Below are 53,509 nucleotides of genomic sequence, written 5' to 3' on the forward strand. Positions count from 1 at the left end.
TCCATCGACCCGAAGTCGGTCAAGGTCCTCGGTGACGGGGCCCAGCAGACCGCCTTCGCCTCCGGCAACGTCGTCCGGTTCGTCCCGTGGCAGCGCGGACTCACCGCCGAGGCCACCGTCACGATCGAGTACGCCGCGTACCCCGAGGGGATGCCCGAGCGGGCTCAGACCGGTCGCATCTCCGTGCGGGTCACCCCGCTGCCGACGACGGCCCGACCGAACCAGGTGCCGGTGGCGCGCAGCTTCAGCTCGTCGGTGACGGCCGGTGACCCGCTCACGATCACGGTGCCGACGAGTGGCGTCGACCCCGACGGTGACACGGTCGGTGTGACCGGCATCGTCGGGGCCCAGGACGGCGCCCTCGACCTCAAGTTCGGTCGGGTCGTCTCTACGGGCCCCTCGACGATCCGCTACGAGTCCTTCCCGACCGCTTCGGGCACCGAGGTCATCCCGTACGAGGTGGTCGACAGGTTCGGCGGCGTGAGCCGGGCGTTCGTCCGGGTCGGGGTGGTGGCACCGGGTGACCCGCAGCCGCCGGTCGCGGTCGACGACACCGTCACCGCCGCCCCGGGCAAGACCGTCTCGGTGCCGGTCACGGCCAACGACCTCATCGCCCGCGGTGACTCGGTGGAGCTGCTGTGGAAGGAGTCCAACCCGGGCGAGGACCTCACTGCGTGGAAGGTCGACGAGGAGCAACAGACGGTCTCGACGAAGGTTCCCGACGAGGGTGCCCCCGTGCACGACTTCGTGTACGGCATCAGCAACGGGGTGTTCGACCCCTCACGCGCCAGCCTGCTCGTGCGCGGGCAGAAGGACTTCATCAACCCACCGACAGCCACTGATGACGTCGCCAAGCCGAAACCGGGGGAGACCTCGACGGTGGTGGACGTCCTCGCCAACGACACCGACATCGACTCCGACCCGAGCACCCTGAAGATCGTCGAGGTCCTCTCCCCGAACGCCACGGTCGAGAGCGGCAAGGTTCGCGTCACGATCACCGAGCAGCCGCAGACCGTCCCCTACGTCATCGAGGACGAGGACGGCGCCCGGGCCATGGCGGTGATCTATGTCCCGCGGGGCGACGGAGGGACACCGTTCGTCGTCGAGGGCGCGCTCATCGAGATGGACAAGGACGCCACGAAGACCGTCGCGCTCTCCGACTATGTGAAGTCCCCCCAGTCCCGGGTCCTCGGGGTCACCTCGCCCGAGACGATCTCGACCGCGCCCTCGGCCAACCTGTCGTTGACCGCGGAGGGGGGCCAGCTCACGCTCACGTCCTCGGGTGCCTATGTCGGACCGGCCTCGGTGATGTTCGAGGTCTCCGACCAGCAGAGCGAGGACCAGAAGGACGTCAACACGGCATACGTCTCGGTGCCGGTGCAGGTCGGGCCCAAGGTGGCGCTGCTGCGCTGCCCGAGCACCGCGGTGACGATCCTCGCGGGTGGCAACCCGCGCGAGCTCGACATCCCGTCACTGTGTCGGGCCTGGCTGCCCGTGGGCCTGTCCATGGACGACGTCGAGTTCACCTCGCAGTGGCAGAGCGAGCCCGCCGACCTGCGCACCGAGCGCAGCGGCACCGGACAGCGGCTCGTGACTCTCAGCGCAGGTTCCGGCGCCCGGTCCGGCAAGGGTGTGCTCCGGGTCGGGGTTCGCGGGTCCGACGTCACCGCAGCCATCAACGTCACGGTCGTCGGCGCCCCGACCGAGCAGCAGACGGCCACCGATCCGGCGACGAGCATGCCCCCGCCGCGACTGCGACCCATGACGATCAACGGGCTCAAGGAGGGCGACAGCCAGCAGCTGGACGTGCGCTCCTACCTCGACTCGCCCCTCGAGAACCCCGAGTGCACGATCGTCGCGGCAGCCGTCACCAGCGGGCAGGGCCTCCAGGTCTCACGCAGCGGCTGCGTCCTCACCGTCACCGCCGGGGCGAAGCCGGGTCCGAGCGGTCGCATCTCGGTCAACGTCAGCGACGGACCCAACCGACAAGCCGTCGGCGCGGTTGCGGTGACCATGCTGGGGCGCCCCGGTGCGCCGACCGCCGTTGCGGCACAGGCCGATCGGGACGCCGGCGGCCGAGCACGCGTCTCCTGGACCGCCCCGGCCTACGACGGCGGTGCACCGATCCGCACCTACACCGTGAAGTGGACCGGCGGCTCCACGGGCAGCCAGGACTGCTCCGCCTCCCCGTGCACCATCGCCGGTCTGACCAACGGCAAGGACTACTTCTTCACCGTCACGGCGACCAACCTCGTCGGCGAGGGCGACCCCGGTGGTCCCAGCAATGCCGCCCGACCCGACACCAAGCCGGGGCCGGTCGGTGGGGTGACCATGGCCGGCCGCGGCGACGGGTCGTTGACGATCAGGTGGTCGCCGCCGGAGAACAAGGGCTCGGCGGTGAGCAAGTACGTCGTCCGCCTCGTCCCCACCGGTGGCGGCAGCCCGCGCCTCGTCGAGGTGGCCGCTCCTGCGACGACGACGACGGTCAGCGGCCTCGACAACATGAGCCAGTACTCCGTCGCCGCGCAGGCCTACAACGAGGCCGGGCCCGGACCCTTCGGGACGGCCGCGACGATGCAGTCCGCCGGCAAGCCACCGGCGCCGACGGGCCTCAAGCTCACCCCGAGCGGGCCTGGCCCCAACGCCGACCTCGCCTCGCTCACCCTCACGTGGAACACCACGAGCCCCAACGGCCCGCCGCTCAAGCACTACACCGTCCGCAAGCGCGTCAACGGCGGGGCGTGGCAGGTCCTGCGGACCGTCGCCGCGGGAACGACCCGCACCACCGACCAGGTGAGCTACGACGGCAAGCGCTATGAGTACACCGTCTCGGCGACCAACGGCGCCGACCTCGAGGGTGCCCCCTCGACGCCGCAGTCGTTCACGTCCGTCGGACAGCCCTCGACGCCTCGGATCACGAGCGCCACGACACCCAAGTCCGACTACGAGGCCACGGTGACCGTGAGCCTCGGCCAGCCGCGCTCCGGGGCGTTCACCTCGCTGACATGGCGCTCCTCCTCCGGGCGCAGCGGGGTCATCCCCTGCTCGGCATCGACGTGCCCGGCCGGCGGCACCCGGACCTTCACGACGTCGGCGCTGCCGCTCGGACAGCAGACCATCACGGTCACGACGTACAACGGCACGATGTCGTCGCAGCCCTCCAACGGGGTGGGTGTCTCCCCGTACGGCCCGACGCCCCGCCCGGAGCCGAACGGCGGCTCGACGAGCGGCAAGACCGTCACGTTCCGCTGGACCCTGCCCACCAACGGCCGCCCCATCACCAAGGTCGTCATCTCGGGCGCCAGGTCCTACAACGGCTCACCCATCACCTCCACGTCGGTCACCGCCGCCAACTACAACCAGGACGTCACCATCCGCATCACCGCCTACTCGGCCGCGGGAGCCTCGCCGGTGCTCACGATGACCCGTCGCACCGGCCCACCGCCGGCGCCGCAGGTGACCAACGTCAGGTATGGGCCGTACTACGTCGACTACGACGGAGGCATCGGTGAGTGCGGGTACTCGCCGGGCTGCCCGCGGGTCTACTTCGACTACGCCAACTTCCCCACGGGCAACGGCACCTACCTGTGCCAGTCCGAGGGCGCCGGCAACGTCGGCCCCAAGGCGTTCACCAGCTCGGGCACGGGAACGGTCCAGGGCTGGTGCATCTTCGCCAAGGGCGGCGTCGGGCGCGTCCGGATCACCGCAACCGTGGGCGGCCAGAGCGCCACCTCGGACTGGACGAACTGGTAGCACGGTGGCAGTGAGGCGGGGAGCTCTCCCCATTCCCGCAGGTCAGCGCCCTGTGCGATCCTTGACCGCGGGGATGACCAGCCCGATGGGCGTGGTCATGTGAGCCAGGAGAACCAGAGAGACATGACACGAGCAGGACGAGCGACGCGTATGCCGCGTGGGCGACGTGGGGTCGCCTCCGTCGGCGTGCTCGCGGTCACCGCATCGATGCTGCTGTATGCCGCGGTCACCAGTGAGGGGACGACCGTCCACGAGGCCGACGTCGGCGACGGTGGCGTCTGGGTCTCCTCGAGCGCGCAGGCCAAATACGGCCGACTCAACACCCAAGCGCGCCAGCTCGACGCCGGTGTCTCCACGGCGCTCGCGACCGGGTCCAAGCTCGACGTCCTCCAGGACGGTGCGGCCGTCGTCGGGGTGGCCACCGGCAACACCCTCATGCCGATCGACGTGCGGACGTCGACGGCTCAGGACTCCGGCGCCGCGGCTCCCGCTCCGGTCTCCGTCGACGGCCAGTTCACCCCGGCGACGGTGGACATGCGTGGCGGCACCATCGCGGCGGTCGACCCCAAGACCGGCAAGGTCTGGGCGCAGCGCGTCGACGTCAAGAAGGGCATCGACTCGCTCACCGACGTGAGCACGACGGCCAAGCCGCTCGCGACGATCGGCGGCAACGCCGCGATCGCCGTCGACGAGCGCGGCACCGTCGTCGCCGCCTCCGGCGCGACCGGCCGCGTCGTCACCATCGCGGCCGCCGGCGACGACCTCGCCAAGCCGGTCACCGTCACGACGAAGGTCCGGGCCCCCAGCCTCGACGTCACCGCGGTCGGCGACACGTGGGTCCTTTACGACCCGACCAAGGACGAGCTCACCATCGAGGGCCGGGACGAGCCGATCAGCGCGGGGGCAGCGCTCGGTGACGGACCGGCATACGCGGCACTGCAGCAGCCGGGACCCAAGGCGAGCTCGGTCGTCATCGCCAACCGCGTCGCCGCGCGACCGGTTCAGCTCGACGGCAGCGGCGAGGGCCAGGGTGGTGTCGAGGTCCAGGAGCAGGCGAACCGCTCGGTCGAGCCGCCGCTCGTCGCGCGTCCCGTCGTGTTGCGGGGCTGCCTGCACGCCGCGTGGTCCGAGACGGGCAACGTCTTCTACGGCGCGAACTGCGGCCGCGCCAACCCGGTCGCGGCGGGCACCCTCGCCGGCGGTGGCAAGGGTGTCGTCCGCGACGGCGTCGCCTTCCGGGTCAACCGCGGCAACATCGTCCTCAACCAGCTCGACACCGGCGACGTCTGGGACCTCGACTCGACGAAGCAGAAGATCGACAACTGGGACGCGCTCATCCCGCCGACGAAGAAGGACGACGACAACGACAAGAAGGACGAGAACGTCGTCGACGACCAGCAGGTGAGCCAGCCGCCCAAGGCGATGCCCGACAACCTGCGGGTGCGGGCCGGCCGGACGAACAAGATCCATCCGCTCGACAACGACACCGATGCCAAGGGCTCCATCCTCGCCATCGACCCCAAGGACCTCACCCCACCGAGCGCGCAGGATGTCACGGCCACCGTCTCCAGCGACGGCCAGAGCGTCGACGTCGCGATCCCCCAGAACCCGAGAGCGAGCACGATCACGTTCTCCTACAAGGTGAGCAACGGCAAGGCGAAGCAGAAGGGCTCGGCCAAGATCGTCCTCACCGTCGTCGGCGACGAGGTCAACACCCCACCGAAGCTGCGTGAGGGCCAGGCCCAGCTCGCCCGCACGACCTACCCCGTCGTCGCCGGCGGGCGGGTGGCCGCCTCCGTCCTCGGTGACTGGCGCGACGGCGAGAGCGACCCGCTCAGCGTCGAGGCCGTCGACCCGAGCACCGTCATCGACGGACAGGGCCGTGTCGGGATCACCGCGGCCGCGAAGCCCGGTCCGGCCACCGTCGCCTACGGCGTCAACGACGGGCGCCTCACGACCAAGGGCGAGGTCGACCTCACCGTCCTCGACCTCACCGACCCCAAGGCCGTCCCGCCGAAGACCCAGCCGGACGTCGTCCGTGCCGTGCTCGGCAAGCCGGTCCAGCTCGAGCCGCTCGGCAACGACGTGCCCGGGGCCGACCCCGGTGACCCCGACGCCAAGCTGCGCCTCGCGGGCGAGGTCGTCCCGTCCGGCGCGCTCGACGTCGACACGAACCTCACCACCGGTGTCGTCACCGTGACGCCCACCGGGCTGGGTTCGACGGAGCTGTCGTATGCCGCGCAGTCCGGTGGGACCGTCGCTCCCGGTCGGATCCGCGTCGACGTCGTCGAGCCCGCCGACCCGGAGGCGCCGCCGGTCGCCGTGCCCGACGGTGCGACGCTGCGCGACCAGTCCCCGACGATGGTCGACGTCCTCGCCAACGACTACAGCCCGCGCGCCGACGTCGTCGTCACCCAGAGCGCCACCGCGGCCGGTGACAACCGCTGGCTGCGCCCGACCGTCTACCAGGGCCGCTGGGTCCGCATTGAGGCCCTCGAGCCGTCGCCGGTCAGCGGCACGGGCAGTCGGCAGGGCACGGTCGAGTACACGATCAGTGACGGCACGAAGCGCACGACCGGGCGCATCAACGTCGTGCAGCGGCCGCCGCTGCAGGGGACGGCGCCGACGGTCGAGGACGACAAGGTCACGGTGCGCGAGGCCGACAGCGTCTCCATCCCGGTCCTCGACAACGACACCATGGCCGACGGCATCCCGCTCGTCCTCGACCCCGGCAGCGTCAAGGTCATCGGCGGCGGCGAGCAGCGCGCCTTCGCCTCCGGCAACCTCGTCCGCTACGTCCCGGAGTTCACCGGGCTCACCGCACCCAAGGACGTCGTCATCGAGTACGCGGCGTATGCCGAGGGCGCACCCGAGCAGGCGAAGACCGGTCGCGTCACGGTCACCGTCACCCCGCTGCCCACGACGACGTCACCGAACCAGGCGCCGATCGCCCGCAGCTTCTCGGGCTCGGTCACCGCGGGCGAGTCCGTCACCCTGACCATCCCGTCGACCGGAGTGGACCCCGACGGCGACACAGTGACGATGCGCGGCATCGTCGGTGCGGAGGCCGACGCCCTCGAGCTCACCTACGGTCGCGTCGTCGCGATCGGTCCGGCGACGATCCGCTACGAGGCCTACCCGAACGCCGCGGGCACCGACCTCATCCGCTACGAGGTGCAGGACCGGTTCGGCGCGACGAGCCAGGCGTTCGTGCGTGTCGGCGTCGTCCAGCCCGGCGACCCGCAGCCCCCGGTGGCCGTGGAGGACGAGATCGTCGCCGCCCCCGGCAAGCGCGTCCGGGCGCACGTCCTGCGCAACGACCTCATCGCCCGGAACGACTCGGTTCGGCTGGAGTGGGAGGACCTCAACAGCGACGCCGTGAAGCGGCAGTGGCAGGTCGACGAGGACGACAACACGATCTCCACCGTCGTTCCCGAGCCGACGGCACCGACCCACGAGTTCGGCTACGGCATCGACAACGGCATCTTCGACCCGTCGCGCACGACGGTTCTCGTCCGCGGCGTCCCGGGCTACGTCAACCCGCCGATCGCGCAGGACGACGTCGCCAAGGTGACCCCGGGGGAGACCACGGCCCTCGTCGACGTCCTCGAGAACGACACCGACATCGACTCGGACCCGACGACCCTCAAGGTCGCCGAGGTGCTCTCCCCGCAGGGCAAGGTCGAGAACGGCAAGATCCGGGTCACCCTCACCGACTACCCGCAGACGGTCCCGTATGTCATCGAGGACGAGGACGACGCCCGGGCCCTCGCACTGATCTATGTCCCGGCCGGCGACAACGGGTCCCCGTTCGTCGTCGAGGGTGCGCTCGTCGAGATGGACAAGGACTCGACCAAGACCGTCGACATCGCCGACTACGTGAAGTCACCGCGGGGCAAGGTCGTCGGCATCACCGCGGCCGCGACGGTGTCGTCGTCACCGAGCGCGTCCCTTGAGGCCCAGGCCGACGGCGCGAACCGCGTCACGCTGACATCGAAGAACGGCTACATCGGCCCCGGCGCCCTCATGCTCGAGGTCAGCGACCAGGAGTCGAACGACGACAAGGACGTGCGGACGGCATACGTCTCGGTGCCGGTGCAGATCGGACCCAAGGTGCCGCTGCTGCGCTGCCCGAGCGCCCCCCTCGTCCTCAACGCCGGCGGGCGCGCGCGCGAGGTCGACATCCCGACGTACTGTCGCGCCTGGCTGCCCATCGGCATGAACCTCGACGACGTCCGGTTCGAGGCGACGTGGGAGCCGCAGCCGCAGGGCGCGGACCTCGAGCAGGCCGAGGCAGGGGGTCGTCTCGTCACCCTGAGCGCGGGGGAGCGGGCGCCGTCCGGCACCGGTTCGGTCACCGTCAGCTCGCCCGGTATGCCGTCCGTGAAGTTCCCGGTGCGCGTCCTCGGTCTCGGGGACGGGGGGATCGTCGGTGCCGGGCTCTCCGACGCCAACGCTTCTTTCGGTCCGCCACGGGTCCGCCCGATCTCGGTCGACGGGCTCAACGAGGGCGAGTCGACGACCGTCGACGTGAGCCGCTACCTCGACTCGCCGCTGGCGAAGCCGGCCTGCTCGATCCAGGCGGCGGCGCTCGAGAGCGGCAGCGGCATCGAGGTCTCGCGCAGCGGCTGCACCCTGACGTTGCGGGCGACGTCGCAGCCGTCCCCGATCGCGACGATCTCGCTCGTCGTCTCCGACGGTCCGGAGCGGAGCGCGCCCGGACGCGTCACCGTGACGCTGCGCGGCAAGCCCGCGGCTCCGCAGAACGTCAGCGCCATCGCGGACCGCATCGCCGGTGGCCAGGCCCGCGTCTCGTGGTCGGCGCCGACGTATGACGGCGGTCTGCCCATCTCGCGCTACACCGTGCGTTGGGCGGGTGACTCGCAGCAGTGCAGCTCGTCCCCGTGCACCATCACCGGCCTCACCAACGGCAAGGACTACACCTTCACCGTCGTCGCGACGAACCCCGTCGGCGACAGTCCGCCCGGCGGCCCGAGCAACGTCGTCCAGCCGGACACCAAGCCGGAGGCGACCTCGGGTGTCCGGATGGTCAGCCGCGGGGACGGCACCCTGAACATCGCGTGGTCCCCCGCCCCGAACAAGGGCTCGCCGATCACGAAGTACGTCGTGCGGCTCATCCCGACCGCGTCGGGCTCGTCGCCGCGCACGGTCCAGGTCGCGGGTGGGGCGACGTCGGCGACCGCGAGCGGTCTGAACAACAACACGCCCTACTCCGTGGCGGTCCAGGCCTGGAACAAGGCCGGTGCGGGTCCCTTCGGTCCGGCCGTGCAGATGCAGTCCGCGGGCACGCCGCCTCCGGTCACGGGCATCAGCGGTGCCACGCGCGGTGCGGGTGCGGCCTACGACTCCGAGTCGATCAAGCTCACGTGGAACCAGCAGACCAACCCCAACGGCCCGCCGCTGAAGGCGTACACGATCTACCGCAACGTCGGTGGTGGCGCGTGGACGCAGATCGGCCGGGTCGGTGCGCAGACCCGGACCTTCGCGACGACGATCCCGTATGACGGGCGGCGCTACGGCTTCACGGTCACCGCGACGAACGGCGCCGACAAGGAGTCGGCGAAGGGGACGCCGTGGACCTACACGTCGGTGGGTGTTCCGACGACTCCGTCCGTCCGGGCGTCGACGCCGCGGGCCGACAAGTCCGTCGTCGTCAACGTGCAGATGGGCAAACCCCGCGCCGGCGGGTTCGACAAGATCCTCTGGCGCGGCGGCGGCAAGAACGGTGTCGTCGACTGCGGGTGCGCCCCCGGCACGACGAAGACGTTCACGTTGCCGAACATGGGGATCAACCCGCTGACCATCAAGGTGCGGACCGTCAACAGCGGCGGCACCCAGTCGGCCGAGGCCACCAGCAACCAGGTCCAGCCCTACGGTCCGACGATCGCCCCGTCGAACCTGCGCGCGTCGGTCTCGGGCCGGACGATCACGTGGCGTTGGAACATCACGAACAACGGCCGACCGGTCAATGTCGATGTCTCCGTCGACGGTGGTCCGTGGAAGAACCCCGACGGGCGCGAGGTCCACAGCCAGACGTTCAACTACTCGACCACCCACGGGCTCCGGGTCCGGGCCACAACCGTGACGGGCTCGGAGATCACCGGTCCCGTCCGCGCGACCACGGTCGACGCTCCGCGCGAGCTCACCCGGGTCTGGGAGAAGGCGGGATGCTCGGGTCCGAGCGGCCAGCCCTGCGTGGCGTTCTCGGTGGCCGGGTTCAAGCCCGGTACCTACAACGTGATCTTCAACCACACCTCGGAAGCGGGGCGCTTCGACACCGGCACGAACCTGCGGGTGGGGAGTGATGGCCGGGGCACGTGGAACGGCGAGTACTACGTCAGGAAGTACGGCACCACGCTGAACATCAGGTTCATCGGGCCGAGTGGTGACTTCGTTCTCGGCACACGCTGGTGAGGTCGCTTCGGTGCGGCGCGACGACCTCGCTCAGTCGATGACGGCGAGGATGTCGCCTTCCTGGACGACGTCGCCGACCTCGACCTTGACCTCACTCACCGTCCCCGCGTGCTCGGTGAGGACGGGGATCTCCATCTTCATCGACTCGAGCAGGGCGATCTCGGTGCCCGGCTCGACGCTCTGACCCTTCTCGACGGCGATCGACAGGACGTTGGCGACGAGATCGGAGACGACGTGGTGCGGCATACGGCGAACCGTATCCACTACGGCGCGGTAACCACGAACGCCGCTGCACAGGTGGGATGACTCGACCCTGCTTGTTCACCGTCGATGACGGATAGGTGTGCATGAACACTTATCCGTCATCGAGGGTGAAACCAACATGACCACCCCCGCGGCCCCGGACGGGTCCGGTGCCGGGGGCGTATGCCGTCCGCGCATTTCGAGGTGCGCGGCGTCGCCGTTAGGGTGGGCTGCCGAGGCGGCGCGCCTGCGAGTGCGCCACCTCGCCGCGTTCCCCCTGATGAAGGACTCGTCATGTCATGCCGCTCCTGCGGCGCCGCGCTCGAGGGCACCGCGCAGTACTGCTCCCAGTGCGGGGCTCGCGTCGAGCTCGGCGCCCTCCTCGGCGTCGGCACCGCCGTCGACGCAGCGCCCGTCGACCCGGACGTCGAGACCGAGGTGGAGCGCGACCGACGGCCGTTCCCGCTCGGACGAGCGCTGGCGATGGTCGCGACGTTCCTCGTGCTCACCGTCATCGGTGCACTCGCGTTGACCCGGATCTTCGGGTCGGGCGGCCCGGAGCAGGCAAGCGCCGCGTCCTCGGCGCAGGCGTCCCAGACCGAGGAGGAGGCCGGCGACACGGCGTCCTCCGCCCAAGCGCCCTCGCAGACGCCCTCCGGCGGGGCCGCGTCACCGACATCGACGCCGTCCCCCACGCCGACGCCCTCGTCACCGTCCCCCACGCCGGTGCAGATCCCCGCCGGAGCGCGACTCTGCTCGACCGCCGGCACCGATGCCGTCGCCAGCGCCTACGCCGGGACCGAGCGCACGAGCTGCGAGTTCTCCGAGTCGGTGCGGACGGCATACCGCGACGAAGGCACCCCGGACGGCGAGGCGAGCCTGCGCGTGCGCAGCCCCGTCACGAAGAAGTGGTACTCCCTCACCTGCGACGGCGGCACGCCCGTGCGCTGCGTGACGACGACCGGTGCCGTCGTCTACCTCGCCCCCGCGGGCAACTGACCCCCACACCATGTATTGCCCGTCTGGGCCGTTCCAGCGCCGGCGCACCGGCACGAGATGGAGCCCAAACGGGCAATACGTGGGATCAGAGCGTCAGCGCTCCTCGGTACCTGCGATGAAGGCCTCGAGCTTCGCGCGGCCCTCGGTGTCCTCACGCTGCTCCGGCGGGGACTTCATGAGGTAGGACGACGCCGACAGCAGGGCGCCGCCGATGCCGCGGTCCTTGGCGATCTTCGCCGCACGGATGGCGTCGATGATGATGCCCGCCGAGTTCGGCGAGTCCCACACCTCGAGCTTGTACTCGAGGTTCAGCGGCACGTCACCGAACGCGCGACCCTCGAGGCGGACGTAGGCCCACTTGCGGTCGTCGAGCCAGGCGACGTAGTCCGACGGGCCGATGTGGACGTTCTTGTCGTCGATCTTGCCCGCGAGCGGGCCGTCGAGGTTCGACGTCACGGCCTGCGTCTTCGACACCTTCTTGGACTCCAGGCGCTCGCGCTCGAGCATGTTCTTGAAGTCCATGTTGCCGCCGACGTTGAGCTGGTAGGTGCGGTCCAGCGTGACGCCGCGGTCCTCGAACAGCTTGGCCATGACGCGGTGCGTGATCGTCGCGCCGACCTGGGACTTGATGTCGTCACCGATGATCGGCACACCGGCGGCCTCGAACTTCGCCGCCCACTCCGGGTCGGAGGCGATGAAGACCGGCAGCGCGTTGACGAAGGCGACACCCGCGTCGATCGCGCACTGCGCGTAGAACTTGTCGGCCTGCTCCGACCCCACCGGCAGGTAGGAGACGAGCACGTCGACCTTGGCGTCCTTGAGCGCCTGGACGACGTCGACCGGCTCGGCCGGGGACTCGTCGATCGTCTGCGCGTAGTACTTGCCGATGCCGTCGAGGGTGTGGCCGCGCTGGACCTCGACACCGCTCGTGGGGACGTCGGCGATCTTGATGGTGTTGTTCTCCGAGGCGTTGATGGCCTCGGCGAGGTCCTTGCCGACCTTCTTGTCGTCGACGTCGAACGCCGCGACGAACTCGACGTCCTTGACGTGGTAGTCGCCGAACTGGACGTGCATGAGGCCGGGGACGGTGCCCGACGGGTCTGCATCCTTGTAGTACTCGACGCCCTGCACGAGCGAGCTCGCGCAGTTACCGACGCCGACGATGGCGACGCGGATCGAACCCATGATGGTGTTCTCCTTCTGGTGGGGTTGCCGTTCTCGGCGGTATGCCGTGTGGCAGGGGATTGGTCTGTCGGTCTGGTGGTCGTGTGGTCGGGGTCGGGTGTTCCGGTCGGGTGGCCAGTCAACGCCTCGCCCGTGACGGGCCGGTGTCGGGCCGGGAACGAGTGGCTGGACCTAGGGCTGCGGCCCCGGGTCGTTCGGATGACGCCGCTCGGCGTCGATGAGCTCGGTGAGCCAGCGGACCTCGCGCTCCTGGCTGTCCTCGCCGTGCTGGGCCAGCGCAGCGGTCCACTGGTCGAGGCGCTCGCGGGCCTTGGCCGAGTTGGCGCGCACGGTCTCGAGCTGCTCCTCGACGCGCGAGCGCCGGCCCTCGAGGATCCGCAGCCGCACGTCGGCCTCGGTCCGGGCAAAGAAGGCGAGCCGCACCCCGAAGCCGTCGTCGTCGTAGGCCGCGGCGTCGATGCGGCGGGCGGCCTCCTCGAAGGCCTCCTTGCCGGCGGCGGTGATCTCGTAGACGATCCGGTTGCGTCCCGTCGCGCGTGCCGAGCCGGCCGCGGCGGGGACGGGCTTGCCGGCCGGGGTCGACTGGGCGATGAGCCCGCGGTCGAGCAGCCCCGACAGCGCCGGGTAGAGGGTGCCGTAGGACAGGGCACGGAAGGCGCCGAGGGCCTCGTTGAGCCGGCGCCGCAGCTCGTAGCCGTGGGCCGGTCCCTCGTGCAGCAGCCCGAGGAGGGCGAAGTCGAGCAGTTCGGACCGCTTGCTCACGGTGTCTCACCTCCATCGCCGGTCACCTGACAAACCTCGCGCTTGTCAGTCGTCACTGTACAACAGCGTTATATCGTGGCGATACATCCAGACGATCGTCACAGGTCCTGAACGGCACTCACAGGTTCCGCGCGTCATACTGGATGAGCGCTCGCGGCACCGCGGCCGGTGCGCTCCTGCCCGCTTTTTTCCGCGCCTCGAAAGATCCTTGATGAGCTCCACGCCCCGTACGCGAGCCGAGGCTCGCCGCACCACGAAGGCGTCCTCGCGCCAGCCGCGCCAGCCGCGCCAGCCGCGCCCCTCCGGTCGACGCTCCTGGCCGCGCCGCATCCTCTACACCCTGCTGGCGCTCTTCCTCCTCGGCGTCGCGACCGTCGGTGTCGCCTACGCCCTCATCGACACGCCCAAGCCGAACGACCTGGCGACGGCCCAGACCTCGATCGTCTACTTCGCCGACGGCAAGACCGAGATGGGCCGCATCTCCGACTCCGAGGGCAACCGGGAGTCGGTGGAGCTGTCGCAGGTGCCGCTGCACGTCCAGCGCGCCTTCGTCGCCGCCGAGGACCGCGACTTCTACCAGAACAACGGCATCTCACCGACCGGCATCGCGCGGGCCGTGTGGGTGGCGATCAAGGGTGGTGAGGCCACCCAGGGTGGCTCGACGATCACCCAGCAGTACGTGAAGAACTACTTCCTCACCCAGGACCGCACCCTCACCCGCAAGGGCAAGGAGATCCTGATCTCCCTCAAGATCGACGGGCAGCAGTCCAAGGACGAGATCCTCGCGAACTACCTCAACACGATCTACTACGGCCGCGGTGCCTACGGCATCCAGACCGCGTCGAAGGCGTACTTCGGCAAGGACGTCAGCAAGCTCACCCCCGCCGAGGGTGCCTTCCTCGCCTCGGTGATCCGCGGCCCGTCCCTCTACGACCCCCGCCTCGGCGACAGCCAGGTCGAGCGCGCGAAGAGCCGGTCGGCATACATCCTCGACGCCATGGTGACCGAGGGCTGGCTCTCGCCGGAGGACCGCGCGAAGGCGACGTTCCCCGAGAGCTTCGTCAAGTACAGCCCGCCGAAGGTCTCCGGCCCCAACGGGTACGCGGTGCAGCTCGTCAAGGACGAGCTCTCCCAGAAGGTCAAGCTCTCGGACTCGGACATCTCGCGAGGCGGCCTGCGGATCGTCACGACGATCGACGTCAAGAAGCAGAAGGCCGCCCAAGAGGCCATCGCGGACCGGCTCGAGGGGACGAAGAACCTCAACGTCGGCCTCGCCTCGGTCAAGCCGGGTGACGGAGCGGTCGAGGCGCTCTACGGCGGGGCCGACTTCGCCAAGCGCGAGCGCAACACCGCCACCCAGGACACGATGCAGGCCGGGTCGACCTTCAAGGTCTTCGCGCTCATCGCGGCGCTGCAGTCCGGCGAGATCAACCTCCGCAACACCTTCCCGGGCCAGAGCCCGCAGTTCTTCGAGGAGTTCGAGAACCCCGCGGGCAAGACCGAGTTCAGCCGCCGCGGGGGCGTGAACAACTACAACGACGAGGACTTCGGGCGGATCAACCTCATCCGGGCGACGGCCAACTCGGTGAACACCGTCTACGCGCGCCTCAACATCGAGGCCGGCCCCAAGAAGACCTCCGCGGCAGCCGCGGCCGCCGGTGTGACGACCAAGCTCAGCCCGAACTACGCCAACGTCCTCGGCACCGACAGCGTCAAGGTCATCGACATGGCCAACGCCTACGCGACGCTGGCGGCCAAGGGCGTCCGGGCGACGCCGTACTACGTCAAGTCGGTCACCTCCGTCGACGAGTCCTTCGACTACACCGCGAAGCCGGTGACCAAGCGGGTCTTCGAGGAGGACGTCGTCGCCGACGTCGTCTACGCGATGCAGGCGGTCGTCGACGAGGGCAGCGGTGAGTATGCCGGCCGCCGCCTCGATCGTCCGGCTGCCGGCAAGACCGGCACGTCGAGCGACCAGTACTCCGCCTGGTTCGACGGGTTCGTCCCCCAGCTCGCCACGGCCGTCGGCATGTTCGAGGGCGACGGGTCGCAGAAGGAGGCGAACCAGATGAAGGACGTGCCCGGGTGGGGCAACATCACCGGCGGCACGATCCCCGTGCGCATCTGGACCGACTACATGCGCGTCGCCACCGAAGGCATGGAGGTCGTGAAGTTCCCGGAGCCGGCCTACGTCAACCGCGACGCCGCACCCAAGCAGACCCAGCGGCCCGAGAACAACAACGACGACAGCGACAGCAACGAGGAGACGTCCAGGCCCGAGACCTCCCGTCCCGAGCCGGAACCCTCGACGTCCACGCCCGAGCCGACGACGCCGAGCCCGACGCCGACACCGGAGCCCACGACCCCGAAGCCGACGCCGACCCCGGAGCCGAGCCAACCGGAGCCGACGATCACCATCCCGGTACCCCCGGGCAACGGCGGAGGCGGCGGGGGTGGGGGCGGCGGCAACAACGACGCCACCCCCGGCTCCGGCTGACGCCAGGTCCATGACGACGCCGTCTCGGGAGCGAGGTCCGGCGCGCGGTTCCTCCGCGGGCGCCGGGGCGTTCTCGCCGGCCGTCGTCCTCCTCGCCGCGCTGCCCGTCCTGGTCGCCGTGTGGAAGCAGGCGCCCTGCCTCCAGCGGGGCTGGGGCGGGCAGCTCCCGTTCTGGCGCTTCTGCTACTCCGACCTCGCCGTGACCACCGAGACGAGCGGCGCCGAAGCCGGCCTCACGGCATACCTCACCGGCTCGGTCCCGCTCGACCAGCCGCCGCTCACCGGTGCCGTCATGTCCCTGCTCGCCGGCCCCGCGCCCGGCGAGGGCGCGCTCGCCACCCAACGGTGGGTGATCGCAGCCTGGGCCGTCCTCTCCGTCGTGGGCCTCGCGGCGATGGCGTGGTGGGTGGCGACCGCGCGCTCGGCGACCGACCGCCCACTCGGCACCGACCCGCGCATGGTCGTCCTCGCCCCCGTCGCCGCCCTCACCGTGCTGCTGTCACCCGACCTCCTCGGCGTCGCCCTCGCGACGAGCGGCCTGTGGGCCTGGACCCGCAGACAACCACTGCTCGCCGGCGCCCTCCTCGGTGCCGGGGTCATGGCCCGCACCTACCCGGCCCTGCTGCTCGTCGTCGTCGCGTTGTTCGCGTGGCGCACCGGGCGCGAGCGCGAGCTGCCCCGGCTCGTCGGCGGCGCCCTCGCGACCGTCGCGGTCGTGGCGCTGCCGCTGCTCGCCCTGTCGCCGGGCACCCTGACCCGCGCCTGGCGGACGTGGATCGACCTGCCGGCCGGGCTCGGGTCGGTCTGGTACCTCCCGACCCTCGCCGGGGACCCCTGGTCGGCCCCTGTCCTCACCGGCGTGAGCATCGTCGGCATCGGCCTCGCGCTCGTCCTCGCCGGCCTGCTCGTCCTCGGCGCGCCGGTCACGCCGCGGCTCGGTGCGGTGGCGCTGCTCGTCGTCGCGGTGGCCCTCGTCTCGGGCAAGTCGTTCCCCGTGCAGGCCTCCCTGTGGCTCGTGCCGCTCGTCGCCCTCGCCGGGCTGCGCTGGCGCGACCACCTCGTGTGGGCGCTCGCGGAGGGCGTCCACTTCGTCACCGTGTGGCTCCACCTCGGCGGTGCCGGCACCAACCGTGCGCTGCCGCCGTCCTGGTATGCCGCCGCGCTCCTCGTGCGCGTCCTCGCCGTGTGCTGGCTCGCCGTGCGGGCGTGGCAGGTCGCGACCGAGCGGCAACCCGTGGTCGAGGACCCTGCGGGCCCCGCCAACGCCTCCGTCGACACCTCCGCCGACACCTCCGGCGACGCCTCCGTCGACGCCCCGGCTGACGGCGGCTCCGGCGATTTCGGCCGAGTGCCGGTGAGCCGGTACTCTTGACCGGTTGCCTGTGCCCTGTGGACAACTCCACGGCGCTGTCGGCAGCAGTGCATACCCTCCTGTCACGGAGAGACCGTGACCGTTCAGACCGAAGGAGGCGGGTTAACGCATGCGTCAGTACGAACTCATGGTCATCCTCGACCCCGAGCTCGACGACCGGACGGTTCAGCCGTCGCTCGAGAAGTTCCTCACCGTCATCACCAAGGACGGCGGCACCGTCGACAACGTCGACATCTGGGGTCGTCGCCGCCTGGCCTACGAGATCAAGAAGAAGGCCGAGGGCATCTACGCCGTCGTCAACTTCACCTCGGAGCCGGCCACGGCCAAGGAGCTCGACCGTCAGCTCGGGCTCAACGAGACGATCATGCGGACGAAGCTGCTTCGTCCCTCTGCCTGAGCGCAGAGTCGATCACTCACCACTGACCCAGCCACACGGCATACCCACCTGATCGCACCTTCCGCCCAGACCAAAGGGGATCTGATCCATGGCAGGCGAGACCGTCATCACCATCGTCGGGAACTTGACCGGCGACCCCGAGCTGCGCTTCACCCCGTCGGGTGCTGCCGTCGCGAACTTCACCGTGGCCTCGACGCCGCGCACGTTCGACCGGCAGTCCAACGAGTGGAAGGACGGCGAGACGCTGTTCATGCGCTGCTCGGTGTGGCGTGACGCGGCGGAGAACGTCGCCGAGTCCCTCCAGCGGGGCATGCGCGTCATCGTCACCGGCCGTCTGAAGTCTCGCTCGTACGAGACCAAGGAGGGCGAGAAGCGCACCGTCATCGAGATGGACGTCGACGAGGTCGGCCCTTCGATGCGCTACGCGACCGCGAAGGTCAACAAGACCAGTCGCGGCGGTGGCGGCGGTGGTTTCGGCGGCGACCAGGGTGGCGGCGGCTTCGGCGGCGGCCAGCAGGACCCGTGGGCGACCGGCGGCTCGGCACCTCAGGGTGGCGGGCAGCAGGGCGGCCAGCCGGGTGGCGGCTGGAACCAGGGCGGCGGCCAGCAGGGCCAGCCGCAGGGTGGCCAGCAGGGTCAGGGTCAGCAGGGTGGCTGGGGCAACGCCCCGTCCTACGACGAGCCCCCCTTCTGAGTCACCTCGGGCTCGGCTCCTGAGCGCACGTCGCCACCGCGCGCACGTCCGGATCGTCGCCGAGCCATCACCGGGTCGACCCTGACCCGTCCAGACAAGAAACAACCATCCCTGGGAGACCAGGGCTCATCCGCTGAGGAATCAGCGAAAAGGAGAGCACCACGATGGCCAAGCCAGTTGTGCGCAAGCCCAAGAAGAAGGCCAACCCGCTCAAGGCGGCGAAGGTCGAGAACATCGACTACAAGGACACTGCGCTGCTGCGCAAGTTCATCTCCGACCGCGGCAAGATCCGCGCGCGTCGGGTGACGGGCGTGTCCGTCCAGGAGCAGCGTCTCATCGCCAACGCGGTGAAGAACGCCCGCGAGATGGCGCTCCTGCCCTACTCCAGCTCGTCTCGCTGACGCAGCACCCGACAGCAGACAAGGAGAGCTGACAGATGAAGGTCATCCTGACCCACGAGGTCTCGAACCTCGGCACCGCCGGTGACGTCGTCGACGTCAAGGACGGCTACGCCCGCAACTTCCTCTTCCGCCGCGGCCTCGCGACGGCATGGACCAAGGGCGGCCAGAAGCAGGTCGACGCCATCGCCAAGGGCCGCGAGGTCCGCGAGGTGAAGTCGCTCGAGGAGGCCCAGTCGATCAAGGGCAACCTCGAGGCCAAGCCGGTCAACGTCACCGCCCACGCCGGCTCGGAGGGTCGCCTCTTCGGCGCTGTCTCCACCGCCGACATCGCGGCCGCGGTGAAGGACGCCATCGGCACCGAGCTCGACAAGCGCAAGATCGAGGTCCCGGCCCCGATCAAGACCACGGGCTCCCACGAGGCGCTCGTCCGGCTGCACCCCGAGGTGCAGGCCAAGGTCGCGCTCAACGTCGTCGCCGGCTGACGCCACGTTTCGTTTTGCTCCTGGGGAGCAAATCGTGAAGGTCCGGACGGAAACTTTCCGTCCGGACCTTCGCCGTTCCGTCCGGATGGCCGCGGCGTCGCGGTCGTGTGCCCGTATGCCGTCCGCGCGCCCAAGGTGCGCGGGCCGCGGGTGTCGGCGGGACGGCATACGGTCTGACGCGTGCCCCTGACGAAGCCGAGCTCGGTCCTGCACGCCGTCGTGGCGGTGCGGGTCGTCAACCGGCTCGGCGGGTTCGGCATGAGCTTCCTCGGGCTGAGGCTCGCCCGGGACCTCGGCATGTCGCTGTCGGCCGTGGGCCTCGTCCTCGCCGTCTTCGGCGCGTGCACCATCCCGAGCCGCATCCTCGGCGGCGTCCTCGCGACCCGCGTCGGCGCCCGCTGGACGATCATCGGCGGCCTGCTCGCCTGCGCCGCAGCCCTGCTCGCCATCGGGCTCGGTGAGTCGGTTCCCGTCGTCGTCGGGGCGGTCCTCGCGCTCGGCCTCGCCTACGAGCTCGTCGAACCCGCCACCCAGGCCGTCATCGCCGAGACGATCGACGCCACCCGGCAGGCGTCGGCCTTCGCGCTGCTGTGGTCGACGCTCTCGGTCGCGGGCGTGCTGTCCGGGCTCATCGCCGCCGTCCTCGGCCGCTGGGGCGTGTCGGCGATCTTCGTCTGCGACGCCGTGTCGAGCGCCCTCGCGGCGGTGGCGGCCTTCCTGCTGCTGCCCTCCGCCCGCGCGCAGCGTCACCCCTCGCCGTGGCGCGCCGCCCTCACTCGACGGCTGCTCGTGTGGACCGGCGTCGGCACGGCCTACGCGACGCTCGTCATGGTCATCGTCTTCATGCTGCCACTGGCCGTCGACCTCGCCGGCCACTCGACGTCCACGACCGGCTGGCTCCTGGCCGTTGCGGCGGCGGCGGCCATCGCCGCGCAACGCGTCCTTGCCCGCGTCGAGACCCGTATGCCGCCCGCGCGCCTCCTCGTCATCGGTCACCTCGTCCTTGCCGCCGGCCTCGGGCTGTGGGCGACCGGCCACATCGCCGGCCTCGTCGCGGGGGCGGTGCTCGAAGGCGCGAGCGGGGCGTTCCTGCTCGGGACCTACCAGGCGACGGCTGCACGGATGGGCGGCCCGGGTCTGGGGGCCGCGGTGATGACGGTGTTCGGGCTGTCCTGGGGAGTCGCCACCGTGGCCGCACCGTTCATCGGCGCGCCCCTGCTCGACATCGGGCCCACCACGTTGTGGGCCGCCTGCGCCGCCGCCTCGCTCGTGCTCGCCGGTGGTCACCTGGCCCGCGCTCGAGCCCGCGCCCCGCATGCCCTGCGTCTGCGTGGATGGTCAGGATCCTGACCATCCACGCAGACGCACGAGCTGGTGTCAGAGCCCTGACCTAGGTTGGCGACATGGCAGCGAAACGGGACCGGCCGGCATACCGGTGCACGGAGTGCGGGTGGACGACCGTCAAGTGGGTCGGCCGCTGCGGCGAGTGCCAGGCGTGGGGGTCGGTGACCGAGGTCGGTGCGGTCGCCGCGCGGACCACGGCCGCGAAGTCCGTCGAGCGCCCGGCCGTGCCGATCGGCGAGGTTGACGCCTCGCGCGCGCAGGCACAGGGCACCGGCGTGCCCGAGTTCGACCGGGTCCTCGGTGGCGGGCTCGTTCCCGGCGCCGTCGTGCTCGTCGCTGGAGAGCCCGGCATCGGCAAGTCGACGCTGCTCCTCGACGTTGCCGGTCGCGCGGCCCGCGGTGGTGCGCCCGGACAGGAGCGACGGGTGCTCTACGTCAGCGGCGAGGAGTCGGCCGCGCAGGTGCGCAGCCGGGCCGAGCGGATCGAGGCGATGGCCCGCACGCTCTTTCTCGCGTCCGAGACCGACCTCGCGACCGTCCTCGGGCAGATCGAGCAGGTCCAGCCCGACCTGCTCGTCGTCGACTCGGTGCAGACGATCAGCAGCGCCGAGGTCGAAGGTGCCGCCGGCAACGTCGCGCAGGTGCGAGAGGTCGCGGCCAGCCTCATCTCCGCCGCGAAGTCCCGGGGCATCGCGACCCTCATCGTCGGCCACGTGACCAAGGACGGGTCCATCGCCGGCCCGCGCGTGCTCGAGCACCTCGTCGACGTCGTCGTGCAGTTCGAGGGCGACAGGCACAGTCGGTTGCGGCTCGTGCGCGCGGTGAAGAACCGCTATGGGCCCACCGACGAGGTCGGGTGCTTCGACCTCTCCGACGTCGGCATCACCGGGCTCGCCGACCCGAGTGGGCTCTTCCTGTCGAACCGCACGGCGGCCGTTCCCGGCACCTGCGTCACCGTGACGCTCGAGGGGCGGCGTCCCCTCGTCACCGAGGTGCAGGCGCTCGTCGACCCGACCGAGATGCCGAGCCCGCGCCGCGCGACGAGCGGCCTCGACTCGGCCCGGGTCGGCATGATCCTCGCGGTCCTCGGCACCTGCGCCCGGGCACCGCTCGGCCGCAAGGACGTCTTCGCCTCGACCGTCGGGGGCGTGCGCATCACCGAGCCGGCGGCCGACCTCGCGCTCGCGCTGGCGTTCGCGAGTGCCATCAACGACTCCCCACTGCCCACGGGCACGATCGCGTTCGGTGAGGTCGGGCTCGCCGGCGAGCTGCGCCCGGTGACCGGCGCCCACCGCCGCCTCGCCGAGGCGTCCCGGCTCGGGTTCACGTCGGCGATCGTGCCTCGGGGCGTCGTCGGCGGCGGACCGATTCCCGACGGGCTGCGGGTCACCGAGGTCGCCACGGTGCTGGAGGCTGCCCAGCTCGCCGCCGTCCCCGCCCGCTGACCCGTTCCGCGCCCACTGACCGCTCCCACCTGACCTGAACTTCTGGGTCTGCTGACTCCGTTGTTCCGCTCGCCACCGAGGTCTCGACTCGCCGGAACTCCCACGAATCGAGACCTCGGTGGCGACCCGAGCCCGGTCGTGCCCGCGACGGCACAGCCTGCTGGCCCGCGAGACTCGCGGTCGGCGAGGCGGGACGCGAAGGCCCGGGACGGCATACCCACGCAGTTAGACTCCCGTGCAGCAACGAGAACGCACCGCCGACACCTGCGAGAGGGGCACCCGTGGCCGGGCCGCTGGACGATGACGAGCTGATGCGGACGACGCTCGCCGCGGTGGCCCCCGGCACCGAGCTGCGCGACGGACTCGAACGCATCCTGCGCGGCCGCACCGGCGCGCTCATCGTCTTCGGGCACGACCGCCTCGTCGAGGAGATCTCCACCGGCGGGTTCCCGCTCGACGTCGAGTTCTCCGCGACGCGTCTGCGCGAGCTCGCCAAGATGGACGGCGCCATCGTCTGCGACCGCGACGGCACCCGCATCCTGCGCGCCGCGACCCAGCTCGTGCCCGACTCGCGCATCGAGACGAGCGAGTCCGGCACCCGGCACCGCACCGCCGAGCGCGTCGCGAAGCAGACCGGCTTCCCCGTCGTGTCGGTGAGCCAGTCCATGCGGATCGTCGCGCTCTACGTCGGCGACAACCGGTTCGTGCTCGAGGACTCCAGCGCCATCCTGTCGCGCGCCAACCAGGCGCTGCAGACGCTCGAGCGCTACAAGCAGCGCCTCGACGAGGTCACCGGCACGCTGTCGGCGCTCGAGATCGAGGACCTCGTCACCGTCCGCGACGTCGCCAACGTCCTGCAGCGCCTCGAGATGGTCCGGCGGATCAAGGACGAGATCGGCGACTACGTCCTGCAGCTCGGCACCGACGGGCGACTGCTCAGCCTCCAGCTCGAGGAGCTCACCGGCGGCCTCTCCGACGACCTCGGGCTCGTCATCCGCGACTACCTCCACGAGTCCCGCGGCAACCTCACCGTCGAGGAGGCCGTCGAGAACCTCACCGCCGTCGACGCCACCGAGCTGCTCGACCCCGCCGCCGGCGCCAAGGCCCTCGGGTTCACCGTCGTCGGGGACGCGCTCGACTCCTCGGTCAGCCCGCTCGGCTACCGCCTCCTCTCCAAGGTGCCGCGCCTGCCCGGCGCCATCGTCGACCGCCTCGTCGACCACTTCGGCAGCCTCCAGAAGCTGCTCGCCGCCGGCGTCGACGACCTCATGGGCGTCGACGGCGTCGGCGAGGGCCGCGCCCGACTCGTGCGCGAGGGCCTGTCCCGGCTCGCCGAGAGCAGCATCCTCGAGCGCTACGTCTGACCGGTGAGCGCACCCGTGCGGTCCCTCTCCACCGCCGACCGCGGTGCGTTGCACCGCGAGATCCTGCAGTGGTATGCCGTCCACCTGCGTCCGCTGCCGTGGCGAGAAGCGTCGTGCTCGCCGTGGGGCGTGCTGCTGTCCGAGGTGATGGCGCAGCAGACGCCGCTCGCCCGGGTCGAGCCGGCCTGGCGGGAGTGGATGTCGCGGTGGCCGACTCCGGCGGCGCTCGCGGCCGAGTCACCGGGCGAGGTCGTGCGGGCCTGGGGACGCCTCGGGTACCCGCGCCGGGCGTTGCGGCTGCGGGAGGCCGCGGCGGCGATCGTCGAGCGGCACGGGGGTGAGGTGCCGCGGGGGCTCGACGAGCTGCGAGCCCTGCCGGGGGTCGGGGACTACACGGCTGCGGCGGTGGCGGCGTTCGCGTTCGGCGACCGTTCGGTTGTCGTCGACACGAACGTGCGGCGGGTGCAGGCACGCATCGTGGACGGGGTTGCCCAGGCGGCGCCGTCGCTGACCCGGGCCGAGGTGGCGTTGGCCGAGTCGCTGCTACCCGCGGACGACGCGGAGGCCGCGACGTGGAACGTCGCCGTCATGGAGCTCGGGGCGCTGGTGTGCACCGCCCGGGCGCCGCGCTGCGAGGAGTGTCCGGTGAGCGCGCGGTGCGCGTGGTTCCTCGCGGGGCGGCCGGCGTATGAGGGCCCGGTCCGGCGGGGACAGGCCTGGCACGGCACCGACCGGCAGGTCCGCGGCATCATCGTCCAGACGTTGCGCGATGCGAGTGAACCGGTGGCGCGGGGTGACCTCGCGCCCGGTCGCGACGAGGCGCAGGTGGACCGCTGCCTGGCCGGGCTCATCGAGGACGGTCTCGTGGAACCCGTTGCGGGAGAACGCTTCTCGCTCCCCCGGATCGAGGAGCGGGCCGGATGAGTGGCAGCGACGATGCTCCGTGGCCGGGGGACGGGGCCGACTGGCGCGACCCCACGGCGCCACACGACGAGCGCTCGGTGGGCAGCAGGCCCGCCGAGATCGATCCGACGCGTTCCGTCGACGACGGGCAGCCGGCGGGCGGACGCCCGACCGAGCCCGGTGCGGGACGCACGAACGAGGCGCGCGACGAGCGCGCGGCGGGCGGACGGCATACGGACTCCGAGTCGGCGCCACCCACCGAGGGGAGTGACGAGCGCGTGGCGGGCGGACGGCCTACGGATCCTCATCGCGACGGGGCGCTGCCCCGGGGGCGGCGCGGCGCTCCGGACCCGTACGGCGTGAAGGCCGGCACGGCCAGGGCGGTCCGGTTCGTCGGGCGCGGCACCGCACGAGGCGCACGGCTCGCCGGCCGCGGCGCGGGGGCTGGTGCGACGAAGGCACGCGCCTACGCCGAGTCCGCCGGGGCCAAGGAGAGCGGCCTCGCGCGGCTCGTCGAGCTGCACTTCGTCACCCTCGCCGGGGACGCCGCGCTGACGGTGAGCCTCGCCGGGACGATCTTCGCGATACCCACCGACGAGGCGCGGGCCGAGGTGGCCAAGTTCCTGCTGCTGACCATGGCGCCGTTCGCGCTGCTGGCGCCGTTCATCGGGCCGCTGCTCGACCGGTTCCGGCACGGGCGGCGGTGGGCGATCGGCGGCACGGTGGCGCTGCGAGCCTTCCTCTGCTGGGTGCTCGCCGGTGCCGTCGCGACCGGGTCGGCGTGGCTCTTCCCCGCCGCGCTCGGGTGTCTCGTCGCGGCGAAGGCGTATGGCGTGACCCGCTCCGCCACGACGCCGCGGCTGCTGCCCGAAGGGTTCACCCTCGTCAGCGCGAACTCGCGGATCGCGCTCGCGGGCGTCGCCGGCATGGGGATCGGTGGTGGGCTCGCCGGTGCGCTGGCTCGGGTGGGACCGGACTGGTCGCTGCGGCTCGCGTTCGTCATCTACGTCGTCGCGACCGTGCTCGCCATCCGGCTGCCGGCGCGGGTCGACTACTCCGCGGGTGAGGCCGACCCCGAGGAGGTCCGGCCCCCGCCCACACCCGCTGGCTCCGACGTGCTCGCCGGTGTGGAACGGCAGGGAGTGGTCGGGCGACTGGTGCGCCGGCTGCGTGGCCGGGTGCTGGCGCTCCCGGCATCGGTGCGCGCCGGGCTCGTGACCGCCATGGGCGCGCGGGTGCTGACGGGGTTCCTGACGTTCTTCATGGCGTTCCTCATGCGCGAGCACCCGATCCCCGGCTGGAGCGGGACGCTCGTCCTCGCGCTCGTCGTCGGCGCGGCGGGCGCCGGCAACGCCCTCGGCACGCTCGTCGGCAATGCGGCCAGCGGGCTGCGGCCCGATCGGATCCTCGCGACCGCGTTGATCGTCATCGTGACCGTCGCGGTCGTGACGGCGGTGCTGTACTCGCTGCCGACGCTGCTCCTGCTCGGGCTGAGCGCCGGGCTGTGCGCGCAGGTCATCAAGCTCAGCCTCGACGCCGTCATCCAGCGCGACGTCGACGAGCTCGTCCGCAGCCAGACGTTCGCCTGGTCCGAGACGCTGCTCCAGATCGCGTGGGTCATCGGCGGTGGGCTCGGCATTGCGCTGCCGCTCAACCCGCGCCTCGGGTTCGGCGTCATCGCCGGAGTGCTGGTGGGCGTGCTGTTCGTCTCGATCCGCGTCCGCCGCGCGGCCGGTCCCGCCCCGGCAGCCCGTCACCTGGCCTGACCGTGACTGATTGCGCACAGTTCGCCGGCTCGCTGGCGCTCGCCTGCGAACTGTGCGCAATCAGTCGGGTTGGGGTGCCGGGACTCGGCAACCAGTCGGGTGGGGGTGCCGGGATTCGGCAACCAGTCGGGTGGGGGGCCGGAGTTCGGCAATGAGTCGGGGGGGTGTTTGCGGGTCAGCCGCCGAGGATGGTGAGGCCGTAGACCACGATCAGCCCGAGGAAGAAGCTCCCCGTCAGCACCGTCGTCTCGGACTCCTCGTGCGCCTCGACGAGCAGCTCCTCGAGCGCGAGGTAGAGCAACGCCGCTGCCCCGAAGCCGAGCGTCGCGGCGATCGGCTTCGGGCCGGCGTCACCGAGGGCGATCGCGGCACCCATCGCACCGACACCGGCCAGCAGTCCGAGACCGGCCGACCACCCCGCCGCCCGCCACGCCGTCCTGCCCGCCTCGACGAGCTCGCCCTGCACCGACAGCGCGAGGAAGAGCACTTCGAGGGTCAGCGCGCCGACGAGGATCATCGCCTGCGTCGAGCTCAGCGTCGTCGCGAGCCCGACGAGGGTGCCGTCGATGAGCAGGTCGATCCCGACCGTGACGATGAGCCCGATCGGCAGCACGGTTCGGGCCACGGTCGCCGCCGTGACGCCCCCGTTGGCGCCCTCGGCGCCCTCGGTCCGTCCGGCTTCCGCATCCCGCTCGATCGCCTCGCCTGCGGTCGCCTCGCCTGCGGTCGCCTCGCCTGCGGTCGCCTCGCCTGCGGTCGTCCCCCTCGCCTCGCTGCGGGCGTCGAGCCGTCGCCCCCACGCCGCGAGCGCCAACACCACAGCCACCCCGAGCGTGAAGCCGACGACGGCCCACGTCCACTGCGCCTCCTCGCTGAGGTCGGGCAGGATCTCGCCGACGACCGCCGCGAGAACCACGCCGGCCGCGAAGTGCTGCACGGCGCTCATGACGAACCTGCTCGGTCGCCGCACCGCGGCGATCACCGCCCCCAGCGCGGCCGCCCCGACCGGGAACGCCGTGAGCAGGGCTGCGTCAGCAAGATCCGCCATGTCCGGGGACGCTACCGCCCCGCGCCGTCCCGCGCGGCCCGAAGGATGCTCAGAGAACCCTGAGCATCCGGGTGTTGCCCAAGGTGTTCGGCTTGACCCGCTCGAGGTCGAGGAACTCCGCGACACCCTCGTCGTAGGACCGCAGCAGCTCGGCATACACCTCCGGCTCGACCGCCTGGCCCTCGATCGCCTCGAACCCGTGCCGCCCGAAGAACTCCGTCTCGAAGGTGAGGCAGAACAGCCGCGCCACCCCCAGCGCCCGGGCCCGTGCCACGAGACGCGTCAGCAGCTCGCCACCGACACCACGCCCCAACTCGGACTCCGCCACGGCCAAGGTGCGGATCTCGGCCAGGTCCTCCCACAGCACGTGCACCGCCCCGCACCCGACGATCACCCCGTCCCGCTCGGCGACGACGAAGTCACCGACCGACTCGTAGTACGCGACCGCCTCCTTCTGCAGCAGCACCCGCTGTTCGGCGAGCGGCGTCACGAGCGCCCGGATCGCCCGGACGTCCTGGGTGCGCGCCGGCCGGAACGTCACTGCGGAGACCACGGAAGGTGAGTCGGTCATGCCAGCGATTATCCCGGCATACGAGAGAACCGGCCGCCCGCGCACGAGGCGCGGACGGCCGGTTCTGCGTTCGAGACCGTATGCCGGGTGGTCCCGGCTCGTGGCCCCGTCGCCGGGTCAGCGGGTCGCGTAGACCGGCTGGCTCTGCGGGTTGAGCTCGTCCATCTTCACGTCGGCGGCCTTCTTGAGGCTCTTGTCCGTGATGCGCAGGACGTCGAAGCCCTTGCCGAGGTCGGAGGAGTAGACGTGGCCGTTGTAGTAGTAGGACGACCAGGTGCCACCACCGTCGCCGGCCGGACCCTCAGGGCCGCGCTCGAAGTAGCCGATCTCACGCGGGTTCTCCGAGTCGGTGAAGTCCCAGAACGACGTGCCGCCCATGTACCAGGACTGCACCATGACGTCGCGGCCCTGGACCGGGATGAGCGAGCCGTTGTGGGCGACGCAGTTCTCGGAGTCGAACTGGTTGCGCTTGATCTTGAAGTAGCTCTTGAACGTCAGCTGGTAGTCCGCCGACAGGTCGTAGATGCCGTTCGCGCCACGGGTCGGGCCGATCTTGTCGTTGCACGTCGCCGCGCCACCGCCGCCGAGCTCGTCGGTGAAGACGACCTTGTTGGCCTTGTTGTTGAAGGTGGCCGAGTGCCAGAACGCGAAGTTCTTCGTGTCCTGCACCCGCTCGATGACCTTGGGGTTCACCGGGTCGGAGATGTCCATGATGATGCCGTCACCCATGCAGGCACCCGCCGCGATCTTCTTCGACGGGTAGGCCGTGATGTCGTGGCAGCCCGACGTCGCCGAGTAGGTGTTGCCGTAGGGGCTCACGCCGCCGGGGTTGCCGCCGTCCGGGAAGAGGTTCGGCATGTTGACGACCTTGGCGTCGGTCGGGTTCGCCTTCGGGACCTCGATGATCGAGATCGAGTCGTGCGGCGGCTGGCAGTCGGGGTAGGTCGACTGGGGGCCGTAGGACGACACGTAGATGTAGTCCTTGTCGCCACCGGGCACGAGGGTGTTCGTGTGCGAGCCGCAGGCGGTCTCGACGGACTTGATGTACTGCGGCGACGCCGGGTTGGACACGTCGAAGATCTTGATGCCTTCCCACGAGTCCTTGATCGTCGCCGCCTGGCCGGCCGAGGCGCACGAGTCGTCGGTGCGCGAGGAGTCGGTCGACAGGTAGAGCAGGTCGCCCGAGATCGACACGTCGTTCTGCGCGCCGGGGCAGCTCACCTGCGCGACGACCTTCGGCGAGGCCGGCGTCGTCACGTCGTAGATGATGAAGCCGTTGTAGTTGCCGACGTAGGCCTTGTTGTCGGAGAAGGCGATGTCGGTGCCCGTGCCGCCGGCCAGCGGACCGGTCTGCGGGGTGTTGTAGAGGTGCTGGACGTTCGCGCTGCGACCGATCTGGTCGGGGGCGAGCTGGGTGCCGTACTTCCCGACGGCGTCGTCGCCGGCCGCGAAGGCCGTGGTGGTGGGGACCGTCAGCGCGAGTGCGGCGACCGTCCCGGTGAGGACCCTGCGCAGTCTCATGGGAGCTCCTTGACCTGTGATGGACGGTGTCGTCCAGCCTTTCGCACCTGTGTGAGCACCCACAAGGGTCCGATGTTCAGGATTCGGTAAAGGAATTTCACAGCCGGCTCATGGGAAGCACGACCGGCCGGTCCCGTCGGGCTGACGGTACCGGCCGTGGCTGTTCGCTGCGCGAGGGTGACGCGAGGTGACGCGAGGTGACCGGTATGCCGGCCGCGCGCCTTCTCGTGAAGGCGCGCGGACGGCATACGGCTCAGGTGGTCACTTCTTCAGCTGGTACACCGGCTGGGACTGGACGTTGAGCTCGTCCATCGGGACGCTCGCCGCCTTGCGCAGGTTCGGGTCCGTGACGCGCAGGACGTCGAGGCCCTTCTGGATGTCCGAGCTGTAGATGTAGCCCTTGTAGTAGTACGCCGACCAGCTGCCGCCGAGGTCCTGCGGGGTCAGCGGGCCGCGCTCGAAGTAGCCGAGCTCGCGCGGGTTCTCCGTGTCGGTGAAGTCCCAGACGGACAGGCCGCCCTGGTACCACGCCTGCACCATGACGTCGCGGCCCTGGACCGGGATGAGCGAGCCGTTGTGGGCGACGCAGTTCTCGGAGTCGAACTGGTGCCGCGGGATCTTGAAGTAGCTCTTGAACGTCAGCCGGTTGTCGGCGGACAGCTCGTAGATGCCGTTGGCACCCTTGGTCGGGCCGACCGCCGCGTTGCACGTCGCGCCGGCGCCGCCGCCGAGCTCGTCGGTGAAGACGACCTTGGTGGCCTTGTTGTTGAACGTGGCCGAGTGCCAGAACGCGAAGTTCTCGGTGTCGCGGACCCGCTCGATGACCGTGGGGTTCACCGGGTCGGAGATGTCCATGATGATGCCGTCACCCATGCACGCGCCGGCCGCGATCTTCTTGGCCGGGTAGGCGGTGATGTCGTGGCAGCCGGAGGTGTTGGTGTAGCCGCCGTCCGGGAAGAGCACCGGCATGCTCACCACCTTGGCGTCGGCCGGGCTCGCCTTCGGGACCTCGATGACCGAGATCGCGTCGTGCGGCGGCTGGCAGTCCGGGTAGCTCGAGCGGGGGCCGTAGGAGGAGACGTAGATGTAGTCCGTGTCGCCACCGGGCACGAGGGTGTTGGTGTGCGAGCCACAGGCGGTCTCGACGGCCGCGACATACTCCGGCGAGGCCGGGTTCGACACGTCGAAGATCTTGATGCCCTCCCACGACTCCTTGATCGACGCCGACTGCGAGGCGGACTCGCACGAGTCGTCGGTGCGCGAGGAGTCGGTCGACAGGTAGAGCAGGTCGCCGGAGATCGTCACGTCGTTCTGCGAGCCGGGGCAGTTGACCTGCGAGAGCACCTTCGGGGAGGCCGGGGTCGAGATGTCGTAGACCGTGAAGCCGTTGTAGTTGCCGACGTAGGCCTTGTCGTCGGAGAAGGCGATGTCGGTGCCGTATGCCGTGTTGCTGGCGAAGGCGCCCGCCTTCGGGACGTTGGCGAGCAGCTCGACATTCGCGCTGCGGCCGATCTCGTCCGGGGCGAGCTGGGTGCCGGACTTGCCGACGCCGTCGTCGGCCTGGGCGGCCGCGACCCCGACGCCGGTGGTGGCGAGGGCGGAGATCGCCGTCACCACCAGGGTTCTCATGAGCCTCATGGGGGGTGTCCTCCTCCAGGGGCAGCCAGATGCATGGCCACTCCGTTGTGGGTGCAGTCCGTCCACCCTGTCGGAAACCCCCCGGTAGCGGAAGGAGTTCGGCCGAAGTTGTCCGATGGCTGCGGCGAGCGGCGGGTGGCGGGCTCGGCGGTGGGTTCGTCTGCTGGTCGGCGGCGGGTTCGTCGGCTACCCGGCGAAGGTCTCGCGGACGAACTACAGTGCCGCACATGCCCGGCCCTGCCACCCGACCTCTGTCCCTCTCCCGCCGGCTCGCTCCGGCGGCGGCGCTCGTCGCCGCGCTCGCGGTGAGCGGGTGCACGGGCGACGACGGGGCCGAGTCACTGCCGGCGACGACCGCCCCGACCCCGAGCGGGCCGGTGATCCAGCCGAAGAAGCCGGGCGAGCCGAACGCGACGCTCACCGGCTCCGACGCCGCCCCCGTGACGACTCCCACCGTCAACCCCGCGGACGCGAAGTTCTACCAGGACATGATCGTCCATCACTCCCAGGCGATCGTCATGGTCGAGTCGGTCAAGGACCGGCTCACGGACACGCAGGTCAAGGGCCTCGCCGAACGCATCGCGGCGGAGCAGGAGCCCGAGGTCGCGGCGATGGCGGCATGGCTCAAGGAGCGCAAGCAGGACGTGCCCCCGCAGGCGACGAACCCGCGCCTCGGCGACCACAGCGCCCACGCCGGCATGCCCGGCATGGCGACCCCGGCACAGATGAAGCAGCTTTCCACCGTGTCCGGTCCCGCCGCCGACCAGCTCTTCCTCAAGCTGATGATCACCCACCACGAAGGTGCGCTGAAGATGGTCGAGGAGCAGCAGGCCAAGGGCACCGACGAGTACGTCGGCGACATCAGCAGCGAGATCTACACGACCCAGTCGGTGCAGATCCGGATGATGCAGCAGATGCTCACCCGCCTCTCCTGACGTACCGAACTCACCCATTCCTCCCGAGCGAGACACCGCGGCCGTGACGGAGGGGAGGAGTGGGTGAGTTGTGCACACGAAGGTGGGCGGACGGCATACGGCAGGATGCGTGCCCAACCGTCCAATTGGGTGAGTTCGGGACACGAAGGTGGGCGGACGGCATACGACACAAACCCCGTCTCGTGAAAAAGTCACCCCATTGAACGCTTTGGGGGTACCCGCAGGGCCGTTCAATTGGGTGACTTTTTCACGGGGGTGAGCACAGCGGAAGGCGGGGTATGCCGTGAGCTCGCGCTCGCGGCATACCCCGCCTTCTCGTGTGGTCAGGTCACCCGAGGTGACCCGGCCACCTCGGGCCTCACTCGCCGCCGGCGGCTCCGCTGCTCGGCGGGGCGGCGCTGCCGGCGGTGACGACCGGCACCTCGATGGCCCGCGCGTGCGGCGTGCCCTCGAAGGTGAAGGTGTCGTCCTTGCCCTCGCCGGTCGCGTCGACCGCGACGAGCTCGCCGGCGCCGATCTCACCGAAGAGGATCTTCTCGGAGAGCACGTCCTCGATCTCGCGCTGGATCGTGCGACGCAGCGGGCGGGCGCCGAGGACCGGGTCGTAGCCGCGCTTGGCGAGCAGCGTCTTGGCCGTGGGCGTGAGCTCGATGCCCATGTCCTTGTCCTTGAGCCGCTTGTCGAGCTTGGCGATCTCGAGATCGACGATCTGGATGATCTCCTCCTGCGTGAGCTGCGGGAAGACGATCGTGTCGTCGACACGGTTGAGGAACTCGGGCCGGAAGTGCTGCTTGAGCTCGTCCTGGACCTTGGCCTTCATCCGGTCGTAGTCGGTGCGGGTGTCCGGGCCGGCCGAGAAGCCGAGCGCGCCCTTGGAGATGTCCCGCGTGCCGAGGTTGGTCGTCATGATGATGACCGTGTTCTTGAAGTCGACCATCCGACCCTGCGAGTCGGTGAGGCGGCCGTCCTCGAGGACCTGCAGCAGGCTGTTGAAGATCTCCGGGTGCGCCTTCTCGACCTCGTCGAAGAGGACGACCGAGAACGGCTTGCGCCGCACCTTCTCGGTGAGCTGGCCACCCTCCTCGTAGCCGACGTAGCCGGGAGGCGAGCCGAAAAGCCTTGAGACGGTGTGCTTCTCGGAGAACTCCGACATGTCGAGCTGGATGAGGCTGTCCTCGTCACCGAAGAGGAACTCGGCGAGCGTCTTCGCGAGCTCGGTCTTGCCGACACCCGTGGGCCCGGCGAAGATGAACGACCCACCGGGACGGCGGGGGTCCTTGAGCCCGGCGCGGGTACGGCGGATGGCCTGGGACAGCGCCTTGATGGCGTCGTCCATGCCGATGATCCGCTTGTGCAGCTCGTCCTCCATGTGGAGCAGCCGGCTGGACTCCTCCTCGGTGAGCTTGAAGACCGGGATGCCGGTCGACGCGGCGAGGACCTCGGCGATCAGCTCCTCGTCGACCTCGGCGACGACGTCGAGGTCACCGGACTTCCACTCGGTCTCGCGCTGCTGCTTCTCGGCGCGCAGGTTCTTCTCGTCGTCGCGCAGGCGCGCGGCCTTCTCGAAGTCCTGCCCGTCGATCGCGGACTCCTTCTCGCGCACGACCGCGGCGATCTTCTCGTCGAACTCGCGCAGGTCCGGCGGCGCGGTCATCCGGCGGATGCGCAGTCGCGCGCCCGCCTCGTCGATGAGGTCGATCGCCTTGTCCGGGAGGAAGCGGTCGTTGACGTAGCGGTCGGCCATGTTGGCGGCCGCGACGAGAGCACTGTCGGTGATGGACACGCGGTGGTGCGCCTCGTAGCGGTCGCGCAGGCCCTTGAGGATCTCGATGGCGTGCGCCAGCGTCGGCTCGGCCACCTGGATCGGCTGGAAGCGGCGCTCGAGCGCGGCGTCCTTCTCGATGTGCTTGCGGTACTCGTCGAGCGTCGTCGCGCCGATGACCTGGAGCTCACCGCGGGCGAGCATCGGCTTGAGGATGCTCGCGGCGTCGATGGCGCCCTCGGCCGCACCGGCCCCGACGAGGGTGTGGATCTCGTCGATGAACAGGACGATGTCGCCGCGGGTGCGGATCTCCTTGAGGACCTTCTTGAGCCGCTCCTCGAAGTCACCGCGGTAGCGGCTGCCGGCGACGAGCGCGCCGAGGTCGAGGGTGTAGAGCTGCTTGTCCTTGAGGGTCTCGGGCACCTCGCCCTTGACGATGTCCTGGGCGAGGCCTTCGACGACGGCGGTCTTGCCGACGCCGGGCTCGCCGATGAGGACGGGGTTGTTCTTGGTGCGGCGGGACAGCACCTGCATGACCCGCTCGATCTCCTTCTCGCGCCCGATGACCGGGTCGAGCTTGCCCTCGCGGGCCGCGACGGTGAGGTTGCGGCCGAACTGGTCGAGGACGAGCGAGCCGGCCGGGGTGCCCTCGGTGGGACCGCCCGACGGACCGACGCCCGCGGTGGCGCCCTCCTTGCCGCCCTGGTAGCCGGAGATGAGCTGGATGACCTGCTGGCGCACGCGACCGAGGTCGGCGCCGAGCTTGACCAGCACCTGGGCGGCGACGCCCTCGCCCTCACGGATGAGGCCGAGGAGGATGTGCTCGGTGCCGATGTAGTTGTGGCCGAGCTGCAGCGCCTCGCGCAGGCTCAGCTCGAGGACCTTCTTCGCCCGCGGGGTGAAGGGGATGTGGCCGGTCGGGGCCTGCTGGCCCTGGCCGATGATCTCCTGCACCTGCTCACGGACGGCGTCGAGGGAGACACCGAGGCTCTCGAGGGCCTTGCTGGCCACGCCCTCACCCTCGTGGATGAGGCCGAGGAGGATGTGCTCGGTGCCGATGTAGTTGTGGTTGAGCAGCCGCGCCTCTTCCTGGGCGAGGACGACCACCCGGCGGGCCCGGTCGGTGAACCGTTCGAACATGGTGCTGGCTCCTGACTGATTGCGTCACCTCGATGCTAGCTCCGCTGTCCGTATGCCGTGGCGTCCATTCACAGTGAGCCGTCACCACCCGGGACGGCCGGGTGCGAGGTGTTCACGGACTCCAACGCCGCATGGGGGGTTCGTGTTCCACGGCTGAGCCGAGCCGACTCATGTTCGCTCAGGGCGGATCGGTCCGCCCCGAGCCGCGATGGTCAGTCGCTGACGACGAGCCCGAGCGCGATGTCGAGGAGGAAGGGCGAGTGCGTGAATGCCGCCGTGAGGCCCGGCACGACCCCGGTGACGCGCAGGGTGCACTCGTCCTCGGCCACGGTCAACTCGACCGGGCCGGTCACCTGCAGCGCGCGGACGGACTCGGTGGCGAGCTGGAGGATCTGGGGACGGCGCGGCACCGCCCGGCTCGCGGCACCCTGCGCCGGCCCGAGCGCGGCGACGACCCCGTCCAGCCCGTCGGAGGACTCGCCGAGGCCGGGGCTCAGGACGCGCCAGTGCGGCCCGGGCGGCCGTTCGATGACGAAGTAGGCGTCGCCGAAGCTCGCGTGGTCGAGGGTGCGCGGGTCGAGCAGGGGAACAGCTTGGTCGGCCTGCCACGCCGATCGCGGCATGAGGGCCAGTCGCTCGCGAGGGAGGTCCGGCCCGCCCACCTGGTCGAGGTAGTCACTCGGCGTCGCGATCCGAGCGGTCGGGATGCCGGCCCGGGCGAGGCGGCGCAGTGCGTGGAAGGAGTCGCGCGCATGGACCAGGCCCGCCGTCCCACTCACGACGATGTCGACGCCCGGCGGGAAGGAGGTCGCGGCTGCGGCGAGGTCGATGAGCTCGTCCGGGTTCGTGGGGACGACGAGGTCGATGCCGTGCCGATGCACGAGCCGGGCCAGGGCGGCCTCTCGGGCGGGGTCGCCCACGGCGGGGACGACGTGCCGTGTGTGTCGGTCCCACCGGTGGTCCCCGGCGCCTGAACCGGGAGCGACGTCGACGACGTGGATCCGCACGCCCCGCTCGTGCAGGTGTGCAACGACGCGACGACCGACCTCGTGGTCGGCGCCGGTGACGAGTGCGGTGATGGGCAGAGCGATCCTCGCGGTTCAGGCACCACGGCGACGCGCTGATGCTCAGCTGTGTGGCGCGGCGCCCGGTGGACGGGTGAGAGTGGTGCAGTCACGGATTCCGGGCCGGGCGGCGCGTGTCGATCGGTCAGAGTTCGATCGAGAACAGCGTACTCTGGGGGGTACGGGTGCGCGACTCGAGACGGAGGGATCGCCGACCAGGGCCGCTGTCCGTGATGACGGTCACCGCACGACGTCGTGCAGGTGTGGGTAGCCGAACGGAATCGAGGACCTCGTGGACGTGCCATCGCAGCCGACGGAGCGCACCGGAGTGACCCGCCGGGAGCGACAGCGGCAGCGCGTCATCGAGGAGATCAAGGAGGCCGCGCTCGGCGAGCTGCGGCAGCAGGGGATCACCGGCGTGACGATGCGCGCCGTGGCCCGGGCCATCGACATCACGCCCTCTGGTCTGTATCGCTACGTGGCCGACCACGAGACGCTCATCGGTCTGCTCGCGGCCGACGCGTTCGACGACGTCGCCGAGCTGATGTCGACCACGCGCATCAAGGCTGCAGGGGAGAGTCTTGCGACCCAGTGGTACCGCTGCTGCCTGGCCCTGCGCACGTGGTCCATCGAGCACCCCGACGAGTACGGCCTGATCTTCAACGCCGACCCGCACGCTCCGCAGACCGAGAACGTCGTCGACGCCAGTCACCGCGCACTCGACGCGCTGACGCACCTGTGTGCCGCCGGCCTCGCGGACGGGGAGATCGACCCGCGACGGTCCGAGGCGATGGAGGCGGTCACCGGAACGGACGCCGAGTTCGACGCGCAGATCCTCGCGGCCTCGGCGCTGGCCACCCTCGTCGGGCACATCTCCCTCGAGATCTCCGGCCGGTGGAACTATCTCGGTGGGTCGAGCGAGGACCGCTTCGAGAAGGTGGTCGTCGCGGTGATGTTCCTCGTCGGCTTCACCCGCCAGCCCGAGCGATCAGCCGGCTTGCGTGTTGTGACCTGATTCGATCAGTTGTGGGCTGGGCGGGAACTGGCCCGGACATCAGTGCACCGATCTCTGGACGACCGTGCACACGATCACAAAGTTTCTTGTGCCTGCTAAAGCCGCGCCCGAATGGGTAAGGATGGCTACCGACTCGACGTAGGTTGCCCCGGTGTTTCACCGGCTTGAAAGGGGGTTTCGCCCAATGGCTCATGAGCAGTTCTTCACGCTTTCCGATGACGCAGGCTCGATGCCGGTTCCTGCGGCCGCCGCCCCTGTGGAGCCTTCGGGCGAGGCTGACCTCCTCGAACTCATCGGACGCCTGCGCCGGGCAGCCGACCGGGAGGAGTGTCTCGACCTGATGGTCGAGGCGCTCATCGCCCTGCCCGGTGTCGACAGCGTGCACGTGAGCCTGCGTGACGGGCACGACATGCGATCGGCCGCCGGCGAGGAGGACGGTCTGGAGCAGCTCGACCACGTCTTCGTCGTGCGCCAGGGCCGGGACGTCCCGCACGTCTGGCCCACGACGGCCCACGCGTGGCGCCCGAGGGCCGCGGACCGGGCGCTGCATCGGGCGCTCCAGACCGGTCGTCCCTGGGAGGGACTCATCGGCGTGGAGCCGCTGCCGGACCGGCCCGTCTCCGCGGGTGCCGCGGGGCGGGACCGCCGCTTCGCCGCTGCGTTCCCCGTCCTGACCGACCGCGGGGTCATCGGACAAGTGCTCCTCACCGCCCGGCGCCGCTTCGATGACAAGGATCTCGCCGTCGCCCAGACGGTCGCCGGTGCCGTGGGGCCAGCCCTGCGACCTCCGCGCACGGGACCCCAGGCGACCCTGCGCGAGGAAGACCTCATCACGAGCGTCGCCCGACTGCTTCGCGCCCAGCCCGAGGCAGAGGTCTCGCTCGTCAGCGTCGCCCTGGGCGATGTCGACGACGCGAGCGCCGGACTGCGCGAGGACCGACCTCGTGCGTTGCGTGAGCTGCGTGACGACCTGCTCGACCAGGTTCGGGGCTGGCCCAATGCCCACCTCCTCGCCGGCCGCACCGACGAGCTCTTCGTCCTCGTCGCCGGCGTGCCCGCCAGCGAGGTCGCCTTCCGCACGGCCGAGCTGCGCGAGTCGGCGCGTCGCCAGCTGCCCGACGTCATGTCCCGGTGGGGCGCCATGACGGTGACCGACGTCGAAGACGTCGCTCCGCACATCCGGCACACCGCCGCAGCCTTCATCGAGCTCGCCCGGGCCACGCGGGACGGTGAGGCCGGGGGCGGCGCCGTCGCCGGTCGGTCTGCGTCCGGTGCCTCGTCGGATCGCCTCGTGGCGCTCGTCGCCGAGGTCCTCAACGAGCTGGACGCCATGGTCGACTCCCCGGTGGGTGACCGCCTGGCGCTCGTTGCCGCCCGCTTCTGCGTCCTCATGTCCGCAGCCGCCTGGCAGGTGAGCCAGGTGTGCCGCGGTGTGGCCCGGTCGGTCCAGCTCGAGATCGAGCGCAGCCCATCGCGCTCGGAGGACCAGAGCCCACTGTTCGGGCGCATCGACTTCCCCATCGAACGACGTCCCGCCATGGCGAGGTCGGCAGAGGGATGGGCCTTCCACGCCGACCTCACGCGCGGCGACGCGGCCGAACGGCTCTCCCTCGCCGTCAACGGCTACGGCAGCGTGGTGTGCGCCGGGGGGTATGACCCCGACGCGCGCCAGTGGATGGTCGAGCTCTTCGGCGACGAGCGCTCCGCCGTCAACGATGCCCTCGCGGGCACGCTGCTGTCTCTCGTCCAGGCCGCACTGAGCTTCCCCCGGGCGCTCGCGACACCGCTGCCCACGGACGGCGAGCGCGACGGCGTCTTCGGCTGAACCGCAGGCGTCGGGCGCTGCCACGGCAGCGCTCGTCATGAGCGTTCCCCGCCCGTGAGAGGGACCTTTTCGAAGACCCACAGGACCATTTTGCACATAGCCCATATGGGCTATATCAGCCGGACCGAGCGGGTGGTATTGGGGCCCAGCACCCCTGCGCCCATGACTGCGAACAGCGTTCTCGTTCAAGAGTGGGTGGCGCGGTGCCCGGCGAGCCCGCGGTCAGCTCCGGCGTTGGCAGTTGCCGCACCAGAAGAGGTTGCGGCCGGCGACGACCTCGGTGCGGATGCGTGACCCGCAGACGAGGCACGGCTCGCCGGCCCGCTTGTAGACGTAGGAGTCGCGCGAGTCGAGCCGGACGTCGCCGCCCTCCTCGAGAGCACGCGCGACCTCGTCGACCTGGTCGTGGATCGTGACGATCTTGCTCGTCGCGACCCCGAGCGGCAGCAGCGCGACGAGGTCGTCCCAGATCGCCTGCCACGTCGAGCGCTTGATCGCCGTCCCGGGCCGGAACGGGTTGACTCGCAGCCGGAAGAGCACCTCGGACCGATAGACGTTGCCGACGCCCGCGAGCACCGCCTGGTCCATGAGCAGCTCGGCGATGGGCTTGCGAGACCGGTGGATGCGTGTCCACGCCAGGTCGGGGTCGGAGCGAACATCGGTCAGACGCAACGGGTCCGGGCCGAGCCGCCCCAGGACCTCGTCGACCTTCTCCGGCGTCACGACGTCGCAGACCATCGGACCGCGCAGGTCGGCGACGTGGTCCTCGGTCGCGAAGCGGCACCGCACCTGACCCACGACCGGCAGCTCACCGGCATACGAGCTGGTGTCGATCGTGAAGGTGCCGATGAGGCCGAGGTGCACCCACAGGACCCGGTCACCGACGAAGTCGACGAAGAGGTGCTTGCCCCACGAGGTCGCGCCCTCGACCTCGGTGCCGGAGATCAGGGACGCGCCGTGCGCGAACTTGCCCTGGGGGCTGGTGACGGTCGGTGAGGTGCCGGCGAACGCGGTGTCGAGGTCGCGCGCGAGCGCGAAGAGGGTGTGGCCTTCGGGCATGCGGCGTCAGGAGGCCTTCTTGCTCGTCTTCTTGGCGGTCTTCTTCGCGGCGGCCTTCTTCGCCGGCGCCGCAGACTTCTTGGCGGGCGCCTTCTTCGCCGCGGCCTTCTTCGTCGCGGAGCCGGACGTGCCCGTGTCGGAGCCGGCGTCGTCGGAGGCGGAGCTCGTCGTGGGTGCCTCGCCGCGGGACGCCTTGGCCTTCTCGACCGACTTCGCGAGAGCCGCGAGCAGGTCGACGACCTCGCCGGACTCCTCGGCCTCGGCGGCGGGCACCTGGACCTCGCCGCCCTCGACCTTGGCCTTGACGAGAGCCTGCACGGCAGCGGCGTAGTCGTCCTCGTAGTCGTCGGCGTCGTACTCCCCGGCGAGCTGCTCGATGAGGAGGCGCGCCATCGCCATCTCCTTCTCGCTCGCCTCGCCGGCCTCCTCGACGTGGGCGAAGTCGGGGCTGCGGATCTCGTCGGGCCAGAGCATCGTCTGCATGACGATGACGCCGTCGCGCACCCGCAGCACGGCCATCGTCATGCGCGTGCGGATCGAGACGGTGACGATGGCCATCCGGTTCTCGGACTCGAGCGCCTCGCGCAGCAGGACGTAGGGCTTGGTCGCCGACTTGTCCGGCTCGAGGTAGTAGCTCTTGTCGAGCAGCATCGGGTCGATCTGGTCCGCGGGCACGAACTTCTCGACGTTGATCTCCTTGCTCGAGCGGCTCGGCAGCTCGGAGAAGTCCTCGTCGGTGAGGACGACCATGTCGCCGTCCTCGGTCTCGTAGCCCTTGGCGATGTCGTCGTAGGCGACCTCTTCGCCGTCGATCGAGCAGATCCGCTTGTACTTGATGCGGCCGCCGTCCTCACGGTGCACCTGACGGAACTGCACGTCGTGGTTCTCGGTCGCGGAGTAGAGCCGCACCGGCACGTTGACGAGACCGAACGAGACCGCGCCCTTCCAGATCGCACGCATGCCTTCACTGTATGCCGCGCGCGCGGCATACGAGGAAGCCTCAGGTGCCGAGGTGCTCGTCGATCTTGCGTACGCCGACGGTCTCGTAGCCGACGACGGTGATCCAGGGGACGACCATGAGGACGACGATCGACCAGCCGAGGGAGGCCCCGAGCGCCGGCATCGCGACGCTGACGGCGAGGACGACGAGCATGAGACCGAGCAGCAGCCAGTGGACCGGGTCCCGGCCGGGCATGAGGAAGTGCCAGAGGGCATAGACGACGACCATGAAGAGCGCGAGCGGCACGGCCATGGTGAGCATGACCTCGGTCTCGCCGATCTTCGTCTTGTCCTCGATGTAGTAGGCCGCGACGTGCAGGCCCGCGCCGACGGCGGCGATGCTGCCGTAGAGCAGGACGTGGCCGTAGCCGAAGCCGAACGACTTCTCGGGCCGCTTCTCGAGGATCTCGCCGAAGGGCTGTCCGAAGTAGGTCCACCACATCGCGAACGCGAGCGAGACCCCGGCGATGGCGATGAGCACCGCCTCGCGCGACCAGCCCTGTTCGGCGACGACGGCCTCGATCGCGGTCGTCGTGCCGAGGACGATCTCGCCGAGGCTGATGATCGCGAGCAGCCCGTAGCGTTCGGCGATGTGGTGCGGGTGCCACGGGGACCCGCCGAAGCGTCGCTCGCAGGCGCGGACCGACCCGAACTCGAAGGCGATGACGGCGAGCATCAGCGGGATGGCGACGGGGAGCGCGGGCTGCAGCCAGGCGACGAGGATCCACAGCAGCTGTGCGATGGAGATGCTCACGGCATACCCGCGCATCGTCGTGCGGTGCTCGGGGTCGTCGCGGCTCGCGCGCAGCCAGAGGAAGATCTGCGAGACCCGCAGGATGACGTAGCCGACGACCATGATCCGGTTGGTGAGGTGGCCCTCGAGGATGCCTTCGAACATCTCCGGCAGGCCGAGCCCGAGGATGAGGACACCGACCATCTGCACGAGGGTCGCGACCCGCATGAGCCAGTCGTCGGTGTCGTAGGCCGACGCGAACCACGAGTGGTTGATCCACGCCCAGACGATCGCGACGACGGCGAAGGAGAACGCGAGGACGCCCTGGACCGGGTGGTTCTCGGCGAGGGCGTGGGTGAGCTGGGCGCCGGCGATGGAGAAGGCGACGACGAAGGTGAGGTCGTAGAGCAGCTCGAGCGGGGTCGCGGCGCGGTGCGACTCGTTCGGGTCGCGTCCGGTCATCCGGTGCAGGCCGTGTTGGCGTCGCGAGGGCTGGTTGGTCGAGCTCGTCACTTCGTCAGCGTAGGCGAGGATGGGGGGCATGCGCCCGATGCTCGCCGCGACCGCGGACCGCGTGCCCGCGGGTGACGCGTGGGTGCATGAGGTGAAGTGGGACGGGATGCGCATCCTCGCCGACGTCCACGACGGCCGGCGCGTCCTGTCGAGCCGCACCGGTCGGGACGTGTCGGTGAGCTTCCCCGAGCTCGCCGGACTCGCCGACACCTACGAGGACCTGCTACTCGATGGCGAGGTCGTCGCCCTCGACGGGGGAGTGCCGTCGTTCGGGGCGCTGGCCGAGCGGATGCACGTCTCGTCGGCGCGCAAGGCGGCGCAGCTCGCGACGACGCGACCGGTGACCTTCATGGCGTTCGACCTGCTGCGGCTCTTCGGCCAGGACCTCACGACCCAGCCGTGGTCCGCGCGGCGCGACCTGCTCGAGAAGCTCGACCTGCGCAGCTCGGCGTGGCAGGTGCCGCCGGTCTATGACGACGGGGTCGGGCTCTTCGAGGCGACCCGCGACCAGGGCCTCGAGGGCATCGTCAGCAAGCGCCGCGCGTCGCCGTATGCCGCGGGGCGCCGGTCCCCGGACTGGCGCAAGCTGCCGCACCGGGCGTCCCTGTCGGTCGTCGTCGGCGGGTGGCGCCCGGAGGTGGGTTCGACGTCGCGCCTGGGTGCCGTCCTCGTCGGCACGACCGACGGTGCCGGGGGTTTCGCGTATGCCGGCCGCGTCGGTGCCGGGCTCGCCGGCGCCGCGGGTGCGCGGTTGCGTGCACTGCTGGAACCGTTGCGGCGCAGTGCTTCCCCCTTCACGACCCCGGTGCCGCGCGAGGATGCCGCCGGCGCGACGTGGGTCGAGCCGGAGGTGGTCCTCGAGGTGGCCTCGCTGGGACGGGGCTCGACCGGCAAGCTGCGCCAGCCGGCATACCTCGGCCTGCGCACCGACCTCACGCCCGCCGACCTGCACGAGGTGACCGATGGCTGAGCGCCACGACCCCGAGATCACCCGCGTCGACGTCGGCGGGCGGACGATGAAGCTGTCCAGCCTCTCCAAGGTGATGTACCCGTCGACCGAGACGACCAAGGGCGAGGTGCTGAACTACTACGTCAGCATCGCGCCGATCCTGTTGCCGCACATCGCAGCTCGCCCGGTGACGCGGGTCCGGTGGCCGCACGGAGTGGCCGACCAGAGCTTCTTCGAGAAGAACCTGCCGAGCGGCGCGCCGTCGTGGCTGCCGCGGGTGCGCGTCGACGACGTGACCTACCCGCTCGTGGACGACATCGCCCAGCTCGTCTACCTCGTCAACCTCAACTCGCTCGAGATCCACGTGCCGCAGTGGACCGTCACCGAGGACGGCGAGCGCGAGAACCCGAACCGGCTCGTCATCGACCTCGACCCGGGGTCACCGGCCGGGCTGAAGGAGTGTGCGCAGGTGGCGCTGCTGCTGCGGACCCGGCTCGACGCGCTCGGGCTCGAGCTCTTCCCGGTGACGTCGGGGTCCAAGGGCATGCAGCTCTATGCCTCCCTCGGCGGCGACCTCACGAGCGACCAGGTGCGCGACCTCGCCCAGCAGCTCGCACAGGAGATGACGAAGAAGCACCCCGACCTCGTGCTGTGGCGTATGACGAAGTCGCTGCGGCCCGGCAAGGTCTTCCTCGACTGGAGCCAGAACGTCGCCGCGAAGACGACGATCAGCCCCTACTCGCTGCGCGGCCGAGAGCTGCCGTGCGTCGCGGCGCCCCGCACCTGGGACGAGGTCGAAGCCGGCGCCGAGGGGGAACGGTTCGAGCAGATGATGTTCGACGACATGCCCGAGCGGCTCGAGACCCACGGAGACCTCATCGCCGACCTGCTCTGACCCTCTGACCTGCTCTGACCCTCCGGCCGGCGGTGACTCGCTGACCGGCTCTGACCCGCTGGCCGGCGCCCGGGCAGGCGTCGCCGACAGGGTCAGCCGCGCATCGCGTTGCCGACGGAGGCGCCGATGACGGCGGGCAGTCCGGTGAGCGCGGCGAAGAAGAACCACGTCGAGACGATGGCCGTCCCGATCGAGTCGCTGCCCGTCGTGAGCGAGATGACGAGGGTGAGCAGCACCGGCACGACCGCCGCGACGATGAGCCACCGGAGGAGCAGGTCGCCGAGGCCGAGCTGCTCACGCAGACCGTCGCGCATCGCCCAGCCGAACGCGCCGAAGGCCAGGACGGCGAAGACGGCCAGCCCGGCACCGATGTTGGCGCCCGAGTCGCCGCCGATCGCGATCATGACGAAGTAGGCCACGAGCGCGGCCACCGTGATCCCGGCGATGCGGACGAGTGCGGGGAGCATGCGCACAGCCTCTCGCACCCGAGCGTTCGATGGCGGGACGCGAGCGGGTCAGCTGCCGGTGGCGACCGACACCCGCGGGCACCCGGCGCACTCGTGCAGCCCGGGCAGCGCATAGATGAAGCAGCACGACCGGCGCTGCGGGGTGAGGCCGGGGGTCAGCCCCGCCGCGGCGCGCGACTCACGCACCGCCTGCTCCCACATGTCCTGGACCATCCCGAACCGCTGCCGGCTCGAGGTCTTCACCGCCGCGGGGTAGTCCGTCGCGATGGGGTGGGCAACCCGCTCGTATGCCGTCCGCGCGTCGCGCAGTCGCGCCTCCAGCGGGCGGTCGTCGGGGATGAGCCGGTCGAAGCCGAGCCGCGCGGGGTAGAGGCCGGGTGCCAGCTCGACACCGATGCGGGACATCCCGGGCTCGCCGAGGTCGACCCGCCACGGACCGGAGGAGGCGCCGAATGCCGCGAGCTGCGCGGGAATGGTCAGCAGGTGCTGGAGCACGAAAGCCGTGGCGACCTGGTCAGGCGTGCGGACGGCATACAGGCGCGAGTTCTCCTCGGTGAGCTCGCGCTGCCATTGTGCCGAGTAGGCGAAGGCCTCGTCGAGAGTGCGGCCGAGGGTCGTGCCGCCGACAAAGGTGAGATATCCGTGGTGTGCGGACATGAGTGAGGCGGCGACCCCCGGGTCGGGAGCCGCCGCCTCGACATCTGTGGCTCGACTCAGCGGTGCGCCTTGTCGTAGGCCTCCTGCACACTCGCGGAAATGCGGCCGCGCTCGCTGACCTCGTGCCCGTTCTTGCGGGCCCACTCGCGAATGTGGGTGACGTCGCGGCGACGGGACGAACCGCCGCCCGAGCGGCTGCCACCGGTGCTCTTGCGACCACCCGAGCGGCGGGCATGGCCCACCCACGGGGCGAAGGCGTCGCGCAGCTTGGCCGCGTTGGCGGTGTTGAGGTCGATCTCGTAGGAGACGCCGTCCAGGGAGAAGGTCACCGTCTCGTCGGCGTCATTGCCGTCGATGTCGTCGACAAGCAGGACCTGAACGCGTTGTGCCATGTGATTTCCCTTCGGGTTGGATATCCCTGCAGGAAATGACCGTATCAGCCCTTTTCGTCATCGTGGGATTTACGCTGCTGAGCCTCCCACTGGCTGTGCGCGATCCGCTCGCGGCGGTCGCCTTCGAGGATGCCTTTCATCAGGTAATAGAAAATGACGGCAACGGTGACGGTCGGCAGAACCGCCGCCAGATACGGCCAGATGGTGTCCCACATGGTCAGGCCTCCGGCTTGAGGTGGGGGAAGAGGATGGTCTCGCGAATGCTGGCGCCGGTGAAGAGCATGACCATGCGGTCGAGCCCGAGCCCGAGACCGCCCATGGGCGGGGCGCCGTACTCGAGGGCGCGCAGGAAGTCCTCGTCGAGCTGCATCGCCTCGGGGTCGCCGCCGGCGGCGCGGCGCGACTGCTCGGTGAGGACGTCACGCTGGATGACCGGGTCGATGAGCTCGGAGAAGCCGGTGCCGCGCTCGACGCCGTCGATGATGAGGTCCCACGCCTCGATGAGACCGGGCTCGCTGCGGTGCGGCCGGGCGAGGGGCTGCGCGATCGCCGGGTAGTCACAGAGGAACGTCGGCTGGAGCAGGGTCGGCTCGACGAGCTCGCCGAGGAGCTCGAGGAAGACCTTGTCCTTGTCCCAGGAGTCGTCGATCGCGACGTCGTGCTTCGCGGCGTGGGCGCGCATCGTCTCGAGGTCGGTGTCGACGGTGACGGTCTCGCCGACGGCCTCGCTCACGGCGTCGTAGACCGGCAGCCAGCGCCACTCGCCGTCGAGGTCGACGGTGCCGCGCGGGGTCTCGATCTGCCGCGACCCGAGCGCGTCGGCGACGCCGAGGTAGAGGTCGCGCAGCAGGGCCGCGATCGTGGTCTGGTCACCCCATGCCTGGTAGGCCTCGAGCATCGTAAACTCGGGGGAGTGCGTCGCGTCGACGCCCTCGTTGCGGAAGATCCGGCCGAGCTCGTAGACGCGGTCGACACCGCCGACGACGGCCTTCTTGAGGTTGAGCTCGAGCGCGATCCGCAGCGTCATGGGCTGGTCGAAGGCGTTCATGTGGGTGCGGAACGGCCGGGCCGCGGCGCCGCCGTGGATGAGCTGGATGATCGGCGTCTCGACCTCGAGGTAGCCCTGCTCGTCGAGGACGCGGCGCACGGCCGAGAGGGTCGCGGCCTTGGTGCGGACCATGTCGCGCGCGTCCTGGCGCACGATGAGGTCGGCGTAGCGCTGGCGGACCCGCGACTCCTCGGAGAGCTCCTTGTGCAGGGTCGGCATGGGGCGCAGGGCCTTGGACGCCATGGTCCAGCTCGTCGCCATGACGGAGAGCTCGCCGCGGCGGCTGCTGATGACCCGGCCGGTCACGGAGACGTGGTCGCCGAGGTCGACGTCGGACTTCCATGCGGCGAGGGCGTCCTCGCCCACCTCGGCGAGGCTGAGCATGACCTGGAGGCGGGTGCCGATGCCCTCCTGGAGGGTGGCGAAGGCGAGCTTGCCGGTGTTGCGGACGAAGACGACCCGGCCGGCGACGGAGACGACGTCCTGGGTCTCCTCGCCGGTCTCGAGGTGGCCCCACTGCTCGCGGACCTGCTCGAGGGAGTGCGTGCGCGCGACCTCGACGGGGTACGCCGCGGTGCCGACGGCGAGCAGGCGGTCACGCTTCTCGCGGCGAATGCGCTGCTGCTCCGACAGCTCGGCGAGGTCGGAAGCGTCGGTCGCGTCCGTCTCGGACGCGACCGTGGTGGTGCCGGTGGGGGTGTCGCTCACGCCGTCAAGGGTACGAGGACTCGCTGGGAGTTCGCCCCACGCCCCGTGGGCGTCCCGCCGGTGGGTGTCCCGCCGGTGGGCGGGCTGGAACGGCGGGTGCGCTGGAACGGTGGATGCTCCGGGTTGGCGCGCGCACGGCATACGGTCATCGCATGGGTGACGTGGACGCGGACTGGCTGCGGCAGCTGCCGGTGCGCCGCGTCGAGCGGAGCCCGTATGCCGCCCTGCGGCCGGATGCGTGGCCGCTCACCATTCCCGCGGTCGCGCAGGTGATGCGGGACGGGCTCGACCTCGGAACCGCGACGGTGCTCGTCGGCGACAACGGCACGGGCAAGTCGACCCTCGTCGAGGCCATCGCCATGGCCTACGGGCTGAATGCCGAGGGTGGCTCGACCGGTGCCCGGCACCGCACTCACGACACGGAGTCGGGACTGTGGGACGACCTGCGGCTCGTCCGTGGTGCGGGCTCGTCGAAGTGGGGGTACTTCGTGCGCGCCGAGACGATGCACGGGCTGCTGATGTACCTCGACACGACCCGGCGGGAGTCGCCTGGTTCCCGCGATCCCGAGTTCCACGTGCGCTCGCACGGTGAGTCGTTCGTGACCCTGCTGTCGACGGGGCGCTTCGCCGGGGACGGGCTGTTCGTGTGGGACGAGCCGGAAGCGGGACTGTCGTTCCCGGCGCAGCTGCACCTCGTCGCCGAGCTGGCGCAGATGATGGCGCGGCCACGGACCCAGGTGCTGCTCGCGACGCACTCGCCGATCCTCGCGGCGCTGCCCGGGGCGACCGTGCTCGAGCTGTCCGAGTCGGGGATCGCCCCGGTGGAGTGGCGCGACCTCGAGGTCGTCGACCACTACCGGCGCTTCCTCGAGGCGCCGGAACGCTACCTGCGGCACGTCATCGACTGAACTACTGCCGGCCCTGAGCCATCGGCCACGTAGCGCGAGGATCGTGCGCCGACTTGCCCGACCAGTCGACAAGGTCGGCATCACGAAGGGCGTTGAGCGTCTTGGTCACGGTCGGACGGCTGAGACCCGTTGTCTCAACGACGTCCCCGCCAACGCCTCGCTCCGGTATAGGCAGAGCGAGCGCGGTGTCCAGGTCGGCTGGCTACTCCAAAACTTTTGGAGTTCTTTCACAGCTTTCTTGGGGGATCCTCTCCGGTGCAGGTTGCAGTGGCAGTCCGTCACCGACTGTCGCGCTCCAGAGTTCAGCGTCTTCCGATGAAGCCCACTCGCTCCACACTGCTGCATAGCCGGCGCCGAGTTCGTCCTCGTCGCCGTGGGTATCGGGCGGGCGTCGCGCGCTACTCAACGTTCAGCGCTCGTCGACCATGAGGTCGATGGTGTAGTCCTCCGCGCGGTAGGAGTGGTCGCCGTACTCCACCGCCGCCCCGGCCGAGTCGAACGCCATCCGCGTCATCGTCAGCACCGGCTGGCTCCCGCGGATCCTCAGATGCCGCCGCTCCGCCGGCGTCGGCATCCGCGCCGCGATCGACTGGTGCGCCACGACCGCGTGCACCCCGCGGGCGCGCAGCGCGGCATACAGACCCGTCGCCTCGAGCTCGTCACGCGAGATGTCCCCGTATGCCGGTGGCAGCCAGTTCCGCATCACTGCCAGGGGTGCGTCGCCCGCGTACCGAAGCCGGGTGATCGCGAGCAGCTCGGTGTCGGGCGGGAGGTCGAGGGCGCTCGCGGCCTCGGCGTTCACCTCGTGGCCATGGGAGAGGACCTCGGTACGCGGTGTGCGGCCCTCGCGGTCGAGGTCGTCGTGCAGGCTGGACAGGGCGACCCGACGATGGACCTTGCGGTTGGCCACAGTGGTCCCGAGTCCGCGACGGCGCACGAGCAGGCCCTTGTCGACGAGCTCCTGGATCGCGCGTCGGACCGTCGGGCGCGAGAGGCCGAGCCGCTGCGCCAAGGCCACCTCGTTCTCGAACGGGTCTCCGGGCTGGAGCCGCCCGTCGGTGACCGCGGCACACAGCTGCTCGGCGAGCTGGTGGTAGAGCGGCACCGGCGACGTGCGGTCGATGCTCACGTCGACGAGCTGGGGCGTGGCCATGCCTCCGGACAGTAGCGAACCGACCGGTATATGACCATATGTCCTGACAAAGGTTGACACGGTGGGGTCGGCGCGGGAACAGTTCTCGGCATGAGGATCGGACTGGCCGGCGTGGGCCGCATCGGCGCCTTCCATGCGAGCACCCTCGCCGGGCTCGACGCCGTCGACGAGGTCGTCGTCGCGGACCTCGATGCCGGGCTGGCGCGGCGCGTCGCCGCGGACCAAGGCCTTGCCGTCGAGGGGGACCTCGACGCGCTGCTTGCGCGAGACGATCTCGACGGCTTCGTCATCACCACGGCGACCACGGCGCGCGCTGAGCTGCTGCGACGCACGGTTGCGGCCGGCATACCGACATTCTGCGAAAAGCCAGTCGCGGCAACGCTTCCCGAGACCATCGAGCTGACCACCATCGTCGAGTCGGCCGGCGTGCCGGTCCATGTCGGCTTCCAGCGACGGTTCGACGTCGGCTACCGGCGGGCGCGCGAGGCGGTGGCATCCGGCGAGCTCGGCGTCGTCCACGCGATCCGTGCGCTGACCCACGACCAGGAGCCGCCGCACGCTGCCTACGTCCCGACGAGCGGCGGCATCTTCCGCGACTGCTCGGTGCACGACTTCGACATCGTCCGGTTCGTCACCGGGCAAGAGGTCGCGACGGTGAGCGCGACGGGGGCGAACAAGGGGGCGGCGTTCTTCGGCGAGGCCGGGGACGTCGACACGGCCGCGGCGATCCTCACTCTCGACGACGACACCCTCGTCACCGCGACCGCGACCCGCTACAGCGGCGGCGGCCACGACGTGCGCATGGAGGTCATGGGCTCGGTCGCCTCGGTCGCCGTCGGGCTCGACGCCTCGCTCGCGCTGCGGTCGGCTGAGGAGGGCGTGACCTTCCCGACCGGGCCGGTGCACGCGAACTTCATGCAGCGCTTCCGGGCTGCGTATGTCGCCGAGCTCACCGCGTTCTGCGACGTCGCGGCCGGGCGGGTGGCGAGCCCGTGCACCGTCCGGGACGCGCTCCAGGCGTTCCGGGTCGCGGAAGCGTGCGAAATCTCGCGCGCCGAAGGGCGGCCGGTCGCGCTCGCGGAGGTCGCGGACGCGCCGGTCGCGGATGCTCCTGCCGCGGACGCTGCGCTCGGGTCGGCGGTATGAGCAGCGTGACCGGGTCGTCGCGGACGCCCTTCCTTGAGCGCGTGGCGGGGGCGCCGATCTCATGGGGCGTGTCTGAGGTGGCCGGCTGGGGGCACCAGCTCACCCCCGACACCGTCCTGTCGTCGATGCGGGAGCTCGGGCTCACGGCGACGGAGTTCGGGCCCGACGGGTTCCTCCCCTCCGAACCCACCGAGCGCACGGACACCCTTGAGCGACAAGGGCTTCGGGCCGTCGGGCAGTTCGTTCCGGTGGTGCTGCACGACCCCGAGGTCGATCCGCTGCCGGTCGTCGAGGACGCCATGACGGCGCTGGCCGTCGCGGGCGCGGGCACGGTCGTCATCGCCGCGACGACGGGTGCGGAGGGCTATGACGTCCGGCCCGTGCTGGGTGACAGCGAGTGGTCGACCCTCCTCGCGAACCTCGACCTCATCGAGGCCGCGGCCGAGGCGCGCGGGCTCGTCGCGGCGCTGCACCCGCACGTCGGGACGATGATCGAAACGGCCGAGGAGGTCGACCGCGTGCTCGCCGAGTCACGGATCGGGCTCTGCCTCGACACGGGCCACCTGCTCATCGGTGGCTCCGACCCGGTGGCGCTCGCCCGGGAGCACTCGGAGCGGATCGTCCACGTCCACCTCAAGGACGTGCGCGGGGATGCGGCTGCCCGGGTGCGTGCGGGCGGGCTGACCTACACCGACGCCGTCGCCGACGGCATGTACGTGCCGCTCGGCGCCGGGGACGTCGACGTCGCCGCGATCGTCGGCTCGCTGGAGTCGGCCGGGTATGCCGGGTGGTACGTCCTCGAGCAGGACACCATCCTCGCGGGGCCGCCGTCGCAGACCGGCATCGACCCCGCCGCCGACGTGCGTGCCTCGCTCACCTTCCTGCGCACCCTCGCCGAGCGTCCCGATATCACCCAATTGGACGCTTCGGGACCGTCCCCAACCGTCCAATTGGGTGAGATCGGGACAGGGCAGGGGGACGAGGTGAGGGGGAGCGATGGGTGAGGCAGCGGCATACGCGGGTTCGAACGGCACGGCAACGGGTTCGAACGGCACGGCATACGAGCTGGTCGCGATGGGGCGCACCGGTGTCGACATCTACCCGCTCCAGCATGGGGTCGGGCTCGAGGACGTGCGCACCTTCGAGAAGTTCCTCGGCGGCAGCGCGACCAACGTCGCCGTCGCCGCGGCCCGCCACGGCCGCCGGGGCGCGCTCGTGACTAAGGTCGGGCCGGACGCGTTCGGGAGCTACGTGCGGGCCGAGGCGGAGCGACTGGGGGTGGACCCTGCGCACATCGGCGTGATCGAGGGGGAGCCCGGGCGGGTACCGCCGACGCCCGTGACGTTCTGCGAGGTGCACCCACCCGACGACTTCCCGCTGTCGTTCTACCGCTACCCGACCGCGCCGGACCTCATGATCGAGCCCGGCGACCTGCCGCTCGAGGCGATCCGCGACGCCGGGGTCTTCTGGGCGACGGTGACCGGACTGTCGCAGGAGCCCTCTCGCGCAGCGCATTTCGCGGCGTGGGCGGCACGTGACCGGCGGCCGCACACCGTGCTCGACCTCGACTACCGGCCGATGTTCTGGGACTCGATGGACGATGCGCGAACCCAGGTCCAGCGGGCGCTCGACCACGTCACCGTCGCCGTCGGCAACCGCGAGGAGTGCGAGGTCGCCGTGGGTGAGAGCGACCCGCAGCGCGCCGCCGACGCCCTGCTGGACCGCGGACTCGACCTCGCCGTCGTCAAGCGCGGCCCTGAGGGAGTGCTCGCCGCGACGCGCGACGAGCGGGTCGAGGTCGCGCCCTTCCCCGTCGACGTGGTCAACGGGCTCGGCGCCGGGGACGCCTTCGGCGGGGCGCTCGTGCACGGGCTGCTCGCCGGCTGGGACCTGCGCCGCACGATCGAGCTCGCCAACGTCGCCGGGGCGATCGTTGCCGGGAGGCTCGAATGCTCGACGGCGATGCCGACGACGGCCGAGGTCGAGGAGGCCGTCGCCCGCGGCGACGCCTCGTCGGTGGCCGGCGAGACGCCGAGCCGGTCGACCGGCGCGAGCATCCCGGAAGTGGCGCGCTGATGGACACCCGCGACCTCACCCGCATCCGCATCACCGACCCGGGCCGCATCGCCGACGCGTGGGCGGCCCGGCGCCGGCGTGACTCCCTCGCTGGCGGCGACGGCCGACTGCTTCTCGTCGCCGCGGACCACCCGGCCCGCAACGCGCATGGCGTGCGCGACGACACCCTCGCCATGGCCAGCCGCAGCGAGCTCCTCGACCGGCTCACCACCGCCCTGTCGCGGCCCGGCGTCGACGGGGTGCTCGGCACGCCGGACGTCCTCGACGACCTCGCCCTCCTCGGGTGCCTCGACGGCATGGTCGTCGTCGGGTCGATGAACCGCGGCGGCCTGCAGGGGGCGAGCTTCGAGCTCGACGACCGCTTCACGGCATACACCGCCGAGGAGATCGAGGCGCGCGGGCTCGACGGCGGCAAGATGCTCGCCCGCATCGCCCTCGACGACCCCGGCACGGTTGCCACCCTCGAGTCCGCCGGGCGCGCGGTGACCGACCTCGCCGGTCGAGGGCTCACGGCGATGGTCGAGCCGTTCCTCTCCGTCGTCGAGGACGGCCGGGTCCGCAACCTGCTCGACCCCGACTCCGTCATCCGCTCGGTCGGCATCGCCTCAGCCCTCGGCGCGAGCAGCGCGCACACCTGGCTCAAGCTGCCCGTCGTCGACGACCTGCCCCGCGTCATGGATGCCACGACGCTGCCCACGCTGCTCCTCGGCGGTGACCCCGTGGGTGACCCGCAGGACACGTATGCCGCGTGGTCCGGCGCGCTGTCGCTGCCGTCCGTGGCCGGTCTCGTCGTCGGCCGGGCGCTGCTGTACCCGCCGGACGGCGACGTGGCGTCGGCCGTCGACATCGCCGCCGAGCTCGTCCACGGAGGTGCCTCATGACCCGTGAAGAACTCACCCAATTGGACGCTTCGGGACAGCCGGCCCGTCCCGATCTCACCCCATCGGACGCTTCGGGACCGACCGCCCGTCCCGATCTCACCCCATCGGACGCTTCGGGACCGACGGCCCGTCCCGATCTCACCCCATCGGACGCTTCGGGACGCGCCCGACCCGGCAGCGGCGCCGACAACGACCGCTGGTTCCGGCCGTTCGGCACGCTGCACGATGGCGAGTACCGGGTCGCTGTCGCGCCGACCGCCACGAACCCGCCCGAGGGCTGGCAGCACACGACCCTGCGGCTGGCCCATCTCGACCCGGGTGGGAGCGTCGAGCACGACACCGCGGATGAGGAACTCGTCGTCGT

42 protein-coding genes and 1 pseudogene (1 of these 43 running past the window's edge) are annotated in these 53,509 nt (G+C 70.7%); 25 read left to right on the top strand and 18 right to left on the bottom strand.

What is annotated here, in order from left to right; genetic code table 11:
* Window positions 1-3,753 carry the 3' portion of an Ig-like domain-containing protein gene (locus tag BCF74_RS08240; protein WP_245889271.1) on the top strand. The gene continues 2,631 nt to the left of window position 1, outside the view, so only the last 3,753 of its 6,384 coding nucleotides appear in the window; the start codon falls outside the window, past its left edge; the stop codon is at window positions 3,751-3,753.
* Window positions 3,754-3,876: 123 nt separating this feature from the next.
* The gene (locus BCF74_RS08245) at window positions 3,877-10,188 is read left to right on the top strand and encodes an Ig-like domain-containing protein (RefSeq protein ID WP_245889272.1); all 6,312 of its coding nucleotides are present in this window, start codon (window positions 3,877-3,879) and stop codon (window positions 10,186-10,188) included.
* Window positions 10,189-10,218: 30 nt separating this feature from the next.
* On the opposite strand, the gene BCF74_RS08250 is transcribed toward BCF74_RS08245, so the two are convergent.
* On the bottom strand, window positions 10,219-10,434 hold the full coding sequence (locus BCF74_RS08250; RefSeq protein ID WP_106297479.1) for a biotin/lipoyl-binding carrier protein: 216 nt from the start codon (window positions 10,432-10,434) through the stop codon (window positions 10,219-10,221).
* A 291-nt stretch (window positions 10,435-10,725) separates the two neighbouring features.
* On the opposite strand from BCF74_RS08250, the gene BCF74_RS08255 reads away from it, so the two are divergent.
* On the top strand, window positions 10,726-11,430 hold the full coding sequence (locus BCF74_RS08255; protein WP_106297480.1) for a zinc ribbon domain-containing protein: 705 nt from the start codon (window positions 10,726-10,728) through the stop codon (window positions 11,428-11,430).
* Between the two features lie 93 nt (window positions 11,431-11,523).
* Here the strand turns inward: BCF74_RS08255 and BCF74_RS08260 are convergent, their stop codons facing one another.
* Window positions 11,524-12,615 (bottom strand): inositol-3-phosphate synthase, encoded by a 1,092-nt coding sequence (locus BCF74_RS08260; protein WP_106297481.1) that lies wholly within the window; start codon window positions 12,613-12,615, stop codon window positions 11,524-11,526.
* Window positions 12,616-12,786: 171 nt separating this feature from the next.
* Complete coding sequence (locus BCF74_RS08265; protein ID WP_106297482.1) at window positions 12,787-13,377, bottom strand: PadR family transcriptional regulator; 591 nt, start codon at window positions 13,375-13,377, stop codon at window positions 12,787-12,789.
* Between the two features lie 211 nt (window positions 13,378-13,588).
* Here BCF74_RS08265 and BCF74_RS08270 point away from each other — a divergent pair, with 211 nt between their 5' ends.
* The 11 genes from BCF74_RS08270 (at window position 13,589) to BCF74_RS08320 (ending at window position 26,042) form a co-directional block, all read left to right on the top strand.
* Window positions 13,589-15,874: a transglycosylase domain-containing protein gene (locus tag BCF74_RS08270; RefSeq protein ID WP_106297483.1), complete on the top strand. Its 2,286-nt coding sequence runs from the start codon at window positions 13,589-13,591 to the stop codon at window positions 15,872-15,874.
* Between the two features lie 10 nt (window positions 15,875-15,884).
* Window positions 15,885-17,246 carry a hypothetical protein gene (locus tag BCF74_RS08275; protein WP_106297484.1) on the top strand — a complete coding sequence of 454 codons (1,362 nt, stop codon included), beginning with the start codon at window positions 15,885-15,887 and terminating at the stop codon, window positions 17,244-17,246.
* A gap of 109 nt (window positions 17,247-17,355) precedes the next feature.
* Window positions 17,356-17,643, top strand: coding sequence for a 30S ribosomal protein S6 (gene rpsF, locus BCF74_RS08280; protein WP_106297485.1), 288 nt, complete (start codon window positions 17,356-17,358; stop codon window positions 17,641-17,643).
* Window positions 17,644-17,731: 88 nt separating this feature from the next.
* Window positions 17,732-18,337, top strand: a complete 606-nt coding sequence (locus BCF74_RS08285; protein WP_106297486.1) for a single-stranded DNA-binding protein — start codon at window positions 17,732-17,734, stop codon at window positions 18,335-18,337.
* Between the two features lie 164 nt (window positions 18,338-18,501).
* Window positions 18,502-18,738, top strand: coding sequence for a 30S ribosomal protein S18 (gene rpsR / locus BCF74_RS08290; RefSeq protein WP_035904052.1), 237 nt, complete (start codon window positions 18,502-18,504; stop codon window positions 18,736-18,738).
* 35 nt (window positions 18,739-18,773) lie between these two features.
* Window positions 18,774-19,220, top strand: a complete 447-nt coding sequence (gene rplI / locus BCF74_RS08295; RefSeq protein ID WP_106297487.1) for a 50S ribosomal protein L9 — start codon at window positions 18,774-18,776, stop codon at window positions 19,218-19,220.
* A gap of 180 nt (window positions 19,221-19,400) precedes the next feature.
* Window positions 19,401-20,570 (top strand): MFS transporter, encoded by a 1,170-nt coding sequence (locus tag BCF74_RS08300; protein WP_106297488.1) that lies wholly within the window; start codon window positions 19,401-19,403, stop codon window positions 20,568-20,570.
* A 53-nt stretch (window positions 20,571-20,623) separates the two neighbouring features.
* Entirely contained in the window at window positions 20,624-22,009 is a 1,386-nt protein-coding gene (gene radA / locus BCF74_RS08305) for a DNA repair protein RadA (protein ID WP_106297489.1), read from the top strand.
* Window positions 22,010-22,320: 311 nt separating this feature from the next.
* Entirely contained in the window at window positions 22,321-23,373 is a 1,053-nt protein-coding gene (gene disA / locus BCF74_RS08310; RefSeq protein ID WP_106297521.1) for a DNA integrity scanning diadenylate cyclase DisA, read from the top strand.
* 3 nt (window positions 23,374-23,376) lie between these two features.
* Complete coding sequence (locus BCF74_RS08315) at window positions 23,377-24,297, top strand: HhH-GPD family protein (RefSeq protein WP_425432812.1); 921 nt, start codon at window positions 23,377-23,379, stop codon at window positions 24,295-24,297.
* On the top strand, window positions 24,294-26,042 hold the full coding sequence (locus BCF74_RS08320; RefSeq protein WP_170070176.1) for an MFS transporter: 1,749 nt from the start codon (window positions 24,294-24,296) through the stop codon (window positions 26,040-26,042). Before BCF74_RS08315 ends, BCF74_RS08320 begins: the two co-directional genes overlap by 4 nt.
* A gap of 175 nt (window positions 26,043-26,217) precedes the next feature.
* Here the strand turns inward: BCF74_RS08320 and BCF74_RS08325 are convergent, their stop codons facing one another.
* From BCF74_RS08325 to BCF74_RS08340, 4 genes are all read right to left on the bottom strand, one after another.
* Window positions 26,218-27,090 (bottom strand): ZIP family metal transporter, encoded by an 873-nt coding sequence (locus BCF74_RS08325; protein ID WP_106297490.1) that lies wholly within the window; start codon window positions 27,088-27,090, stop codon window positions 26,218-26,220.
* Between the two features lie 49 nt (window positions 27,091-27,139).
* Window positions 27,140-27,661 carry an amino-acid N-acetyltransferase gene (locus BCF74_RS08330; protein ID WP_177426644.1) on the bottom strand — a complete coding sequence of 174 codons (522 nt, stop codon included), beginning with the start codon at window positions 27,659-27,661 and terminating at the stop codon, window positions 27,140-27,142.
* A gap of 117 nt (window positions 27,662-27,778) precedes the next feature.
* Window positions 27,779-29,182, bottom strand: coding sequence for an LVIVD repeat-containing protein (locus BCF74_RS08335; protein ID WP_106297492.1), 1,404 nt, complete (start codon window positions 29,180-29,182; stop codon window positions 27,779-27,781).
* A gap of 261 nt (window positions 29,183-29,443) precedes the next feature.
* Window positions 29,444-30,820, bottom strand: coding sequence for an LVIVD repeat-containing protein (locus BCF74_RS08340; protein WP_106297493.1), 1,377 nt, complete (start codon window positions 30,818-30,820; stop codon window positions 29,444-29,446).
* Between the two features lie 227 nt (window positions 30,821-31,047).
* Here BCF74_RS08340 and BCF74_RS08345 point away from each other — a divergent pair, with 227 nt between their 5' ends.
* Window positions 31,048-31,755 (top strand): DUF305 domain-containing protein, encoded by a 708-nt coding sequence (locus tag BCF74_RS08345; protein WP_170070177.1) that lies wholly within the window; start codon window positions 31,048-31,050, stop codon window positions 31,753-31,755.
* 358 nt (window positions 31,756-32,113) lie between these two features.
* Here the strand turns inward: BCF74_RS08345 and BCF74_RS08350 are convergent, their stop codons facing one another.
* Both BCF74_RS08350 and BCF74_RS08355 read right to left on the bottom strand, forming a co-directional pair.
* Window positions 32,114-34,657 carry an ATP-dependent Clp protease ATP-binding subunit gene (locus BCF74_RS08350; protein WP_106297495.1) on the bottom strand — a complete coding sequence of 848 codons (2,544 nt, stop codon included), beginning with the start codon at window positions 34,655-34,657 and terminating at the stop codon, window positions 32,114-32,116.
* Window positions 34,658-34,869: 212 nt separating this feature from the next.
* Window positions 34,870-35,664 carry an ATP-grasp domain-containing protein gene (locus BCF74_RS08355; RefSeq protein ID WP_106297496.1) on the bottom strand — a complete coding sequence of 265 codons (795 nt, stop codon included), beginning with the start codon at window positions 35,662-35,664 and terminating at the stop codon, window positions 34,870-34,872.
* Window positions 35,665-36,019: 355 nt separating this feature from the next.
* On the opposite strand from BCF74_RS08355, the gene BCF74_RS08360 reads away from it, so the two are divergent.
* Window positions 36,020-36,736 (top strand): TetR/AcrR family transcriptional regulator, encoded by a 717-nt coding sequence (locus BCF74_RS08360; RefSeq protein ID WP_170070178.1) that lies wholly within the window; start codon window positions 36,020-36,022, stop codon window positions 36,734-36,736.
* A gap of 184 nt (window positions 36,737-36,920) precedes the next feature.
* Window positions 36,921-38,561 (top strand): GAF domain-containing protein, encoded by a 1,641-nt coding sequence (locus BCF74_RS08365; RefSeq protein WP_146132906.1) that lies wholly within the window; start codon window positions 36,921-36,923, stop codon window positions 38,559-38,561.
* 222 nt (window positions 38,562-38,783) lie between these two features.
* Here BCF74_RS08365 and BCF74_RS08370 read toward each other — a convergent pair whose 3' ends face one another.
* Genes BCF74_RS08370 through BCF74_RS08380 form a run of 3 tightly spaced genes read right to left on the bottom strand, consistent with a single transcriptional unit; the run spans window position 38,784 to window position 41,895 of the window.
* Entirely contained in the window at window positions 38,784-39,620 is an 837-nt protein-coding gene (locus tag BCF74_RS08370; RefSeq protein ID WP_106297499.1) for an Fpg/Nei family DNA glycosylase, read from the bottom strand.
* A gap of 6 nt (window positions 39,621-39,626) precedes the next feature.
* Window positions 39,627-40,580, bottom strand: a complete 954-nt coding sequence (gene ku / locus BCF74_RS08375) for a non-homologous end joining protein Ku (protein WP_106297500.1) — start codon at window positions 40,578-40,580, stop codon at window positions 39,627-39,629.
* A gap of 40 nt (window positions 40,581-40,620) precedes the next feature.
* The gene (locus tag BCF74_RS08380) at window positions 40,621-41,895 is read right to left on the bottom strand and encodes a low temperature requirement protein A (RefSeq protein WP_106297501.1); all 1,275 of its coding nucleotides are present in this window, start codon (window positions 41,893-41,895) and stop codon (window positions 40,621-40,623) included.
* Here BCF74_RS08380 and ligD (BCF74_RS08385) point away from each other — a divergent pair.
* Window positions 41,894-42,835, top strand: coding sequence for a non-homologous end-joining DNA ligase (gene ligD, locus BCF74_RS08385; RefSeq protein ID WP_106297502.1), 942 nt, complete (start codon window positions 41,894-41,896; stop codon window positions 42,833-42,835). The genes BCF74_RS08380 and ligD (BCF74_RS08385) overlap by 2 nt on opposite strands.
* Window positions 42,828-43,709: a non-homologous end-joining DNA ligase gene (gene ligD, locus BCF74_RS08390; RefSeq protein WP_106297503.1), complete on the top strand. Its 882-nt coding sequence runs from the start codon at window positions 42,828-42,830 to the stop codon at window positions 43,707-43,709. Before ligD (BCF74_RS08385) ends, ligD (BCF74_RS08390) begins: the two co-directional genes overlap by 8 nt.
* Before the next feature lie 92 nt (window positions 43,710-43,801).
* Here ligD (BCF74_RS08390) and BCF74_RS08395 read toward each other — a convergent pair whose 3' ends face one another.
* The 5 genes from BCF74_RS08395 to lysS are packed head-to-tail and all read right to left on the bottom strand — an operon-like array spanning window position 43,802 to window position 46,981.
* The gene (locus BCF74_RS08395; protein ID WP_146132907.1) at window positions 43,802-44,176 is read right to left on the bottom strand and encodes a hypothetical protein; all 375 of its coding nucleotides are present in this window, start codon (window positions 44,174-44,176) and stop codon (window positions 43,802-43,804) included.
* A gap of 48 nt (window positions 44,177-44,224) precedes the next feature.
* Window positions 44,225-44,833: a (2Fe-2S)-binding protein gene (locus BCF74_RS08400; RefSeq protein WP_106297505.1), complete on the bottom strand. Its 609-nt coding sequence runs from the start codon at window positions 44,831-44,833 to the stop codon at window positions 44,225-44,227.
* Window positions 44,834-44,889: 56 nt separating this feature from the next.
* Window positions 44,890-45,225 carry a histone-like nucleoid-structuring protein Lsr2 gene (locus BCF74_RS08405; protein ID WP_106297506.1) on the bottom strand — a complete coding sequence of 112 codons (336 nt, stop codon included), beginning with the start codon at window positions 45,223-45,225 and terminating at the stop codon, window positions 44,890-44,892.
* A gap of 44 nt (window positions 45,226-45,269) precedes the next feature.
* Entirely contained in the window at window positions 45,270-45,440 is a 171-nt protein-coding gene (locus BCF74_RS08410) for a lysyl-tRNA synthetase (RefSeq protein ID WP_170070179.1), read from the bottom strand.
* 2 nt (window positions 45,441-45,442) lie between these two features.
* Complete coding sequence (gene lysS, locus BCF74_RS08415) at window positions 45,443-46,981, bottom strand: lysine--tRNA ligase (RefSeq protein ID WP_106297508.1); 1,539 nt, start codon at window positions 46,979-46,981, stop codon at window positions 45,443-45,445.
* A gap of 152 nt (window positions 46,982-47,133) precedes the next feature.
* Here lysS and BCF74_RS08420 point away from each other — a divergent pair, with 152 nt between their 5' ends.
* Window positions 47,134-47,889: an AAA family ATPase gene (locus tag BCF74_RS08420; RefSeq protein WP_106297509.1), complete on the top strand. Its 756-nt coding sequence runs from the start codon at window positions 47,134-47,136 to the stop codon at window positions 47,887-47,889.
* Between the two features lie 409 nt (window positions 47,890-48,298).
* Here BCF74_RS08420 and BCF74_RS08425 read toward each other — a convergent pair whose 3' ends face one another.
* Window positions 48,299-49,042: a GntR family transcriptional regulator gene (locus BCF74_RS08425; protein WP_106297510.1), complete on the bottom strand. Its 744-nt coding sequence runs from the start codon at window positions 49,040-49,042 to the stop codon at window positions 48,299-48,301.
* Window positions 49,043-49,132: 90 nt separating this feature from the next.
* Between BCF74_RS08425 and BCF74_RS08430 the strand changes: the two genes are divergently transcribed.
* From BCF74_RS08430 to BCF74_RS08450, 5 genes and pseudogenes are all read left to right on the top strand, one after another.
* Complete coding sequence (locus tag BCF74_RS08430) at window positions 49,133-50,188, top strand: Gfo/Idh/MocA family protein (protein ID WP_106297511.1); 1,056 nt, start codon at window positions 49,133-49,135, stop codon at window positions 50,186-50,188.
* The gene (locus tag BCF74_RS08435) at window positions 50,185-51,192 is read left to right on the top strand and encodes a TIM barrel protein (protein WP_106297512.1); all 1,008 of its coding nucleotides are present in this window, start codon (window positions 50,185-50,187) and stop codon (window positions 51,190-51,192) included. Before BCF74_RS08430 ends, BCF74_RS08435 begins: the two co-directional genes overlap by 4 nt.
* 70 nt (window positions 51,193-51,262) lie before the next feature.
* Window positions 51,263-52,264 (top strand): 5-dehydro-2-deoxygluconokinase, encoded by a 1,002-nt coding sequence (iolC, locus tag BCF74_RS08440; protein WP_245889276.1) that lies wholly within the window; start codon window positions 51,263-51,265, stop codon window positions 52,262-52,264.
* Window positions 52,264-53,145, top strand: a complete 882-nt coding sequence (locus BCF74_RS08445) for a class I fructose-bisphosphate aldolase (RefSeq protein WP_106297514.1) — start codon at window positions 52,264-52,266, stop codon at window positions 53,143-53,145. The genes iolC and BCF74_RS08445 overlap by 1 nt, the downstream gene beginning before the upstream one ends.
* Window positions 53,142-53,509: pseudogene (locus BCF74_RS08450) on the top strand (hypothetical protein); the annotation flags it as partial. The gene BCF74_RS08445 and the pseudogene BCF74_RS08450, both read left to right, overlap by 4 nt.

The organism is Knoellia remsis (genome assembly GCF_003002895.1).
Lineage (GTDB): Bacteria > Actinomycetota > Actinomycetes > Actinomycetales > Dermatophilaceae > Knoellia > Knoellia remsis.

Bases quoted from the DNA above. Each gene is read 5' to 3' on its own strand.
- BCF74_RS08245 (WP_245889272.1), top strand. From the start codon at position 3,877: ATGACACGAGCAGGACGAGCGACGCGTATGCCGCGTGGGCGACGTGGG.
- BCF74_RS08250 (WP_106297479.1), bottom strand. From the start codon at position 10,434: ATGCCGCACCACGTCGTCTCCGATCTCGTCGCCAACGTCCTGTCGATC.
- BCF74_RS08255 (WP_106297480.1), top strand. From the start codon at position 10,726: ATGTCATGCCGCTCCTGCGGCGCCGCGCTCGAGGGCACCGCGCAGTAC.
- BCF74_RS08260 (WP_106297481.1), bottom strand. From the start codon at position 12,615: ATGGGTTCGATCCGCGTCGCCATCGTCGGCGTCGGTAACTGCGCGAGC.
- BCF74_RS08270 (WP_106297483.1), top strand. From the start codon at position 13,589: ATGAGCTCCACGCCCCGTACGCGAGCCGAGGCTCGCCGCACCACGAAG.
- BCF74_RS08275 (WP_106297484.1), top strand. From the start codon at position 15,885: ATGACGACGCCGTCTCGGGAGCGAGGTCCGGCGCGCGGTTCCTCCGCG.
- rpsF (WP_106297485.1), top strand. From the start codon at position 17,356: ATGCGTCAGTACGAACTCATGGTCATCCTCGACCCCGAGCTCGACGAC.
- BCF74_RS08285 (WP_106297486.1), top strand. From the start codon at position 17,732: ATGGCAGGCGAGACCGTCATCACCATCGTCGGGAACTTGACCGGCGAC.
- rpsR (WP_035904052.1), top strand. From the start codon at position 18,502: ATGGCCAAGCCAGTTGTGCGCAAGCCCAAGAAGAAGGCCAACCCGCTC.
- rplI (WP_106297487.1), top strand. From the start codon at position 18,774: ATGAAGGTCATCCTGACCCACGAGGTCTCGAACCTCGGCACCGCCGGT.
- radA (WP_106297489.1), top strand. From the start codon at position 20,624: ATGGCAGCGAAACGGGACCGGCCGGCATACCGGTGCACGGAGTGCGGG.
- disA (WP_106297521.1), top strand. From the start codon at position 22,321: ATGCGGACGACGCTCGCCGCGGTGGCCCCCGGCACCGAGCTGCGCGAC.
- BCF74_RS08320 (WP_170070176.1), top strand. From the start codon at position 24,294: ATGAGTGGCAGCGACGATGCTCCGTGGCCGGGGGACGGGGCCGACTGG.
- BCF74_RS08325 (WP_106297490.1), bottom strand. From the start codon at position 27,090: ATGGCGGATCTTGCTGACGCAGCCCTGCTCACGGCGTTCCCGGTCGGG.
- BCF74_RS08330 (WP_177426644.1), bottom strand. From the start codon at position 27,661: ATGACCGACTCACCTTCCGTGGTCTCCGCAGTGACGTTCCGGCCGGCG.
- BCF74_RS08335 (WP_106297492.1), bottom strand. From the start codon at position 29,182: ATGAGACTGCGCAGGGTCCTCACCGGGACGGTCGCCGCACTCGCGCTG.
- BCF74_RS08340 (WP_106297493.1), bottom strand. From the start codon at position 30,820: ATGAGGCTCATGAGAACCCTGGTGGTGACGGCGATCTCCGCCCTCGCC.
- BCF74_RS08345 (WP_170070177.1), top strand. From the start codon at position 31,048: ATGCCCGGCCCTGCCACCCGACCTCTGTCCCTCTCCCGCCGGCTCGCT.
- BCF74_RS08350 (WP_106297495.1), bottom strand. From the start codon at position 34,657: ATGTTCGAACGGTTCACCGACCGGGCCCGCCGGGTGGTCGTCCTCGCC.
- BCF74_RS08365 (WP_146132906.1), top strand. From the start codon at position 36,921: ATGGCTCATGAGCAGTTCTTCACGCTTTCCGATGACGCAGGCTCGATG.
- BCF74_RS08370 (WP_106297499.1), bottom strand. From the start codon at position 39,620: ATGCCCGAAGGCCACACCCTCTTCGCGCTCGCGCGCGACCTCGACACC.
- ku (WP_106297500.1), bottom strand. From the start codon at position 40,580: ATGCGTGCGATCTGGAAGGGCGCGGTCTCGTTCGGTCTCGTCAACGTG.
- ligD (WP_106297502.1), top strand. From the start codon at position 41,894: ATGCGCCCGATGCTCGCCGCGACCGCGGACCGCGTGCCCGCGGGTGAC.
- BCF74_RS08380 (WP_106297501.1), bottom strand. From the start codon at position 41,895: ATGCCCCCCATCCTCGCCTACGCTGACGAAGTGACGAGCTCGACCAAC.
- ligD (WP_106297503.1), top strand. From the start codon at position 42,828: ATGGCTGAGCGCCACGACCCCGAGATCACCCGCGTCGACGTCGGCGGG.
- BCF74_RS08395 (WP_146132907.1), bottom strand. From the start codon at position 44,176: ATGCTCCCCGCACTCGTCCGCATCGCCGGGATCACGGTGGCCGCGCTC.
- BCF74_RS08400 (WP_106297505.1), bottom strand. From the start codon at position 44,833: ATGTCCGCACACCACGGATATCTCACCTTTGTCGGCGGCACGACCCTC.
- BCF74_RS08405 (WP_106297506.1), bottom strand. From the start codon at position 45,225: ATGGCACAACGCGTTCAGGTCCTGCTTGTCGACGACATCGACGGCAAT.
- BCF74_RS08410 (WP_170070179.1), bottom strand. From the start codon at position 45,440: ATGTGGGACACCATCTGGCCGTATCTGGCGGCGGTTCTGCCGACCGTC.
- BCF74_RS08420 (WP_106297509.1), top strand. From the start codon at position 47,134: ATGGGTGACGTGGACGCGGACTGGCTGCGGCAGCTGCCGGTGCGCCGC.
- BCF74_RS08425 (WP_106297510.1), bottom strand. From the start codon at position 49,042: ATGGCCACGCCCCAGCTCGTCGACGTGAGCATCGACCGCACGTCGCCG.
- BCF74_RS08430 (WP_106297511.1), top strand. From the start codon at position 49,133: ATGAGGATCGGACTGGCCGGCGTGGGCCGCATCGGCGCCTTCCATGCG.
- BCF74_RS08435 (WP_106297512.1), top strand. From the start codon at position 50,185: ATGAGCAGCGTGACCGGGTCGTCGCGGACGCCCTTCCTTGAGCGCGTG.
- iolC (WP_245889276.1), top strand. From the start codon at position 51,263: ATGGGGCGCACCGGTGTCGACATCTACCCGCTCCAGCATGGGGTCGGG.
- BCF74_RS08445 (WP_106297514.1), top strand. From the start codon at position 52,264: ATGGACACCCGCGACCTCACCCGCATCCGCATCACCGACCCGGGCCGC.